Here is a 56,453-nt window from a genome sequence, read left to right on the forward strand (position 1 = left end):
GGCAAGACCGCCGAGGACCGGCTGCACCGCGTGGGGATCACGGTGAACCGCAACGCCGTGCCGTTCGACCCTCGCCCGCCGATGGTCGCTTCCGGCGTGCGCATCGGTACGCCGGCACTGGCCGCCCGCGGGTTCGGCGACGCCGAGTTCGCCGAGGTCGCCGACATCATCGCGCTGGCGCTGCGCCCCGAGACTGGTGACGCCGAGCTGGCCGAGCTGGCCGACAGGGTCGGCGCGCTCGCCGACCGCCACCCCCTCTACCCGGAGTTGCAGGCATGAACACGGCGACGAACCCACCGGGCGCGGACCTGCCCGAGCACCCCGACTTCCTCTGGCGCAACCCCGAGCCGAGGAAGAACTACGACGTGGTGATCGTCGGTGGCGGCGGACACGGCCTCGCGACCGCGCACTACCTCGTGAAGAACCACGGCATCACCAACGTGGCGGTGCTGGAGAAGGGTTGGCTCGCGGGCGGCAACATGGCCCGCAACACCACCCTGATCCGGTCGAACTATCTGTGGGACGAGTCGGCGGCGATCTACGAGCACTCCCTGAAGCTGTGGGAGGGCCTGGAGGACGACCTCGGCTACCCGATCCTCTTCTCCCAGCGCGGGGTGCTGAACCTGGCGCACACCGAACAGGACATCCGCGACTCCGTCCGCCGGGTCGAGGCCAACAAGCTCAACGGCATCGACGCGGAGTGGCTCGGGCCGGAGGAGGTCAAGCGCATCTGCCCGATCGTCAACATCTCCGCCGACATCCGCTACCCGGTGCAGGGCGCGACCTACCAGCCGCGCGCGGGCATCGCCAAGCACGACTACGTCGCCTGGGGCTTCGCGCGACGGGTCGACGAGGCCGGTGTCGACCTGATCCAGGACTGCGAGGTCACCGGGTTCACCGTGGACGGTGACCGGGTCACCGGGGTGCGCACGACCCGCGGCGACCTCGGCTGCGGCACCGTCGCGCTCTGCGCCGCCGGGCACACGTCGGTGCTGCTGGACCGGCTGGGCGTGCGCACGCCGCTGCAGTCGCACCCCCTGCAGGCGCTGGTCTCCGAGCTCCTGGAGCCGGTGCACCCGACGATCGTCATGTCCAACGCCGTGCACGTGTACGTCTCCCAGGCGCACAAGGGCGAGCTGGTGATGGGCGCGGGCGTGGACTCCTACAACGGGTACGGGCAACGCGGCGCCTTCCACATCATCGAGCGGCAGATGGCCGCCGCGGTGGAGCTGTTCCCGGTGTTCGCCCGCGCGCACCTGCTCCGGTCGTGGGCGGGCATCGTCGACGTCACCCCGGACGCGAGCCCGATCGTCGGGCACACCCCGTACGAGAACGTGTTCGTCAACGCCGGGTGGGGGACCGGCGGGTTCAAGGCGACGCCGGGCATCGGCTGGTGCTACGCGCACACCATCGCGCACGGCGAGCCACACCCCTACGTCAAGCCGTTCAGCCTGGACCGGTTCACCACCGGCGCACTGGTCGACGAACACGGCGCCGCGGCCGTGGCCCACTGAAACACGAGGACTGCCATGCAACTCATCCACTGTCCCTGGTGCGGCCCCCGCGAGGAGGTCGAGTTCCACTACGGCGGGCAGGCCGAGATCACCTATCCCGAGCGGCCGGCCGAACTGTCCGATCAGGACTGGGCAGAGTACGTCTTCTACCGCGACAACCCGAAGGGCCCGTTCGCCGAGCGGTGGAGCCACAGCGCGGGCTGCCGCCGCTGGTTCAACGCCCTGCGCGACACGCACACCTACCGGTTCCTGGGCACCGCCAAGCCCGGCGAGCCATTGCCGAACACGCAACGGAACACGGAGGTGCGGGTATGAGCCGCCACCGGCGCACCGACTCCCGCGGAGGCGGCATGAGCAGGGTCCACGGTTACGGCCGGATCGACCGCGGCCGCATGCTCACCTTCACCTTCGACGGCCGCACCTACACCGGGCACCCCGGTGACACGCTCGCCTCGGCACTGCTCGCGAACGGCGTGCACCTGGTCGGCTCCAGCGTCAACCTGGGCCGCCCGCACGGCATCAGTGCGGCGTGGACCGAGGACGCGACAGCGCTGGTGCAGATCGAGAAGCCGTTTCCCGAGCCGATGCTGCAGGCCACCACCGTCGAGCTCGTCGACGGCCTGGTCGCCCACGGCGTCAACGGGCAGGGGCGGCTCGCCGACACCGCCGATCCGGCCCGGTACGACCGCAAGCACACGCACACCGACACGCTGGTGATCGGCGCCGGTCCGGCCGGGCTGCTGGCCGCGCTCGCCGCCGCGAGGGCGGGGGAGGACGTCGTGCTGGTCGACGACCGGCCCGTCGCGGGCGGGAGCCTCACCGGCACCGAGGTCATCGACGGCCGTCCCGCGCTCGGCTTCGTGGCCGACGTCGTCGCCGAGCTGGCGCGGCTCGGGGTCCGGCACCTCCAGCGCACCACCGCGTTCGGCCAGTACGACGACGGCTTCGTGCTCGCGCTGGAGCGGCGGACCGACCACCTCGGCGCCGACGCGCCCGCGCACCGCAGCCGTCAGCGGGTGCACCGCATCCGCGCGCTGAAGGTCGTGGTCGCCACGGGCGCGCAGGAACGGCCGATCGTCTTCGAGGACAACGACCGGCCCGGCGTCATGCTCGCCTCGGCGGCGCGGGACTACCTGCACCGCTACGGCGTGCTCGCTGGCAGGGAGGTCGTGGTCTTCACCTCCGACGACGCCGCCTACGCCGCCGCGCTCGACCTGGCGGGAGCCGGTGCGCGGGTGACCGTTCTCGACGTCAGGGACACGCTGCCGCGCGAGTGGGCAGCCCGTGCGGCCGAGGCCGGCGTCCCCGTGCATCCGTCGACGACGGTCACGGGGACCGAGGGCGAGGAGCGGGTGCGCGCCGTGCTCGCCCATGGCGTCGACGGCAGCGTGCGGCTGCCCGCGGACCTGCTGCTGGTCTCCGGCGGCTGGAACCCGGTGGTGCACTTGTTCAGCCATGTCAGGGGAGCGCTGGCCTACGACCCGGAGCTCGGCTCGTTCCGGCCCTCGGGCTCGCTGCCCGGGGTCATCGTGATCGGCGCCGCCAACGGAACCCTGGACCTGGCCGGTGTGCTGCGGGAGGGCGGCGGCCCGGACGCGCCGGAGGCCGGTCCGGAACCGGCCCGTACGCCGACCAAGGTCGTGTGGCGCACCGACGGCGATCCGGGCAGGCAGTTCGTCGACATCCAGCGCGACGCCACCGTGGCCGACATCGGGCGCGCGGTGGGCGCCGGGCTTCGCTCGGTGGAGCACGTCAAGCGCTACACCACCATCGGCACCGCGCACGACCAGGGCAAGACCTCCGGGGTGCTCGCCTCGGGCATCACCGCGGAACTGCTGGGTGCGCGGATCGAGGATCTCGGCACCACCACGTTCCGCCCGCCGTACACGCCGGTGGCCTTCGCCGCGCTCGCCGGCCGCGCCCGGGGCAGCCTGTTCGATCCCGAGCGGACCACGCCGCTGCACGACTGGCACGTCGAGGCGGGCGCGGTGTTCGAGGACGTCGGGCAGTGGAAGCGCGCGCGGTACTACCCGGAGCCGGGGGAGGACATGGACGCCGCGGTGCTGCGCGAGTGCGCGGCGGCCCGCTCGGGTGTGGGCATCCTCGACGGGTCCACTCTGGGCAAGATCGACGTTCAGGGCCCGGACGCCGCGGTGTTCCTCGACCGGCTCTACACCAACATGATGAGCACGCTGAAGGTCGGCAGGGTCCGCTACGGGGTCATGTGCGGCAACGACGGCATGGTGCTCGACGACGGCACCGTGCTGCGGATCGACGAGAACCGGTACCTGGTCACCACCACCACCGGCGGCGCGGCCACGGTGCTGGACTGGATGGAGGAGTGGCTCCAGACGGAATGGCCGGAGCTGCGCGTGCACCTGACCTCGGTCACCGAGCAGTGGTCGGTGTTCCCGGTCGTCGGCCCGCGTTCCCGCGACGTGGTCGGCGAGGTCTTCCCCGAGTTGGACGTCAGCGCCGACGCGTTCCCGTTCATGTCGTGGCGCGACACCACGCTCGACGGCGTGCCCGTGCGTGTCGCCCGGATCTCGTTCTCCGGTGAGCTCGCCTACGAGGTGAACGTCAACTCGTGGTACGCCCCGGCGCTGTGGGAAAGGCTCCTCGCGGCGGGGGAGCGGTACGGGATCACCCCGTACGGCACCGAAACCATGCACGTCCTGCGCGCCGAGAAGGGCTATCCGATCATCGGGCAGGACACCGACGGCACGGTGACCCCGCAGGACCTCGGCATGAGCTGGGCGGTGTCGAAGAAGAAGGAGGACTTCGTCGGCAAGCGCTCGTTCTCCCGGCCGGAGAACCACAACCCGTTGCGCAAGCAGTTCGTCTCGCTGTTGCCCATCGACGGCCGCACGAAGCTGCCCGAGGGCTCGCAGATCGTCGAGCTGTGCGAGAACGGCAGTCTGCCGGAGCCGCCGGTGCCGATGCTCGGGCACGTCACGTCCAGCTACCTCAGCGCGGAACTGGGGCGCCCGTTCGCGCTGGCGCTGGTGAAGAACGGTCGCGCCCGGATCGGGGATCTGGTGCACGTGCCGGTGAACGGCGCGCTCGTACAGGCCCAGATCGGCGACACCGTGCTGATCGACCCGGAGGGAGCACGCCGCGATGGCTGACATCCTGTACCGCACCCACCCGCTGGAGAACCGGCGCGCGGCGCTGGCCGAGCTGTCCGGCCGGGTGGAGGGGCTGACCGTGTATCCGGAGGACCCGGTCGCCGCCGTGGACCTGCGCGTCGACCCTGCAGGGCCAGGCGCCGACGCGGTCGGCCGTGCGCTCGGCACGGCTCTTCCCGTCGAGCCCAACACCTGGACCCACACCGTCGACGGCCAGCTCGTCTGGCTCGGGCCCGACGAGTGGCTGGTGACCAGCGCGGGCGCCGATCCGCAGGAGTTCGAGCGGGAGCTGGGCTGGGTCGTCTCGGCCTATGACGGCTCGGCCGTCGACGTCTCCGCGCAGCGCACGAGCCTGCGCCTGCACGGGGGTCTCGCCCGCGAACTGCTGTCGCTGGGCTGCGCCTTGGACCTGCGCCCGTCGGCGTTTCCCGCGGGCGCGTGCGCGCAGACGTACGTCGGCCAGACCGTGGTGCTGCTGCTCGCGCTCGGCCCCGACGACTTCCGCCTGTTCGTCCGACAGTCCTTCGCGGGCTACCTCGCCGACTGGGTGCTCGACGCAGCCGAGGAATTCCGCGCTTTCCCTTAGGAGGTCCACATGAGCACGACCCCCCGCGTTGTCATCATCGGAGCCGGGATCGTCGGTGCGAACCTGGCCGACGAGCTCACCGTGCGCGGCTGGCACCAGGTCACCGTGGTCGACCAGGGGCCACTGCCGCTCACCGGCGGCTCCACCTCGCACGCCCCCGGCCTCGTCTACCAGACCAACGGCTCCAAGACGATGACGGAGTTCGCCACCTACACCGTCGAGAAGTTCCTCGGCCTCGACGTCGATGGCGCCTGGTGCTTCAACCAGGTCGGTGGCCTCGAGGTCGCAACCACTCCCGAGCGCCTGGCCGACCTGCACCGCAAGCAGGGCTGGGCGATCTCGAGGGGCGTGCCCGCGGAGGTGGTCGACCCCGCGCGGTGCAAGGCACTGCATCCGTTGCTGGACCAGGAGAAGGTGCTCGGCGGCCTGCACACACCCACCGACGGTCTCGCCAAGGCCGCCCGCGCCGTGGTCGCACTGGCCCGCCGTGCCGAGTCGCGCGGTGCGGTGTTCCGCGGCTCCACCCGCGTCACCGAGGTGCTCCAGCAGGGCGGCCGGGTGACCGGCGTGCGCACCGACGCCGGGGACGAGATTCCCGCCGACATCGTGGTGTCCTGCGCCGGGTTCTGGGGCCGCGCGGTCGGCGAGCTGGTCGGCATGACGGTGCCGCTGCTGCCGCTCGCCCACCAGTACGTCCGAACCGGGCAGCTCGCCGAGCTCGTCGGCCGCAACGACGAGCACATCGAGGCGCGCATGCCGATCCTGCGGCACCAGGACCACGACCTGTACTACCGCGAGCACAACGACTGCCTCGGCATCGGCACCTACGCCCACCGCCCGATGCCCGCGCGGCTGGCCGACCTGCCCGAGGTCGACGACAGCGGCATGGGCGAGCAGGCAATGCCGTCGATGCTGCCGTTCACCGAGGAGGACTTCGCGCCGTCCTGGGAACACAGCAGGAACCTCCTGCCCGCGCTGCGCGAGGCCAAGGTGGAGACCGGGTTCAACGGCGTGTTCTCGTTCACGCCGGACGGCGGCCCGCTGGTCGGAGAGTCGCCCGACGTGGCCGGGTTCTGGGTCGCTGAGGCGGTGTGGGTCACGCACTCCGCCGGGGTGGCGAAGGCGGTCGCCCAGCTGCTCGTCGACGGCCGCAGCGAGGTCGAGCTGCACGGCTGCGACGTCAACCGCTTCGACGAGATCCAGACGACCGACGCCTACGTGAACGAGACGGCGCAGCGCAACTTCGTGGAGATCTACGACGTGCTGCACCCGCTGCAGCCCAAGCTCTCCCCGCGCGAGCTGAAGGTCAGCCCGTTCTACGCACAGCAGAAGGACCTCGGAGCGTTCTTCCTCGAGGCGAACACCTGGGAACGGCCGCACTGGTACGAGGCCAACGCCCGGCTGGTCAAGGACCTGCCGCCGGAGTGGCAGCCGCCGTCCCGGGACGCGTGGTCGGCGATGTTCCACTCGCCGATCGCCGCCGCGGAGGCGTGGAAGACCCGCACCGCGGTCGCGCTCTACGACATGACCCCGCTCAAGCGGATCGAGGTGTCCGGCCCCGGGGCCACGGAGTTCCTGCAGCGGTTGACCACCGGCAAGATGGACAAGTCCGTCGGCTCGGTCACCTACACGCTGATGCTCGACCAGGGCGGCGGAATCCGCTCGGACCTGACCGTGGCCCGGCTCGGCGACGACCGCTACCAGGTCGGCGCCAACGGCAACCTGGACCTGGACTACCTGCTGCGCCAGGCGCCCGACGACCACAGCGTGCGGGTCCGCGACATCACCGGCGGCACGTGCTGCATCGGCGTGTGGGGTCCGCTCGCGAGGGACCTCGTGCAGCCGCTTAGCGACGACGACTTCTCCCACGAGGGACTGAAGTACTTCCGCCTGCGACACGCGCACATCGCCGGCATCCCGGTGACCGCGATGCGACTGTCCTACGTGGGCGAGCTCGGCTGGGAGATCTACACCAGCGCCGAGCACGGCAGGCGGCTGTGGTCCGTGCTGTGGGAGGCGGGGCAGGCGCTGGGCGTCATCGCGGCCGGGCGCGCGGCCTTCAACAGCCTGCGTCTGGAGAAGGGCTACCGGTCCTGGGGCACCGACATGACGACCGAGCACAACCCCTACGAGGCGGGCCTCGGCTTCGCGGTGAACAAGAAGAAGACCGGCTACGTCGGCCACGAGGCGATCGCCGGCCTGGAACACGAGACCCCGGCCCGGCGGCTCACCTGCCTCACCGTCGACGACGGGCGGAGCGTGGTGCTCGGCCACGAACCGGTGTTCCTCGACGGGGAGGTGGCCGGGTACGTCACCTCGGCCGCGTTCGGCCACACGATCGGCAAGCCGATCGCCTACGCCTGGCTGCCGTCGTCTGCGGTGGAGGGCACACCGGTGGAGATCCAGTACTTCGACCGCAAGGTGCGCGCCACCGTCACGGCCGAGCCGCTGGTCGACCCGGACATGACTCGCATCCGCCGCTGAAAGGGCCCGAAGGTCATGCGTACGTATCCCATCGAGACCTATTTGGACAATCTCGCCGCCCGGATCCCGGCCCCGGGCGGCGGGGCGAGCGCCGGGTTGCATCTGGCCCAGGCAGCCGCGCTGCTCGGCATGGTCGCCCGCTACAGCGACGGCGAGAAGTACGCCGAGCACGCCAGGAGCATCACCGCGATCAGGGAGACCGCCGACAATCTGCGCGAGTGGGCGCTGAGCCTGTCCGAAGAGGACATCGAGGCCTTCGGCGGCGTAGGTGCGGCCTATGGTCTTCCCCGGTCCACGGCCGAGGAAAAGGCCGCACGGAAGCAGGCCATCGCCGGGGCGCTCGTCGAGGCGGGGCGGGTTCCCGCCAAGGTGGTCGCGGCCGCCGAGGCGGCCGTCGGGCTGGCCGAGCAGCTCCTGCCCATCGGCAACCGCAACGTCGTCACCGATGTCGCCGCCGCGGCGGACGCGGCCAGGGCGGCGGCCACCACCGCCCGGGTCAACGTGGAGGTCAACCTCGCGGGAATCAGCGATGAGGTGGAACGGTCCGAGCTGCTGGAGGCCATCGCCACGGTGGACGACATCGCGCTGCGGGCAGACAAGGTGACCGCCGCCGTGCGGGAGGTGATCGCCCGATGACCAGCCAGCTGGCCGCCACGACCGTCGTCTCCGGCACGGGGCTGGCCCGTGACCTCCGCGCGGAGGTCACGAGCGCCGCGGCGGACCTGACCGCGGCGGGAACCCCGCCGCAGCTGGCCGTGGTGGTCGCCACGGCCGACGAGTCGACGGCCTGGTACGTCCGCTCGATCAGGGGCGCGGCGACCAAGACCGGGATCCGGTGCAGCGTCGTGGACCTGGGGCCGGATGCCCCGCCAAGCCGGATCGGCGCCACGCTCTCCGCGCTGAGCGCCGATCCCGAGGTGCACGGCATCATGTTGCAGACACCGCTCCCGGACGGGGCACACTTCGCGGACCTGGCGGCGTCGATCAGCCCCGAGAAGGACGTCGACGGCGCGAACCCGGTGTCGCTGGGTCGACTCGGCGCCGGGCTCACCGCGTTCGCTCCGGCCACCGCGGCGGCGGTGCTCGCCCTGCTGGACCATTACGAGGTCCCGCTCGCGGGGCGGCACGCCGTGGTCGTCGGACGGTCCACCGTGGTCGGCAAGCCCGCCGCCCAGCTGCTGCTTCGCCGCGACGCCACGGTCACCGTGTGCCACCGCCACACCTCGGATCTCGCCGAGCACACCGCTAGGGCGGACGTGCTCGTGGTGGCGGTGGGCCGGACGGGTCTCATCACCGCGGAGCACGTCCGGCCAGGGGCCATGGTGATCGACGTCGGCACCAACCCCACCGACGACGGTGGCCTGGCCGGTGACGTGGATGCCGCCGCGGTGAGCGGGCTCGCGGGCGGCCTGACCCCGGTGCCGGGCGGCGTGGGACCCGTGACCACGGCCCTGCTGCTGCGCCACACCGTGGAGTCCGCCGCGCGGAGGTCGCCATGACCGGGGTGCGCAGTGAAGGCCACCCTGCCTGCGCTCAACGCAGTGATGGTGGCCTTCACTGCACCGCCGCCGTCGCGGACCTCCTCCCGGTCCGCGCGCCGGGGACCCGTCCGCTGGTGTGCGGGATCGTCAACGTGACCCCGGATTCCTTCTCCGACGGCGGCTCCTTCGCGGACCCGGACGCGGCGGCCGACCACGCGCTGCGGCTGATCGACGAGGGCGCCGACCTGGTCGACATCGGTGGGGAGTCGACGCGGCCGGGTGCCCATCCGCCGTCCGTGGCCGAGGAACTCGCCAGGGTGGTTCCCGTGATCGAACGCCTGACGGGCAGGACGGGCACCCCGCTGTCGGTCGACACCTCCAGGCCGGAGGTGATGCGGGCCGCCGTGGCCGCCGGGGCGTCGCTGATCAACGACGTGCGGGCGCTGCGTTACCCCGGCGCGCTCGACGCGGCCGCGGAGCTGGGCGTGCCCGTGTGCCTGACCCACATGCTGCGGCCGCCGCACCTCATGCAGCGGAACCCGGCCTACGCCGACGTGCTGTCCGAGGTGGCCGAGTTCCTGCGGGAGCGGATGGATGCTTGTGCCGGTGCGGGCATTCCCCGTGAGCACCTGATCGTCGATCCGGGGTTCGGCTTCGGCAAAACGCTGGAGCACAACCTGGAGCTGCTGCGCTCGCTCGCGGTGTTCACCGAGCTGGGCGCGCCGGTGATGGTCGGCCTTTCGCGCAAGGCGATGCTCGGGCGGCTCACCGGGCGGCCGGTCCGGGAGCGGGTGAGCGCGTCGGTCACCGCCGCCGTGCTGGCCGCGCAGCGCGGGGCGCGGATCCTGCGGGTACACGATGTGGCGGCGACCAGCGATGCGCTCGATGTGCTCGCCGCGGTGGGGTAGCGGGTTGCGGCCCGGGCGCTCAGATGATCGCCCGGACCGCCTTCTCGAAGCCCGTGACGTGGTCGCGGGCGATGTGCTCGGCTTCGGCGCCCTTGCCGTCCGCGATCGCCAGCAGCAGGCCGACGTGCTCGCCGATGTGCCGGTCGAAGTGCGCGATCCGGTCGAGGAACAGGCAGAAGATCCTGGTGGCGAGGTTGTGGTAGCGCACCAGCGTGTCCTCGAGGTGCGGGTTGCCCGCGGCGCGGTAGATCGCCCGATGCACCCGCAGGTCCCAGTGCATCAGCTCGGTGCGCTCCAAGGTGTGCACGTCCTTGTGCCGGATCGTCTCGGCCAGCTCGGCCAGGCCCGCGCGCGTCGCGTCACCCGAGCTCTCGGCCGCGCGGCGGGCCGCCAGCGGCTCCAGCTGCACGCGGATCTCGGAGATGTAGGCGAGATCGGTGATGTCGACGCCGGTGGCGAACGTGCCGCGGCGCGGGTAGGAGACGACCAGCCGGTCGACCTCGAGGCGTTTGAGCGCTTCCCGGACGGGCGTGCGGCCCATGTCGAGGGACTCGGCCACCGCGACGTCGTCGATCGGGGACATGGGCGGGATGTCGAGCATGATCAGCCGGTCCTGGATCGCGGCGTACGCGCGGTCGGCCAGCGAGGCCTGTGGCTGCTCGAGCTCGTGAGGTGCCGTCGTCACATGGTCATCATACGTCGTGACATCCAGAGCGTCAGACAGTGTCGCATATTGATATATCAAGCGGAGGGCTGAATGACCATCTCGGTGTTCGACCTGTTCAAGGTGGGGATCGGGCCTTCGAGTTCACACACCGTCGGCCCCATGCGTGCCGCTTACCTGTTCGTCAGCCGACTCAGTGCGTCCGGCCGGCTCGCCCGCACGGCGCGCGTGCGCTGCGAGTTGTTCGGCTCGCTCGGGGCGACCGGTCACGGCCACGGCAGCGTCAAGGCGGTGGTGCTCGGACTGGCCGGGGAGCAGCCCCACCTGGTCGATCCGGTGGCCGCCGACCCGGCGGTCGTCGCCGTGAGCACGACAGGGCGGCTCAGTCTCGGCGGGAAGCACGAGATCGGCTTCTCCGTCGACGACGACGTGGTGCTGCACCGGCGCAAGCGGCTCGACTTCCACAGCAACGGCATGCTCTTCGTCGCCTGCGACGCCGACGGCGCCGAGCTCGACCGCCGCGAGTACTACTCGGTCGGCGGCGGCTTCGTGCTGGACGAAGACGAGGCCGGGAACCCCGTTCTGATCGAGGACTCCACCCCGGTCCGCTACCCGTTCACCACCGGGGACGAACTGCTCGCGCTGACCAGGGAGACCGGTCTCCGGATCAGCGACATCATGCTCGCCAACGAGCAGGCGTGGCGCGGGGAGCCCGAGATCAGGGCCGGGCTGCTGCACATCTGGTCGGTGATGCGCGAATGCGTCGAACGCGGCACGCACACCGGTGGAACACTGCCCGGCGGGCTCAGGGTTCGCCGCAGGGCCGCCGCGCTCCGCGCTCGACTCGAGTCCGGTGTGGACGATCTGGACCCCTTGCACGCCATGGAATGGGTGACGCTCTTCGCGCTCGCGGTGAACGAGGAGAACGCGGCGGGCGGGCGCGTGGTCACCGCGCCCACAAACGGTGCCGCCGGCATCGTGCCCGCCGTGCTGCACTACTGCGCCCGCTTCCTGCCGTACTTCGACGACGACCACATCGTCCGGTTCCTGCTCACCGCAGGCGCCATCGGCCTGCTGTTCAAGGAGAACGCATCCATCTCCGGTGCCGAGGTCGGCTGCCAGGGCGAGGTGGGCTCGGCCTGCTCCATGGCCGCGGGCGGTCTCGCGGAGGTCCTCGGCGGCTCGCCCGAGCAGGTGGAGAACGCCGCGGAGATCGGCATCGAACACAACCTGGGCCTGACCTGCGACCCGGTCGGCGGCCTGGTGCAGATTCCGTGCATCGAGCGCAACGCGGTGGCCTCGGTCAAGGCCATCACAGCGGCTCGGATGGCGGTGCGGGGTGACGGCGCCCACCACGTGTCATTGGACAAGGCGATCAAGACCATGCGCGAGACGGGCGCGGACATGAAGGACAAGTACAAGGAGACCGCCCGTGGCGGGCTCGCTCTCAACATCGTCGAGTGCTGAGGAGAACCCATGACTGACACCATCACCCTCACCCTGAGCTGCCCCAACCGCACCGGCATCGTGCGGGCGGTCAGCGGATACCTATTCGAGCAGGGCTGCGACATCGCCGAACACCGGCAGTTCGACGACGCCGTGCGCGACCGGGTGTTCATGCGGACGCAGGTGAGCGCGCCCGAGGGCACGGACCTCGATCGTCTCTCCGCCGGCTTCGCACCCGTCGCCGCCGAGTTCCAGATGACCTACGAGTTCAGCGCCGACCGCAGTGCCCGGATCCTGGTCATGGTCTCGAAGCTCGGGCACTGCCTCAACGACCTGATCTTCCGCTGGCGGGCAGGCAGCCTGGGCGCCGACATCGTGGCCGTGGTGTCCAACCACGAGGATCTGCGGCCGATGGCCGAGTCGGCCGGGCTTCCGTTCATCCATGTGCCGGTCACCGCGGAGACGAAGGACGCCGCAGAGGCGCGCCTGCTGCGACTCGTCGAGGACTACGAGGCCGAGCTGGTGGTGCTGGCTCGTTACATGCAGATCCTCTCGGACGCCACCAGCAAGGCGCTGCACGGCCGCGCGATCAACATCCACCACTCGTTCCTGCCCGGGTTCAAGGGCGCCAAGCCCTACCACCAGGCCTACGAGCGGGGCGTCAAACTCGTCGGTGCCACCGCACACTACGTCACGTCCGATCTGGACGAAGGCCCGATCATCGAGCAGGAGGTGATCCGGATCGATCACACCTACGACCCGCGTGCGCTGCAGACCGTCGGCCGCGACGCCGAGGCGCTCGCGCTGTCCCGCGCGGTGCGCTGGCACTGCGAACGGCGGGTGCTGCTCAACGGCCACAGCACGGTCGTCTTCCCCTGACACCGGTATAGCGCGGGTTGTCGAGGATCGTTCGGACCGCGCTTGCCTGCCAGCCATCGGCGAGCCGGTGCAGGTTCTGCTCACGCCGGTGGGCCGACGGGAAGGGGATGCCGTCGCGCTCGAGGACGTTGGCGATAGCTGTGTCGCCCTGGCTGTCGAGGTAGGCGAAGATCCGGTGCCGCCCAGCTCCGGCACCCAAAGGTCGACCCCGTAGGCCGCGGTCTGCGGCGCGTCGTTCGGCCCTGGTCAGCTTGAACGCCTTGATGGCCCGGCGACGCGCTCTCAAGCAGCCACGCCTGCAGTGCTTCTGTACGCTTCCGCTAGCTCGGTAGAGCCCTACGATTGCGGTTGGGAGTCGGCGATGTCTGTGGAGTCGCTGGGTTGGTTGCGCGCCGACCCAGGACGTTGGGCGCAGGTCGAGTAGGTCCGGAGTGCGGACCAACTCGGGTTGCCTGACGATGTCAATCGCCCAGCCCGCGAGGCTGTACTGGGGATGCTGGCTCGTGACCACACACCCAACGACGCGGAACTGCTGCGGTACCTGCTGCGCCAAGAGATCGCCGCGCATGAAGCCGCGTGGGGTTATGGTGACAGTCTCGGGGTTGCTGCGCTCTTGCTAGCCCACCGAGGAGTACGTTAGAGCGCGCCTTGCGGGGCTCCGCCCTTATCACGGGTTCTGATGCCAGATTGCCAAGCCTCGCTTGTGGTCGAGCCCGTCTGACACCATTGGTCGAACGGGCTTTCGATAGTTGGAGCGGTGGCACGTTCGATGGGCTCCGTGGCACTCGCGGCAACGACGCCTGTTTCGGGACGTGTCCCATGAGCGTCTCTGCGCGGGTCGGGGCGGCGGAGAAATCGGTCTTCACGATGCCGGGTGTCACGGCGTTGCGGGGCCTGCGCCTGCGAAAGCAGACCGTGTACGACCTTGGTGGCGGGCCCGCCTGGTACGCCCGCAGCAGCAACAGGCGACGCTGCCGGCGGAGCTCCGAGGCCGGGCCGTACGGTTCGACGCCGGGCCAACCGATCGGACTGGCTGCACGAGCGCGTGGCGCATCCCTGTGCCGCCCGGCAACCCTGTGCTGCAGCTCCGTCCGGACGCCGTTCCAGTGATTCTCGTCGGCGACCCGCAGTGGCAGCCCGCCGCGCTGGTCCAGCACACCGTCTTCGTCGATCATCACGGCATGCCAGCAGCGCCCGGACAGCCTGGGCATCCGCAGATTGTCGATGTACCTGAACTGCCGTATCTGTGGACCGCCGCCATAGAACGCTGGTATTGACGCCGAGCAACGGCCGATCGTCGGAGATTCTCGTTGCTGATTGCGGCAGGTCAGTCTTTCCCTTCGCGGACATCCTTCCCCTGTTCGGCGAACGCCTTGAAATCCTGCATGTGCTGTTGCGACTGCTTGCGGAAGGCGCTGGGCATGAGAAGCCCCACCAGCCGCATCAGCAGGCCGCTGAACCGGTATTCGCTTTCTTGCTCCCAGAGCGTCGTCTCGGGATTGGCTTCGGTCAGCCGATCGCGCACGATGCTCCACATGCCCGGGCCGACGATCTCTCGGTCGAAGTGAACGACGGTTTCTTTCGGGATCCCGTGCAGGTCTGCCGGATCCCGGCGTGTGATCGTTTCGGTACATTCGATCTTACGCTTCCCCGACTGCATCACGACCCGCGATTTGGTACCGAGCTGCCCGTGTATCCCATTCACGGGCTCGTGCAGCACCATGCTGCGCAGCCACTTCGGTAGTTGTGCCGGGTCGGCGAGCAGCTGGGCCACTTTCTCTCGCGGCAGAGCGATCTCGATCGAGTTGGTGTACTTCATGGCGCGCATTCCTTTTAGGGGTGGGACAACATGCTGTTGTGTTACACGTCCTGCTCCTCGACGGAGAGGTCTGACATTCGTTTCGCGATTGACAATTCTCGTCGGCGGCGCAGTTCCCAGGGATGCTCGTCAGCCCACCGCAGCGGGGAGGTCAGGCCGGGTCGGGTGCGTAGAAGTTGGTGGTGGCCTCGACTGCGGCCGCGACGTGCTCCGGTTCGCCACCGGCGGCCAGGTGAGCCTCGCCCCAGGCCGCGGCGCTGCGCCGGATGAACTCGCGCACTTCGGGCGATTTCTCGACCGCCTCGTGGTCGGTGGTCTCGTCACCGGCCAACAGCCGGGCCAGGGCGAGGAGATACAGGTCCCAGCCAACGCCGCCGGCACCGGGGCCGTAGGTCGGGAAGAGGGGTTCCTCGACGACCGCTGCGTGGATCAGCTCGAATTCGGTGTCGCCGGTGGGGCCCGGGGCCAGACGCACCTCCACCTCGCTCGTGCCGGGCCACGCGTCGGCGTCCGGTCCGTAGAGCCAGGACACCTTGAGCAGACGCGGCGGCTCGCACCGGAGGATCTCGCCGTGCTCACCACCCTCCAATTCGAACTTCCCGCCGAGCCGCAGGTCACCGGTGACCGGTTTCAACCAGCGATGGAGCCGCTCGGGACTGGTAAGGGCGTCCCAGACGTCCTCGATCTGCGCTTCGTATCGACGCCGCACCTCAATGGTGTACGCGTCGCCTGCGGGCACGCTGCCCTTCCCCATGGCCCGGCGCGCGGCGGCCAGTTCGTCCAGTACGTCTTTCATGTCGTGTTCCCTTCGCTGATGGATCGGTGCCGGACGGCCCGGACCACATCCGTGATCGCGCCAGAGGTCAGCTCACCCTTGGCGAGCAGCTCCAGAATGCGCCGGCGTACCGGGTCGCCGAGGATGTCGAACGCGTGCACAAACCCGGATCGTACCAGTCTCCACTTATATAAGGCAGTGCTGTCATGCTGGTGCTACGTTCGGCTTGGAGTTCGTCTTCGGTCCCGGACTCTGCGGGAGCAGACGAGTGCGGAGGATGTGGCGAGGGAGGAAGACTGTCTTGCGTTCGTGGCGTCGGAGGCCCGCCCCGCTGGACCCATCGAACGCGCCACGGCCTAGCTCCGCGGGAAATCCGCGCCGGGCGGCTTCGGACCCCCGCGTTGTTCACTCGCCGGCGAGCGCGCACGTCGACCCTGCGGCGACCCGGACGTCATCCCACGGCGACTCGGTCAACGTGCTGGATAGGCACCTACCGTTTCCGCGGCGATCAGCCATTTGGCATGCGCCTCATCTCGCGGGTCCACCTTCCCGGTGTCGATCACGGTACGCCACCAGTTCAGGAACTCATCGTCCTTGACCTTGCCCAGCACAGCGGGTGTTGCGGTCTCGATGGTCCGCGTGACTTGGTCATGGTCTGCCTCAGCATCACCAACGTAGGCAAATCCCCTCGTCACCTCTACGGCAGTAGAAGCCATCGAGGCCGGCCCGATCCCGGGCTCGGCCACTCTTTCGTGGCATCACTGTTACATCCAACATACTGGTGCTTGAACGCACTCCAACCCAGAACCGGCGTTCTGCCCCACCCGTCACGCCTGCGGCGGCGGTGGTGGGCATGACCGGCGCTGTGATCGATCCGGTCGCCTTCCCGACCACGCCTATCCAGGACTGGTGCTCCCCGATGACCGCCGCGTCCCACTGGCTGCTGCCCTTGGTCACACTCCCCACGCCACGCACCGGGGCCGCCGTGTACGGACCGGCGGCCGTCGACTGCCGCGGACGGATCGCCGACCGCACAGTGTTCGACGCGCTGGGCTGGGTAGCCGGGACACCCCTGACCATCAGCGTCACCCACGGGGCGAGTCCGTCGGCGACGCGCTCGATAAACGCGGCCTGCCTAACGTCGGCGGAGAGAGTGACGAACTCGCTACGCAGTGAGGAGCGCCAGCGCGGCGACGATGGCCGATCCGGTTCCCGCGATCGCGCTCACCGCCGCCGCGGCGTTGGACGTGTTCGACCAGAACTTCGCGAACAACTCGCCCCACTTGCTGGCCTGCACGGCCATTTTCATCTTCTGCCACTTGTGTTCCCGCAATGAGCAGCCAAGCAGCAGGCCGTTGGAGTTCCGGCGGCAACCGAGACCGTCTCGTGTCGTCGCCATGCACCACGTCGGCACGGCGAACAGCATGTACACGATGGCCAATGACGAGGCGATCAGAATGAAGGCCGCACTCACGTTGCCCGATGCCCATCCGTACACGATAATCGGCAAAAGCAGATAACCGAAATAGCGGCCAAGGAATCCCGTCGAACTCTTACGTTTCCTCCCCATGCGCCTCAATTTTAGCCGAGAACGCCGGAGGGCCAAGCGCCTGAATGTGTCCGCTAATTGAACAGGATATCACTGACAAAAAAAGAACACTGGTGTAACTACGGCTCCGTCGGGCGAGTCGAGTACCCGTTCGCTCCATCGCCCGCCACCGTAGGTGACCGCTGCTGGCGCTCACCGCCCCGCGCGGCCGACTTCGAACGAATCGAAGGCCGTGCTACCGGGGACCGCGAGGAGTACGGTTTCCGCAGGTGCGCCGGGAGGGGCTCCTTGACACCAACGTCGGCGACATCGCCGAAGCCGTGGGCCTGCGCAAGGCGACCTTCTACCACTACGTGAAGAGCAAGGCGCAGATCCTGGTGTGGATCCACGACGACACTACGGGTCCGTTGTTGGAACGGCTGGAGAAGGACATCGCCAACGGCATCGAACCTCGTGAAGGCTTGCGTCATGTCGCCGCCGACGGCAGCGCCACCTTCGCCGGCTTGCTCGGGGCATGCGAGCGGATGGCCGCCGGTTACGCGGCCGCGGGCCTGCGGCCGGGGGGACGGGTGGGCGTGCTGATGCCCAACGGGCTGCGCTGGCTCACCGCGACCCTCGGCGCGCACCTCGCCGGTCTGGTCGCGGTCCCGGTCAACACCTGGTACCGCTCCTCCGAATACGCCTACGTGATCGAGCGGGCCGGGCTGCGCGCCGTCGTCACCGACGACAAGCTGTTCGGCCGCGACGTCCTCGCCGACCTGGCCCAGGCCGGGTACGGCGAGCTCTACGGCGAATCCCGCCGCGACTACCTCGGCGCGCTCACCTGGCCCGCCGGCGCCGAGCTGCCCCCGGCGCTGCCCGCCGGCCCGCCCGTCGACGTGCCGGTCGGCCCCGGCGACCTCGCGGCGATCCTGTTCACCAGCGGCAGCACGGCGAAACCCAAACCGGTCCCGCTGCGCCACGGCCCGCTGGTCGCCAACCCTCGCGAGATCGGCCGCCGCCAGCACCTGCGCCCCGGCGACCGGCTGTGGATCTCGGCGCCGTTCTTCTTCGGCTACGGTACGGCCAACGCCCTGCCCGTCGCCCTCACCCACGCCACCACGCTCTGCCTGCAGGAACGGCTCGACGGCGACGAGGCGCTGGCCTTCATCGAGCGTGAGCGCTGCACCGTCTACTACGGACTCGCGCCGACCACCCGCGCGCTGCTGTCCGCGCCGTCGTTCGGCAAGCGCGACATCTCGTCGCTGCGCACCGGCACCTGCGGGTTCACCGCGGAGGACAAACGGCTGGTGATCGAGGAACTCGGCGTCAGCCAGGTCTGCAGCATGTACGGGCTCACCGAGGGCTACGGCCACTCCGCGGTCAGCGACGCCTTCGACCCCGTCGACGCCAAACTCCAGACGTGCGGCACCGCGTTGCCCACCCAGCGCATCCGGATCGTGGACGACGCCGGTGCGCCGTGCCCGGCCGGGGTCACCGGCGAGATCGAGCTGTCCGGCGCGGTCATCGACGGCTACCTCGACGCGCCGGAACTGGACGCCGACGCGTTCCGCGACGGCTGGTTCCGCACCGGCGACCTCGGGCGGCTCGACGAGTACGGCCGGCTCCACTTCGCCGGGCGGCGCAAGGAGATGATGAAGGTAAGGGGGATCAACATCGCCCCCGCGGAGGTCGAGGACATCCTCATCAGCCACCCGGCGGTCGACCAGGCCTTCGTCATGGGCGTGCCAGGCGATGCGGGCGAGGAGGTGATGGCCTGCGTGCTGGTGTCGCGCGACCCCGGCACCGACCGGGAGGGCCTCATCGCGGACGTGACCGCCCACATCCGCGCCCGCGCCGCCAGCTACAAGGTGCCCGGCCGGTTCCTGCTGATGGCCGCGGCCGATCTGCCGCTCACCGACACCGGCAAGGTCAGCAAGCTCAAGCTCCGCGAGGTGTTCGATGCCTGACATCCGGTTGCTCACCAGCGGGGTCGGCTTCACCGAAGGTCCCTTGTGGACCAGCGACGGCCGCCTGCTCGTGACCAGCGTGTCCCGCGGCCAGGTCCTCGAACTCGACCACCGCACCGGCACCGTGGTGCGCCGCGTCGAGACCGGCGGGGGCCCCAACGGGCTCGCCGAGGACGAGCACGGCCGGGTGTGGGTCGCCCAGAACGGGGGATCGGTGCGGCGGAGCAGCTCGCACCGCCCGGCCGCCGCGGGACTGCAGACGCTGCTCGGCGGCACGGTCCTGGACGCGCTCACCACCGGGGTGCGCGCACCCAACGACCTGGTCCGCGGCCCGGACGGGCGGATCTGGTTCACCGACCCGGGCAGCCCCCACGAGGAGGGCCCCGGCCAGCTGTTCGCCTACGACCCGCGGGACGGCCGGCTCGAGGTGATGGCCGACGGGATCGGCTTCCCCAACGGGCTGGCCTTCGACCTCGACGGAACCCGCCTGATCGTCGCCGCCACCCGCGAACGCCGTCTGCTCGGCTACACCTGGGACGGGGCGTCCCTGCGCTTCGATGGCGTCCTCGCCGCGCTTCCCGGCGGGCCGGACGGCCTGGCGTTCGACTCCGACGGACGGCTCTACGCGGCCCTGCCCGACGCCGACCGGATCGCGGTACTCGACGCCGATGGCACACCACGTGCCCCGATTCGCTTTCCGGACGGCACCTTTCCGACCAACCTCTGCTTCGCGGGCCCGGCCCGCGACACACTCGTCGTTACGGCGGCCAAGGGCGGCCGGGTGCTCGCTCTCGACGGCGTCGCCACCGGACCCCGGCACCTCGTGCCGTCACCCACCACCGCGAGGACACACCCTGCCTGAGCTTGACCACCGAAGAGCAGTTCATCGTCGGCACCGTTCGAGACTTCGTGGACCGCGAGGTCCGGCCGGTGACGCGGGATCTGGAGGACGACAACACCTAGCCGGAGAAGCTCATCGAGACGATGAAGGTCTTCCTCCGCCACCAAAGCGGAGTGCCCAAGGATGCTCGTCCCGGTGTGCTGGGAACAGCACCGCGGGCGCGGGGACGACAGCGTGGCCCCTGCACGAGTTGCGAGCGGGAGCGGCGGAGGAAGCTCCCGGCTTTACTTCAACACCGCTGTAGCCAAGGCACGCTCACCACGGGCGCGGAGCTTACATCCCACAGATGGTGGATCGGGTCTCCCTGTTGCTGATGCGGCCAAGTCGCAGGGAGCCATGGCTGCGCTGGTAGCAGCATCTGGAAATGGTCCGTTCGGTCTCTTGTCCAATGACTGGCTATGCCCATTGGGCGAAGGTCGGACGAATGTTGAGCGTTCTTCGATTCTGGTGTCCTCTGTTAGCGCGGAAACACGATACGAATGACGCTAGAGAAGAAGGCCTCCATCCGCCCCGGCCTCAACAACCCACCACGCGGACAGCCGAAGAAGTCCACCGTGATGGAGATCGCGCTGTCCTCGCCCCGGAGCGGCGCGTCCTGCTGTGGAGCACCGGTGCCCTGCCCGCGGAACTCAGCGCACCGCGTCGCGCCACGATGCCGGTGCGGGGCTCGTCAGCGCCCCGATGTCCAGGTCGTCCACACCCGGTACGCGGATGCGCAGGAAGCGCATGGGTTCGGCCCCGGCCGGGACGGTGGCGTCGAAGCCGAGCCGCGCGCCGACCCCGTCGACCGTGGAAGGGTCCAGTTTGGACCCTTGGGTGCCCTGCACGACGACGAGGTCGCGGTCGGCCTGGAACCGTGTCGCCACCGCCCACTCGACCTCCGTCGGGTCAGTGACGTCGACATCGGCGTCCACCACGGTCACGTGCTTGACGTCGTAGTGCACGGCCAGTGCGGCGAGCAGGACGTTCTTCGCCTCGCCCGGCGCTGGACCGTCGACCTGCACGTACAGGTGGTACCGGCACGTGCCGCCGAGGGAAAGGTGCACGCCGGTGACGCACGGGAAATTGCGGCGCAGCTCGGAGAGGAACGAGCCTTCCCTCGGGATGCAGCCGAGCAGCAGGTGCTCCCTGCCGCCGCCGACGATGGTGTGGAACAGCGGGTCCCGGCGGTGGGTGACGGTGCTCAGCGCGATCACGTGCCGATCGGCGCGCTGCCCGTAGTACTGCGGGAACTCGCCGAACGGGCCTTCCGGCTCGCGGACGTCGGCCAGCAACTTGCCCTCCAGCACGATCTCGGCGTCGGCTGGCACCATGATGTTGCTGTCGAGGCAACGCACCACGGGCAGCGGTTCACCGCGGAGCGCTCCGGAGATCTCCAGCTCGTCCTGTCCGAGCGGCACCGCGGCCTGCGAGGCCATGAGGGTGAGCGGGTCGGCGCCGATCACGATCGCCACGTCGAGGTCTTCGCCGAGGCGTTCGCGGTTACGGAAGAACGCGAGGGTGTGCCGGGGCAGCAGCAGCGCGCCGAGCCGGTCGGGTCCGCTGACCTGGAGCCGGTGGATCGAGACGTTCTGTGTGCCCGTCTCACGGTCACGGGTGATCAGCAGTCCCGCCGTGAGGTAGGCGCCGTGGTCGTGCTCGTTGTGGGTGGGCAGGGGCAGCAGCCGGGCGAGGTCCACGTCGGTGTGCACGACCTCCTGGCACGCGCCGTCGGTGACCGGCGCCGACGGCACCGGTTCCCGGCACGCCTGCTGGAAGCGGCCCACGAGGTCGGGCTCGGCTACTCCGGCGGCCTCGGCCATCCAGCCGCGCTGGGACAGCAGTCCCGAAACCACCGGCACCGGATGCCCGCCCGGCTTCGGGAACAGGGTGGCCTGGGTCCCGTCGAGCCGGTTGGCGATACCGGCGACGCCGAAGCGGAGATCGACTCCGCGCTCGGCGAGCGCGAGCCGTCCGGTTTCCTGCAGCCTGTCGAGCCATGTGCGCAACCGCGCACCAGGTGGAAGTGCCATGCTGTCCTCTCAGCCGAAGTTCCATGCGGTGGGATGACGGATGTCGAGTTCGCGCAGCCCTTTCGGGCCCGCGACGCCGGACTGGCCGAGCGCGGTGCGCAGCTCCTCGGTGAGCAGCGCGGCAACGTGGTCGGAGCCGGTCCTGCCCGCGGCAGCGAGCCCGAGCAGGAAGGCCCGCCCGCAGAACACCGCGTCGGCACCGAGCGCCAGCGCCTTCGCCGCGTCCAGTCCGGAGCGGATCCCGCTGTCGAAGAGCACCGTCGCGGCAGAGCCGACCGCGCGGGTGATGGCGGGCAGCACGTCGATCGCCGCAGGCGCGGCGTCGGACTGCCTGCCGCCGTGGTTGGACACGAGCACGCCGTCTGCGCCCGCCTGCAGCGCGCGCTCGGCGTCCCCGGGATGCAGCAGGCCCTTGATCACCAGTGCCCGTGGCCACGCCTGGCGCAGCTCGGCGATCTCGGACCAGGTGAACCCGCCACGCAACCCGCCCTGTACGAAGCCGGCGACCTCGTCGAGCGTGGGCGAGGCGCCCACGTAGCGGCCCATGTTGGCGAACACGGGAACGCGGCTGCGCAGCGCGGCGAGCGACCAGCCGGGCGCGCTCGCCACCTGCAGCGCCGTCGAGAACGATGGGCGGAAGGGCACGACGAGGCCGTGCCGCAGGTCCCTTGGCCGCTTGGACCGCACGGGCGCGTCGACGGCGACGACGAGTGCCTCGGCTCCCGCGTCGGCGGCGCGGCGCACCAGGTCGAAGGTGACGCGGTGGTGCTCGGCGGGCAGGCCGTAGAGCTGGAACCAGGTGCGGCCGGGGGCGCGGGCGACGACCTCCTCGATGGACGCGGACGCCAGCGTGCCGGTGATGTAGGGGATGCTCGCGCGCGCGGCGGTGGCCGCGAGGTGCCGGGTCGCGTCCGGCCAGGCGAGCCCGTCGAGCCCGGCGGGGGCGATGCCGACCGGGCTCGCGTAGGTCTGGCCGAACAGGGTCGTCTCGGTGCCGACGGCTGGCAGCTCGCCGTAGCGAGGGACGATCTCGATCCCGTCGAGCGCGGCCCGGTTGCGCCGCACGCCGAGATCGTCGCCGGTGCCGCCGGCCACGAAGTCGTAGGCGAACCTGGGCAGCCGCCTGCGGGCGGCGCGTTCGACGTCGCTGAGCGAGGGCAGCCGCCGCTTCAGCGTGGCCTCCCTGCCGACGCCGCTGCCGGGCCCCCAGGCCGCGCCGCGCCGCCGCCGCAGCCGGACGGTCAGTGCTCGGGGAGTCTCGTCGCTCATGCCATCCTCTCGCGTAGGTCTCCGATGGTGTTCCAGACCGAGATCTGCCCGGGGTCGGTCACGATCTCCACGACGGCAGGGCGGCCCGCGCCCAGCGCGGCCTCCAGCGCGGCCTCCAGCGCGGCGGGGAAATCCGCGTCGGCGGCGACCCTGGCGCCGAAGGCGCCGAACGCGCACGCCAGCTCCACGAGGTCCGGGTTGCCGAGTTCCGAGCCGATGACGCGGCCGGGATACCGGCGTTCCTGATGCATCCTGATCGAGCCGTACATGTTGTTGTTGAAGACGAGAGATACCAGCGGCAGGCGCAGCCGGACCGCGGTCTCCAGCTCCTGGACCGTCATGAGGAAGCCGCCGTCGCCGGACACCGACACGACGGTGCGGTCCGGATCGGCGAGCTTCGCTCCGATCGCGGCGGGCAGCGCGTAGCCCATCGCCCCGGAGGCCGCCCCGACGTAGGTGCGGGCCAGCGGGAACCGGAAGAACGTGTGGAGCCAGCCCGCGAAGTTGCCGGCGTCGTTGGTCACCACGGCATCGGGCGGCAGTCCCGCGCGCAGCGCGCGGACGATCTGCCGGTTGTCGACGTGCCCGCCGTTCTCGGCGGGGTCCACTGTGGTCACCCGCCGGTACACCCGTTGACGTTCGTCCGCCCAGCCGGGATCGCGGCGTTCTCCCGGCTTGCCCAGCGCCCGCAATGTGGCGAGCGCGTCGGCGTGCACGGCGAGCTCGACCGGGTAGGCCTTGCCGAGCTGGCCCGGCTCGATGTCGACCTGCACGATGCGCTGGCCCGCGGCAGGGGCGGTGTAGCCCTGCGTGGTGATCTCGCCGAGCCGCGTGCCGAGCGCGACGACGAGGTCGGCCTCGCGCACCGTCGCGACCAGTTCGGGATGGGTGCCCATCTGCAGGTGACCGGCGTAGCGCGGGTGTTCGTTGGGGAACACGTCGTGGCGCCGCCACGCCGCGACCACCGGAACCTCCCATGCCTCGGCGAAGGCGACGAGGTCGTCCTCGGCCCCGCTGAGCTTCACCCCCGCCCCGGCGATCACCACGGGCCGCGCGGCGCCGAGCAGCAGCTTCCGCACCGCGGTGACATCCTCGGGCGAGGGTGCGGGGCGCGTGCCGGCTCGGGGGAGTGCGGGCGCGGCGGCGGTCTCGTGGTCGAGAACGTCCTCCGGCAGCGACAGCACCACGGGCCCAGGGCGGCCGGTGCGGGCGAGTGTCAGTGCGCGCGCCACCGCGGGCGGAACCCGGTGCGGATCGGACTCCTCGACGGCGTGTTTCGCGACCGGGCCGAGGAACGCGGGCAGATCGGTCTCCTGGAAACCTTCCCTGCCCCGGTGGCGCGAATGGAGCTGACCCACGAGCACCAGCATCGCGGTGGAGTTCTCGCGCGCGGTGTGCACACCGATCGACAGGTTTGCCGCGCCAACTGCCCTGCCGCCGAGCACCACGCCGATGCCGCCGCTCGCGGCGGCGTGCGCCTCGGCCATGAAAGCGGCGCCGCCCTCGTGCCGGGCGGGAACGAACGTGATCTCACCGTCGGCGTAGAGCGCGTCCAGCAGGGTCGTGAAGCTCTCTGACGGCACGCCGAACACGTGGCGCACGCCGTGCGCCTTGAGACTGGCGACGAGCTGCGTCGCGACGGTCGCGGTCATCGGGCGACCGGTTCCGTCGACGTGGCTTCGGCGGGTGCGTCGGCGCCACGGCGGCGGAACAGCTGGCTGAGCGTCATCACCACGATGGGTACCGTCACCGCCACGTAGGCCTCGTCGATGCCGAACGGACTGCCGGCGAGGAACCAGCCGATGGTCGCCACGAGCGCGATCATGATCGTCCACAGTGCACCGTTACGGGTGCCGTAACGCGGCGCGTAGAACATGAGCAGCACCAGCACGGCGAGGGTGGCGCGCAGTGCCTTGGCGAGGAACGTCACCGCGAGCACGTCGGAGGCGTAGAGCGCGAGCACGATCGGCAGCAGCCCGGTCACGCCCGCCGCGACGCGGATGAACACCAGGTTCCTGCGCTCGTCCGCCTTCGGGTTGAAGTAGGGCTGGTAGAAGTCCTTGAACAGCAGGGTCGACGCGCCGATCGAGAGGGCCGCGATGGTGCCGAACATCGCACCGGCGAGCCCCGCCACGACGACACCGGCGAGCAGCGGGTCGAGGTCCACGATCAGCGAAGGCAGCGCCTGAATGCTGTCGATGTGCGGGAACAACACCGCCGTGCACACGCCGATGAACGCTGCCAGGAACCCGTAGCAGATGAGGAACAGCGACGAGTAGAAGCCGGCGCGCTGGGCCTTGACGCTGTCGCCGACCGTGGTGATGGCCTGCACGATGTACTGGGTCGCGAAGGTCGCCCCGACACCGGCGAGCATCCAGGCGAAGATCTGGGAGAGGCCGACGCCGTCGAGGGAGAACATGCCGGGTGGCAGCTTGGCGGTGAGCTCGCCGAGGCCGCCGACGCGGGTCGTGGCGACCACCACGAGCACGACGATGCCGACCAGCATGACGATGGCGTGCAGCAGGTTCGTGTAGACGACCGAGCGCATGCCGCCCACGCTGACGTACGCGGTCGCGAGTACGCCCACGAGTGCGATGGCGAAGGACTTGTCGATGTCGAGCAGGCTGGCCAGGACGGCGCCGCCGCTGGCATAGACGGAGACGGAGACGATGAGCAGGGCGCAGATCATCACGAGCGACGTCGCGACGCGGACGCGGTTTCCGAAGTGGCTGGCGAGTGCGCCGGAGATCGTGATCTCGCCCAGTTTCCGGTACTTGCGGGCGAGCAGGAGTGAGAACAGGATGAATCCGACGCCGAGGGAGACGACGTTCCAGGCCGCCGAGATCCCGGACTCGTATGCGGCCTGCGCCGTCCCCACGCTGGCGGTGGTCCCGATGAACTCCGATCCCATGAGGAAGCCGATCACCACCGCGGGGAACACCTTACCGCCGCTGGCGAACGAGCTGGACGTCCGTGCGGACCGGCCGGACAGGAAGCTGATGGCGGCCAGTATCGCGATGTAACCGCCGACGATGAGTAGTACTAGCCACGCTGACTGCATGGATTCCTCCGGTGTCGCGTCGTTGCAACGAATGGGGACCGAGTGGGGGCCTCAGCGGAAGCCGGGCCCGTCGAGAAGGGGGTGCGCTGCCAGGAACTCCTCGTCGATGTCGACGCCGGTGCCCGGTGCGTCCAGCGGCCGTACGGTCCCGTCCTGGCCTGGGATGAACGGGGCAGAGGTGAGGTCGGTATGCAGCGCCGCGTTCGCCGACACGTCGGCCTCGAAGTAGCCCGCGTTGTCGATCGCGGCGAGGAAATGCACGGTGGCGGCCATGTTCACCCCGGTGCTCGCCGTGTGCGGGTGCACCGGCAGGTGCCACGCCGAGGCCAGCGCCGCCACCCGCAGTGCCTCGGTCAGGCCGCCCACTTTGGACAGATCAGGCTGGAGCACGCGGATGCTGCCTGCGCGCACGAGCTCGGCGAACTCGTAGCGGGTGAAATGGTTCTCGCCTGCGGCCAGCGCCACCGCGCCGCGACGAGCCAGCTCGGCGTAGCCCTCGGGGTCGTTACGGGGCAACGGTTCCTCCAGCCACCCGACATCGTGTTCGGCTAGCACGGGGAGCACCGCCAGCGCCTGTTCCCGTGTGTAGGCGGTGTTGGCGTCGGTGAGGATGGTTGTGTCCGGGTGGGCCTCGCGGACGGCCGCGACGCGCTCGGCGTCGACACCGGGGCCGTCACCGACGCGCAGCTTCACGGCACGGAACCCGCGCTCGCGAAGGCGATGCACCTCGTCGGTGAGCGCCGCCGGCGGCTGGTAGCCGAGCGCGACCCCGCCCGCGTAGGCGGGGATCGCGCGCGGGGCTCCGCCGAGGAGCCGGTGCAGTGGCCAGCCCGCCGCCTTGGCGCGGATGTCCCACAGCGCGAGGTCGATGCCGCTCATCGCGATGGCCGCGGCGGTGCCGAGACCGAGCCCACGCAGCTGTGCGCTGGCGAGCGTGCCGCCCGCCCCGGTGACGTCGGCGGCGTCGGCGCCGGTGAGCAGCGGCGCGAGCGCGGTGTTGATCAGGTGCGCCACGGTGCCCGGCGCGCGGCCGTGGTGCGACTCGCCCCAGCCGGTGATCCCGGCCTCGGTCTGCACACGCACCAGCACCGCGTCGCGCTTGACCGAGCGGCCGAAGCCGAGGTCCACCTGGGCGTGCGGCGGGGTGGGCACGGAGACACCGAACGCGGTCACCTCCGTGATGCGCAGGTCGTCGCCGGGCAGCCCCATCGCTCGTCCTCTCTGGTGGTAGCGGTCGTAGATGACCCTGCGACCGGGGCTCGTTCGCGGCAATGCGCAAAGCGTGATGGCAACGATAGGGACCGGCTATGTCGCCTTGCGCGCCCTGCGCCGCGCCGCCTCCCGCGCCGGGGGCGCCGGGAACTCACCGCGTTCGACCCGGCCGGCCACATCGCGCCAGAAGTCCAGGGCGGCGCGTTCCATGCCGAGCCCGAGTTCGAGGGTCACCATGCGGCTGGCGACATCGTCGATGTCGCTGTAGCGCTTCTGCATGGACTCGTACTCGGCGATCCGGCGTTCGTGCTGCTCGATCTGCCCCGAGGCCAGGCGCGCGACATCGGCGGGGGTGGCCAGCTCGTTGAAGAACAACTTGATCTCGGCGACGTCGCGCAGCTCGAAATGCGCGTTCACCGGTTCGCTGAGCCAGTTCCGCAGGGCGGTCTCACCTTCGCCGGTGATCGTGTAGAGCTTGCGCCTGCGCCCGTGTTGCTCTTCCTCGAGCTCCAGCAGGCCGGCGTGCTCGAGCCGCTTCGGCTCCGAGTACAGCTGCGCGTGCGGGAAGCTCCAGAAGTATCCGACGGAGCGGCCGATTGCGCGTTTGAGGTCGTAGGGCGTCGACGGACCGCGCAGGGCGATCATGCCGAGGACCACGTAGGACGTCGTGGACAGCCGGACGCTTGACATGCCCCGAAGGCTATCGTACGTTCTGGACAGTCTGAAACGGACGATTTCAATCAGATGATCGTCGACTGGTTCCCCTTCCCGTCCCCGAACTGTTGCAACGGAGAGCAGTCATGGATCTGGGCACAGCGCTGCGCTGGACCGCCGAGCGATATCCGGATCGCCGCGCCGTCGGTGGCCCCGAGCCCCTCAGCTACGCGGAATGGGACGACCGCACTGACCGGCTCGCCCGCGCGCTGGCCGAGCAGGGTGTGAGTCCCGGCGACCGGGTGGTGCTCGTGCTGTCCGGCGGGCTTGCGCTGGCCAGCCTGCACCTGGCCGCGCAGAAGCTCGGCGCCGTGTCGGTGCCGCTGTCGTTCCGGTTCGGCCCCGAGGAACTCGCCTACTGCGTCGCCGACGCCGCTCCTGTGCTGGTGATCCACGACGAGGCCAACGAGCGGCTGGTGACGGCCGCGCTGGACGCCGTGCCCGGGGTGCCGCGCCTCCGCTCGGGTCCGGGTGCGGGAACGATCGAGCAGCTCGCCGAACGCGGCGGCGCGGGCACGCCGCGGATCGCGGCCGATCCGGCCGCGACCAGCGTCATGCTCTACACCTCGGGAACCACCGGCAGGCCCAAGGGCGTCCCCCGCAGCCACTCCGCCGAGCACTACGCCGCGCTGGCTCACCTCATCCAGAGTGGACAGTCCTACTTCGACACCACACTCGGTGTCATGCCGCTGTTCCACACCATGGGCATGCGCACGCTGCTCGCGACGGTGCTCTCGGCGGGCACGTGGGTGCCACAGGCGCGGTTCGACGCGGACGAGGCGCTGGAGCTGATCACCCGCGAGCGCGTGAGCTGCCTCTACCTGGTGCCCACGATCTACTGGTCGCTGCTGCACACCGGCAGGCTCGGCGAGGCCACGTCGGTGGACAAGCTCGCCTACGCCGGCGCCGCCATGACCACAGCGCTGGCCGAGCGGCTGACGGAGACCCTGCGGCCGTCGCGGTTCGTCAACCACTTCGGCAGCACCGAGATCTACACATTCACGATCGGTCCCGACGTCCGCGCCAAGCCCGGTAGCGCGGGCAGGGCCGGGGTGTTCTCCCGCGTCCGGCTCGTCGCACCCGAGCCCGGTGCGAGCCCCGGGGACCTGGTCGCGCCGGGAGAGCAAGGGCAGCTCGCCGTGTCGATGTCGGGTCCCGAGGCGTTCGCCGGGTACTGGTACCGCCCCGACGCCGACGCCAGGTCGATCCGGGACGGCTGGTACTTCCCCGGCGACCTCGCCGTGGCCGACGAGGACGGCGACCTGTGGGTCGCCGGCCGCGTCGACGACATGATCAACTCCGGCGGCGAGAACATCTACCCCGACGAGATCGAGGACGCGCTCGTGCGCTGCCCCGTCGTGCGCGAGGTGGTCGTCGCGGGCACGGCCGACGACCGCTGGGGCCAGGCCGTCACCGCGTTCTTCGTGCCCGAGCCGGGAACCGAGCCCTCGAGAGCTGTCGAGGCGCTGTCGGAGTTCGCGCGGGACGGCGCGGGCCTTCCCTCCCTGAAACGGCCCAAACGCGTCGTCGCCGTCACCGAGATCCCGAAGTCGGCAGTGGGCAAGATCCTGCGCCGCGAGCTTGGAGCGGGGCACTACGAGGTGCTCGCCGAACACGACCTGCAGGAGCGGACATGACGCGCACCACCGCCAGGATCGAGGACCCGGCGCTGCTCACCGGCCGCGGCCGGTTCCTCGACGACCTCGACCCCTTCGCGGGCACGCTCACGGCCGCGATCGTGCGCAGCCCGCACCCGCACGCGCGGATCCGCGGCGTGGACCTCTCCCGCGCGCGCAGGCATCCCGGTGTCGCTGCCGTGGTCGGGCCCGAGGAGGTGGCCGCCGAGCTCAAGCCCTTCCCGCTGGCGGTGAAGACCCCGATGCCGTACTACCCGACGGCGGTGGACAAGGCGCGGTTCGTCGGCGAGCCGGTGGCGATCGTCGTCGCGGCGGACCGCTATGCCGCCGAGGACGCCGCGGAACTGGTGGACGTCGACTACGAGCCGCTGCCGCCCGTCGTGGAGATCGACGACGCGCTCGAGCCGGACGCGCCGCTGCTGCACGACACCGCCGACAGCAACGTCGCCACCGACCGCACGTTCACCTTCGGCGACGTGGACGAAGTCTTTGCCGGCGCCGACCGCGTCGTCGTCGGCGAGTACGACTTTCCGCGCTACTCGTCGACGCCGATGGAGTGCTACTCGGTGGTGGCCGAGTGGCAGGACGAGGCAGACGGGCCAGCGATCGAGGCGTGGGCCAACTTTCACGGACCGTTCTCGATGGTCGCCGTGCTGGCCGGGGCGTTCGGCCTGCCCGCGTCACGGATCCGGCTGCGCATCCCCGCGGACAACGGCGGCAGCTTCGGCATCAAGGCCGGGATCTACCCCTACGTCGCGCTGCTCGCGCTGGCCAGCAAGCACGCGGGAAGGCCGGTGCGCTGGACCGAGGACCGGGTGGAGCACCTGCTGGGCAGCTCGGCCGGTTCCGACCGCAGGATGCGCTTCGAGGCCGCCGTCTCGGCCGACGGTCGCGTGCGGGGCCTGCGCGCGGACCTGGTCGACAACGTGGGCGGCTACCTGCGCCCGCCCGAGCCGAGCACGCTCTACCGCTGCTTCGGCAACATCACGGGGGCATACCGGATCGACGCCGTGTCCATCCGGTCCCGCGCGGTGGTCACCAACAAGACGCCCACGGGCCTCAACCGGGGGTTCGGCGGGCAGCAGCTCTACTTCGGCCTCGAACGGCTCATGGACGAGATCGCGCTGCGCTGTGACCTCGACCCGGGGGAGCTGCGCAGGCGCAACTTCGTCCGCGGCGCCGACTTCCCCTACGCGACGCCGACTGGAGGCATCTACGATTCCGGCGACTACCACGCGGCCCTGGACATGCTGCTGAAGAACGCCGACTACCAGGCGTTGCGGCAGGAGCAGGCGAGGGCCCGCGAGCGGGGCGAGTACCTGGGCATCGGGCTCGCCACGATCGTCGACCCCTCGGCCACCAACATCGGCTACGTCGGGCTCGCCACGCCCGCCGAGCAGCGGGCGAAGGGCCGCGGCAAGTCCGGCTCCACCGAGCACGTGCGGATCTCCGTCGACCCGAACGGGTTGGTGTCGGTGCTGCTCGGCACCGTACCCCAGGGCCAGGGCCACGCGACGGTGGCGCAGCAGGTGGTCTCGGACGCACTCGGCCTGCCGCGCGAGCAGGTGCGGCCCGTCGTGGAGATGGACACCGCCACCACCCCGTGGACGATCAGTTCGGGCAGCTACTCGTCGCGCTTCGCGCCGCTGCTCACCAGCGCGCTCGTGGAGGCGAGCGAACGGCTCGCGGAGACCATCAAGATCGCGGGCGCGACCCTGCTCGGCGCCGACGCCTCCGCCGTCGAGCTCGCCGAGGGGGCGGTGCGGCTGCGCGAGGACCCCGCGCGGTCGGTGCCGTTCCGGCACGCCGCGGGCGTCGTGCACTGGGACCCGGGTTCGCTGCCGCCCGGCGTGCCCGCGCGGCTCTACGAGGAGGCCGCGTTCACGCCGCCCGAGTCGAAGGCGCCGAGCCGGACGGACCAGATCAACTCCAGCCTGTGCTACGGATTCGTCGCCGAACTCGCCGTGGTGCGCATCGACGCCGAGACCCGCGAGGTGCGGCTGGAGCAGGTGTTCACCGTCCACGACGCGGGCACGATCCTGAACCCGGTGCTGCTGGAGGGACAGGTGCACGGCGCGCTGGCCCACGCGCTCGGCGGCGCGCTGTACGAGGAGATGCGCTACTCCGAGGCGGGACAGCCCATCGCCACGTTCATGGACTACCTGTGCCCCACCTCGGCGGAGACGACCTACGCGCTCGACAGCGACCACCTGGAGACGCCGTCACCGCTGACCAGGCTCGGCGCCAAGGGATGCGGCGAGGGCAGCTGCATGAGCCTGCCCGTCGCCATCGCCAACGCGGTCGCCGACGCGCTGCGCCCCGAGGGCGTGGAGATCACGAGCCTGCCCCTGCACGGCAACGTCGTGCACCAGCTGCTGGAAAGCGGCGCACTCACCACGGAAAGGAAGAACTGAGCATGGCACTCACCGGAGGCGAGATCCGGCTGGAGCGCGGTCACGACGGCCGTGTCGCCTACCTGACGCTCGACCACGGCAAGTTCAACATCATCACCTGGGAGACGCGGCAGGTGATGGCCGACCGCTTCGCCGAGATCGACGCCGACGACGACGTCCAGGTCGTGGTGATCCGGGGCGAGGGCGAGCACTTCTCCTCGGGCGGTGACATCCCCGGCTTCATGGAGGTCGACCCGATCGACTTCACCGACCTCGGGCACAACGTGACCGCACCGGCGCGCAGCCCCAAGCCGGTGATCACCGCCGTCGACGGCTACTGCTTCGGCGTCGGCCTGGAGCTCGCGCTGTCCACCGACATCCGCGTGTGCACCGAGCGCAGCGAGTTCGCCCTGCCCGAGATGCGGCTCGGCATGATCCCCGGCTCCGGCGGAACCCAGCGGCTCGCGCGGCTCATCGGCCTTTCCAGGGCCAAGTACCACATCATGACCGCGAGCAGGATCAAGGCGCGGCAGGCCGGAGACTGGGGCCTCGTGGCCAACGTCGTGCCCGACCGGGCGGCGCTGGACGCCGAGGTGGAGCGCGTCGTCGGCGTGCTGCTCGGCTTCTCGCCGCTGGCCGCGCGCACCGCCAAGGAGGTGCTCGACAAGGGCGTCGACGCCCCGCTCTACTCCGGCATCGAGCTGGAGCGCAAGGCGTACTCGATGCTGCGCTCCAGCAAGGACTTCGCCGAGGGCGTCGCCGCGTTCACCGAGAAGCGCGCGCCGAAGTTTCAGGGCCGGTGACCAGCGAGTGAAGGCCGCGCCGTTCGCCTACGCCCGCCCGGCCAGCCTCGCCGAGGCGCTGGCCGAACTGGCCCGTTCCGACGGGGGAGGCAAGGTCATCTCGGGAGGGCAGTCACTGGTTCCCGTGCTCGCCATGCGCCTGGCCAGACCGGACGTGCTCGTCGACATCAACGGGATCGCCGAGCTGGGCCGCGTCGAGCGCTCGGGCGGCTTCGCCGAGATCGGCGCCACCGTGCGGCAGCGCACGGTGGAGCGGGACCCGGTGAGTGCCGAGGTTCCCTTGCTGGGCATGGCGCTGCCGTGGGTCGGCCACCGAGAGCTGCGCAGCAGGGGCACCGTGTGCGGAAGCCTCGCGCACGCCGACCCTGCGGCGGAGCTGCCCGCCGTGGCCTGCTGCCTCGACGCGTCGCTGACGCTCACCGGGCAGGACGGCGAGCGGCAGGTGGCGGCGCGGGACTTCTTCGCCGGAGCGATGATGACCGCCCTCGGTCCAGGCGACGTGCTCACGTCCGTCCGGTTCCCGCTCGCGGGGCCGGGGGACGGGTACGGATTCGCCGAGATCGCCCGCAGGCACGGCGACTTCGCGCTCGCCGGGGTCGCCGTGCACGTCAACGCCGCGGGCCGCGAGCCGAGTGCCGTGCTGACCGGTTTCGGGATCTCCGACCGGCCGGTGACGCGCTCGGTGGGCCGGGAGCTGGCCGAGGCACTCGATTCCGGTGACCTGGAGACGGCCCTGCGGTCCCGGCTCGCGGACGCGGTGCAGGACATGGTCGACACCGAGGGCGACGTGCACGCCTCCCGGGACTACCGGCGCCGGCTGTTCGGCGTGCTGGCGAGCCGCGAACTCGCCAAGGCCTACACGCGGGCACGGGGAAGGGATGCCGATGACCACGAGTGAGCGCCCGCTGCGGCCCGTGCGGGCTGAAGCGGGCGAACCGGTTGAGGTGAGCTTCACCGTCAACGGCACGCCGGCGACGCTGGAGCTGCCCGCGAGGGTGACGCTGTCGGACGCGCTGCGCGACCACCTCGGTCTCACGGGCACCCACGTCGGCTGCGAGCACGGCGTGTGCGGCATGTGCACCGTGCTCGTCGACGGGCAGGCGGCGCGCGCGTGCCTGCTGTTCGCCGTGCAGCTCGACGGCGCCGACATCGTGACCGTCGAGGGCCTGGGCAAGCCGGACGCACTGCATCCGTTGCAGGAGTCGTTCGGCCGCAACCACGCGCTGCAGTGCGGGTTCTGCACGCCCGGGTTCCTCATGAGCTCCTACGACCTGCTCACCGAGAAGCCGGGTGTTCGGGCCGAGGAACTGCCCGAAGAGCTCTCCGGCGTGATCTGCCGGTGCACCGGTTACCGCAACATCGTCACCGCCGTGCGGGAGACGCAGGAGCGGTTCCCCGACGGGATTCCCACGCCGGGCAACTGCGGAGCCAGAGCGCTCGCCGGGCGCGCCACCGGCCGCGTCGGCGGAGGGCCGGACAGCGAAGCGGCCCCGGACGACGCGCCGAAGCCCGTCGAGATCGTGCTGCCCGGCGGGGAGCCGACGATCGCGGTGCGGATCACCACCGAGCTCGCGGTGGCCGTCGAGCAGGTGTGGGACGTCTTCGACGACATCCGCCTGCTCGCGCGCTGCCTGCCCGGCGCGGAGCTGACCGACGAACTCGGCGGCGACCAGTATGCGGGCAGGGCCAGGGTCTCGGTCGGACCCGTCAAGCTCGCCTTCAAGGGCGTGGCCCAGATCCTGGAGCACGACCGGGCGGCGCGCCGTCTGCGGGTGCTGGCGCAGGGCCAGGACAGCGGCGGTGCGCAGACGCAGGCCGGCATCGAGCTGCGCACGGAGCCCTCCGGCGAGGGCACGGTGCTGCACGCCGATGCCGAGGTGTACCTCACCGGCCGGATCGCGCAGTTCGGCCGCGCGCTCGCCGGCGACATCAGCAGGCGGATGTTCGAGCAGTTCGCGGCCGCCGTCGCGGAGGCGGCGACCTCCGGAGAGGCCCCGTCCGGTCCCGTGCGCGCGCCAAGCGCGTTGCGGCTGATGCTGGGCTCGCTGCTCGACCGGCTCCGCCGCCCGCGGAGAAAGGGGAGTGGTGCCGCTCGTTGACGTGGCAAAGCTCAGAACATACTGTTTCCACAGTCCGAAACATATGGTCCGGTTCGGCGGGCCGTCGGCGATCAGGAGGGTGGCATGGGCAAGACTCACGACCACCCGCGCCCTCGCTAGTCCCATGGAACTCCACCAGCTCCGGTACGTGGCGGCAGTGGCCGACGCGGGCAGCTTCACCCGCGCCGCCGAGGTGCTCTACCTCGCGCAGCCGTCGCTGTCGGTGCAGATCCGCAAGCTGGAGAAGGAACTCGGTGTCGCGCTGTTCGAACGGCTGGGCCGAAAGGTCACGCTGACCACCGCGGGTGAGGCGTTCCTCGAACACGCCCGACCCGCGCTGTTCCACCTGGAGCGCGCGCGGGAGGAAGCCGTCGCGGTGCGCGACCTGCAGCGCGGCCGGCTCGCGATCGGGGCGCTGCCGAGCGTCGGGGCGACACTCCTGCCGAAGGTGCTCGCGGACTATCGCGCCGCCTACCCGGACGTCGAGCTGCGGCTGATCGAGCACAACGTCTCCGCAGAGTTCGAGCGCATGGTGCAGGTGGGCGAACTGGACCTCGCCGTGGTGCGGGCGCCGTGGGAGCGGCCGGGCATCACCGGCAGGGTGCTGATCCGCGAACCGATGGTGGCGATGCTGCCGCCGGGGCACCGGCTCGCCGACCGTGCCGAGCTCGACCTCGCCGAGCTGTCCGGCGACGACTTCGTGGGCATGCAACAGGGTTCGGGCCTGCGCAGCATCATGGAGACTACGTGCCACAGGCACGGCTTCAGCCCGAAGGTGACCGTGGAGACCGAACAGCTTTCCGTGCTGTGCGGGATGGTCCGCAACGGCGTCGGCGTCTCGGTCGTGCCGCGGCTCGTCGCCTCCGGCTACGAGCCGACGGTCCGGCTGAATGATCCGCGGGAGTCCCGCGAGCTCGGCGTCGTGTGGCGCGCGGGCGGCCAGCTCGCCCCCGCCGCGCTGGCGCTGCTCGACCTGCTGCTCACCGAGGTCAGGCGGTTCGGCGCCGACACCGGCGGTAGTGACGCCACAGTGGACGGTCTCGACCTGAGCGTCTAGCCGCGGCCCAGCTCAGAAGCCATAGCCATAGCAGTTGCCTACCGCCGCGGTAGGCAACTGCCCATCGCCGCGCGTCGTGCGGCGCACTGTAATGCCTACCAGGCGCGATTCTCACAAGGAGGTGGATCATGTCGGCTCCCGCCACGGGCGGGCTCTCCCGCCGTGCCACCCTGTACGCAGCCTTCACGTCGGTTGCGGGCTGGGCGTTCGATCTGTTCGACCTGTTCATCCTGCTCTACATCGCGGGAACGGTCGGCGAGCTGATCTTCCCCGCGCACAGCCCGACACTCAGCCTCGCCGCCGTGTACGCCTCGTTCGCGGTGAGCGTGCTGCTGCGCCCCGCGGGTGCGGCGATCTTCGGCGCTGTCGCCGACCGCAGCGGGCGCAAGAAGACGATGGTGATCGTGCTCGCCGGCGTCGGGCTGTCGACCGCGGCGATGGGCGCCGTGCCGACCTACGCCGCCGCCGGGCTCGCCGCGCCGCTGCTGTTCCTGGCGCTGCGCCTGGTGCAGGGTGTGTTCGTCGGCGGGGTCGTCGCGGCCACGCACACGCTGGGCACGGAGAGCGTGCCGCCGCGCTGGCGCGGGCTGATGTCCGGGCTCGTCGGCGGTGGCGGTGCCGGGCTGGGTGCCGCGCTGGCCAGCGGGCTGTTCATCCTCGTCAACCACCTGTTCCCCGGCGACGAGTTCGACGTGTGGGGCTGGCGTGTGATGTTCTTCGCCGGGCTCGTCGCGGCGATGCTGAGCTACCTGGTGGTGCGGGGCGTCGAGGAGTCTCCGCTGTGGAAGGCCGCCCAGCGGGCGGGCCCGCCCGCGAAGGTGCGCATCAGCGACCTGGTGCGCGGTGGCCGGGGCAGGATGTTCGCGCTCAACATCGTGCTCGTCGCCGGAGCCGGGTCCCAGTACTACCTGACCTCCGGCTACCTGCCGACGTTGCTCGGTGAGGTCACCGGCGTCAGGGGCACGGTGCAGGGCGTGATCCTGCTCGTCTCCAGCCTCGGCGTGGTGGTCGCGACGATCATCGCCGGTGAACTGTCCGAGCACCTCGGCAGGCGCCGCACGATGCTGCTCTTCGGCGGCGTGAACCTGGTGGCGCTGCCGCTGCTGGTGTGGCTGATCACGAGCAGCGATCCCGGCGACACCACCGCGATCCTGTGGTACTCGATCCTGCTGGCGTTCCTGGCCAACGCCGCCTACTCGCCCGTGATGGTGTTCCTGAACGAGCGTTATCCGACGTCCTTGCGCTCTCGCGGCACGGCGGTCTGCTGGAACCTCGGCTTCATGGTCGGCGGACTCATGCCCACGTTCGTCAACCTGGCCAGCCCCGGGCTGTCCGACGTGCCCAGCAGGCTCATGGTGTTCCTCGTCGTCATGGTCGCCGTGTTCCTCGTGGCGAACGTGATCAGCCCGGAGACCAAGGGCTCCATGGAGAACGAAGAAGTCCCCAAGGCGTCCGTTCTGGACAGAGAGGAAGCCCGATGACCGCACCGGACCTGCGTGGCAAGGTCGTGTTGCTCACCGGCTGCACGGGAGATATCGGCGCCACCTACCTGCGAGCGCTCACGGCGGCCGGGGCCGACGTGGTCGCCGCCGACCTCGCCGACGGCGCGGAGCAGGCGGAGAAGGCGGACGCCGACGGGCCCGGCAGCGCGGTCTTCACCCGCTGCGACATCACCGATGACTCCGATGTGGACAGAGCGGTGCGGCTGGCCGTCGACCGTTTCGGCGGCCTGGACGCTGTGGTGAACAACGCCGCGGTCTACAAGGCGCTCGGCCACAAGCGCCCGCTGGAGGAGCTCACCGCGCAGGACTGGGACACGGTGCTGCGCGTCAACGTGCGCGGCACGTGGCAGGTGATCCGGGCGGCACTGCCGGCCCTGCGGGCACGGGGCGGCGGTCGCATCGTCAACGTCGCCTCCGTGGTCACACGCACCGGTGCCGCCGGGTTCGCGCACTACGTCGCCTCGAAGGCCGCGGTGGAGGGGCTCACGAGGGCCGCGGCCAGGGAGCTCGGCCGCGACGGCATCGGCGTCAACGCCGTCTCGCCGGGCCTTGTCGACGACGAGGCGACCCGCACGATCAACGACGACGGCTACGTCGCGAACGCCGCCGCGAGCCGCTCGCTGCCGAGGGCGATGCGGCCCGACGATCTGGTGGGCGCGGTGCTGTGGCTCGTGAGCGACGCCAGCGCGTTCGTGTCCGGGCAGACCGTGGTCGTGGATGGCGGCGGGGTGTTCGTGTGATGGGCACAGAGTGGAAGATCCCGCAGGACGCGACCCCGGCCGACCCGGCGACCCTGCGTGTGCTGGGTGAGGTCACCGCGGTCACGCCGGGGGAGCTCGACCAGGCCGTGCACACGGCCGACCAGGCGATGCGGGGCAGCTGGCCGGTGGACGCGAAGCTGCGGCAGGTCGCGCTCTGGCGCTGGGCGGACCTGCTCGCCGAGCACGCCGACGAACTGGTCTCCGCGCTCGTCGCCGAAAGTGGCAAACCGGTCCGCGAGGCACGCATCGAGGTCGCGGGCGCCGTTGACTCTCTGCGCTACAACGCCGGGCTCACCCGGCTGGTCAACGGCAGGGCCGGGACCCTTCCGGACGGCTCGCAAGCACACCTGGTGCGGGAGCCGGTGGGGGTCACCGCCCTGATCGTGCCGTGGAACTGGCCGCTGCTGCTGCTCCTGCGGGACCTGGCGCCCGCGCTCGCGGCCGGCGTGACCACGCTGGTGAAACCCGCTCCGCAGACCACGCTGGTCACCCAGCGGGCCGTCGGGCTCGCGCACGAGGCGGGTATCGGCGAGGACGTGGTGCGGGTCGTCGCCGGGGACGGGCTCGTCGGCGAGGCGCTCGTGACGCATCCGCTCGTCCGGGCCGTCGCGTTCACCGGCTCGACCGAGGTGGGCGCGGCGATCCGCTCCTCGGCCGCGCCCGACATGACCCGTACCCTGCTGGAACTCGGCGGCAAGGCGGCGATGACGGTGTTCGCCGACGCCGACGTGGACGCCGCGGCCGAGACGGCGGCGATGGCGTCGGTGATCACCACCGGACAGATGTGCATGGCCTGCACGCGGCTGCTCGTGCAGCGCGGCGCGTTCGACCGGGTTCGCGACCGCGTGGTGGACGTGCTGCGGTCGCTGCGTGCCGGTGACCCGCGCGACGAGAACACCGACCTCGGCCCGCTCATCTCCGCACCCGCGCTGGAGCGGTTCACCGGGTACGTCGACCTGGCGCGCACCGGGGCGAGGCTGCTGACCGGTGGCGAGCGCGCCGACGCCGACGGTCTGCCGGGGCACTTCGTCACCCCGGCGGCGGTCACCGGCGCCGCGCTGGACTCGCCGCTGGTGCAGCACGACCTGTTCGGCCCGCTGCTCAGTATCGAGCCGTTCGACGACGAGGAGGACGCCGTCCGGCTCGCGAACGCGACGCCCTACGGGCTCGCGGCGGCGCTGTGGACGAGTGACCTGGACCGGGCGTGGCGGGTGTCGCGCCGGCTGCGCGCGGGCACGGTCTGGGTGAACGGCTACAACCGCTCGTACGCGGAGATGCCCAGCGGAGGCCACGGCGCCTCCGGCCTCGGCCGAACCCGCGGTGTCGAGGGCATCGAACAGTTCACCGAGCTCAAGCACGTCCACTTCGGAGCAGGGAGGTAGGCACATGGAAGAGGAGCGGTTCCCGCCCAGGATCGTCGTGGGCATCAGCGGCGCCTCGGGCGTGCTCTACGGCGTCCGCGCCCTGGAGCTGTTGTCCCAGCTCGGCGTCGAGACGCACCTCGTGTTCACGAAGGCGGCCCGCGCGACGCTTGCCCAGGAGACCGACTTGAGCGTCGCCGACGTGAAGGCGCTCGCCGACCAGGTCTATTCCGAGCACGACCTCGGCGCCGCCATCTCCAGCGGATCGTTCCCCACCGACGGCATGCTCGTGGCGCCCTGCAGCATCAAGTCGCTGTCCGGAATCGCCAACAGCTACGACGACACCCTGCTGGTGCGCGCGGCCGACGTGACGCTGAAGGAGCGGCGGCCGCTGGTGCTGATGGTGCGCGAGACGCCGCTGCATGCTGGACACCTCCGGCTGCTGGCCCAGGCGTGCGACGTCGGCGCCACGATCATGCCGCCCGTGCCCGCGTTCTACACGCGGCCCGGCTCGCTCGAGGAGATGATCACCCAGACCGTCGGCAGGGCACTCGACGCCCTGCGCCTGCCGCACCCGGCGACGGCCCGCTGGACGGCGGAGTCGCGCGGCTGACCCACGTGCTCGCCTCCCCTTGTACCGTGCATTTGGTACAAGGGGAGGCGGCACGGTGGCCTGGGACAACACGCTGGCCGTGGCCCGGGTTCTGGACTTGTCCGGCCACGCGATCCTTGTTGCTGCTGTGGCCCGGTGAGCGGCAGGGGCGGCGGCTGCTGCGGCGCTGGAGTGTCGACCGACCGTCCGATGAGGACGCCCCGGGTCTGGTATCCGTGGGTGTTCTTCCTGATGCCCGTGCTGAGCCAGCACCGTGCTGCTGGGCGGGCTGCTCGCGCTGTGGCCGGCCAGGTCGGCCAGCAGGCAGGCGGTCGTGCGCCGGCGACGGATCGCCGCGGTGGCCCCGGCCTGGGTGCTCGTGCTGCTCGGGATCGCGGCGGTGGGTGGCCTCGCGCCACGGCGTGGAGGGCAGTGGGCGGCGTTCGGCGTGACCGCGGCGTGCGCGCTCGTCGCCGTCGTCGTCATCGTGCTGGCCCTCGGCGGGCGATCCTGCGGTCGACCGCGGTGCGTGGGCGAGGATGCGGTCGGTCAGGTCGATGGTGGCCAGGTACCACCAGAACACCCAGTCGAGGGAGACCAGGTCGTGATCCGCCTGCTGTGACGCGTTCTGATGCCGGATTCCCAAGCGGTTCGCGATCTGGAAGAGGGCTTCTTCGTCCTTGTTGGGCAGCTGTCCTTGATCCGATTCGACGCTCCTCGAGGATGTCGGCCAGCGTGACAACGGCGGCGGATTTGATCGCCGCCCTCGCCGTCGTCGCGGGAAGTCGTCGCGTGGAACAGTTCCGTTCGCTCATCGGCGGGTGCGGTGACCATGCGCCCGGTGTCGATCGAAAACTCAGAGGCTTGGTTACAAGTCACTACTTCTCCTGAAGCCGATCATCGCTGTGACTACTCCTAGACCAGCGAGAACACCGATGGCGGCGAAGGCGGTGCGGAAGCCGTCGAGGCCCGTTCCCGCGACGAGGACTGTCGCGACGACGGCCACGCCTGCCGCGGCACCGATCTCACGCGTCGTTTCGATCAGGCCCGAGGCGACTCCCGACTCCGCCTCGGTGACGCCGGACAACGCGCCGATCTGCAGCGAGGGGACACAGAGCCCGAAGCCGATTCCGGCGAGCAGGAACGCCGGAAGCAGGCCAATGAGGTAGTCGCCGTCGGCGGAGACCTGAGTGAGCCACGCCATCGCGACGGCCAACAGTGTCAGACCGGTTACCAGCATGCGGCGGACGCTCATGACGGCGGTGAGGCGGCCCGCTGCGGATGCGGTTCCGAATTCGGTCATTGTCGTGGCCAGCCATGCGAGACCTGTTTCCATTGGCGAGTAACCGAGTCCCTGCTGCATCAAGAGCGACCCGAGGAAGATGAACGAGAAGAACGCACCGAAGGCGAGCAACGCGGTGAGGTTCGCCGCGACGAGTGTGCGGTTCCTCAGTGTTCTGCCCGGCACCAACGGGGCGGGTGAACGCCTCTCGATCAACACGAACGCGGCCATCAGCGCACCTGCCGCGAGAAACCATGCCAATGTGGAGACGGAGGCCCATCCGTGGGTGGCGGCGTGGTGGAGCGCGTAGACGGATGTCAGCAGTCCACCGGTCGCCGCGCTCGCCCCCGCGACGTCGAGCCGCCCGGACCGGCCACGGGCAACATCGGCATTGAGGCAGGTGATGGCGAGCGCGACGAGCACGAGGCCGACAGGAACGTTGATGAAGAACGCCCACCGCCAGCCAGGGCCGGCGGCGATGAGACCGCTCGCGACGACGCCCACCGTTCCGGCCGCTCCGCCGACGGCTGCGAAGATGCCGAAGGCCCGGTTGCGTTCCCGCCCCTCCTGGAACGTGGCAGCCACCAGCGAGAGTGCGGCCGGCGCGATGAGTGCCCCGCCCAGCCCCTGAAGGCCGCGCGCGGTGATCAGCACGCCGCCGTGCTGCGCCAGGCCCGCCACGAGCGACGCAGTGGTGAACAGGCTGAGGCCGGCGAGAAAGATGCGGCGTCGTCCCAGCAGGTCGGTCATCCGGCCGCCGACGAGGAGGAATCCGCCGATGACCAGGCCGTAGGCAACGACCACCCACTGCACGGTGCCTTGGCTGACGCCGAGGTCTCGCTGGATCGAGGGCAGGGCCACGTTCACGATGGCGATGTCGAGGCCCACCATTGCCTGGGCCGCGCATGCCAGGCCGAGCACGAGCCCTTGGCGAGTATCCGTCGCCTTCCGGCGCGCGACGGTGTTCACGAGATTCATGGCTGGACTTCCCTTCGACCCGCGCCGGATCAGCGGTGGTAGCTCGGCATGGGCTGGCCGACGCCGGTGGTGATCAGCTGCGGCAGGCTCTTGGTGATATAGAAGGTCCAGCCGGCCGAGCACGCTTCGAAACAAGCGGATTCGGCCGAGGTGAGACCCTCATGTGTGAAACGCACCGTCGTGCCCTGATCCGTGACACCGATGTCGAAGACGACGGTGGTGCCAGTCCACTCGTCGGGGTCGTCGACGAAGGTCAGCAGGGAGTCCACGCAGTGCCAGACCATCCGCCTGCCTGGCACGACCTCGGTGAGCTGAAACCGGGCGAAACGGATGCCCTTCTTGGCTCGGGCGGTCTCACCGGCGTATTCGCAGTCGTCGGTGAATACGAACTCATCGTGCAGCGCGGCCGAATGGCCGATGAGGTTCTCGCTCCACCACCCACGCACGTTGGTGACGGCCTCGAAGACCTCCTCCGGCGTCCGGTCGACGGTCATGGTGGCGGTCAGGTACTCGGTGTTCGACATGGGTTCTCACTTCTCTCCGTTTGGCGGCTTTGCCCACCGACGAAGGAGAACGCCCAGGATCGACATCGGCGCTGAAGAACTTGAGAAAAATCTAGGACAGACGTGAAGACGCTGGTCAGAGGCTATGAAGACGTGCCTTCAGGTAACGACGCTCGGCGTCGGTCGGCGCCAGTTCCAGCGCTTCCTCGTAGGCCGTGGCTGCCTCGGTGAGGCGGCCTTCCCTGCGGAGGAGGTCGGCCCGGGTGGCGGGCAGGAGATAGTAGCCGTCGAGTCGGCCGGACTCGGCGAGCTCGTCGACGAGCGCGAGCCCCGCGGAGATGCCCTCGGCCATCGCTACCGCCACGGCGCGATTGAGGTCCACGACGGGAGACGGCGCCAGCCGCGCGAGCTCGGCGTAGAGTGCGGCGATCTGGGGCCAGTCGGTAGCGTCCGCGTCCGGAGCGGTGCTGTGACAGGCGGCTATCGCAGCCTGCACCTGGTACGGCCCGAAGCTCCGCATGGCCAGCGCTTCGTCGAGTGTCGCGACACCTTCGGCGATCAGCGCGTGATCCCACAGGGACCGATCCTGGTTTTCCAGCGTGACCAGGACGCCGTCGACGGTGCGACTCGCGCGACGGGCCTCCAGCAGCAACATCAACGCCAGCAGGCCGCGCACCTCGGGCTCGCCGGGCATCAGCCGGACGAGCGTCCGTGCGAGGTGAATCCCCTCGGCGGCCAGCGCCCTTCGCCCGTCCTGCTCGTCGTAGCCCTCGTTGAAGATCAGGTACAGCACCGCGAGGACAGCGGTCAGCCGCTGTGGCAGGAGCTCCGCGGGTGGGACCCGATACGGGATCCCTGCCTCGACGATCTTGCGCTTGGCGCGCACCAGGCGTTGCGCCATCGTCGGCTCGGCGGTCAGGAACGCCTTGGCGATCTCACCCGTGCTCAATCCCGCCAGCGTGCGCAACGTGAGGGCGACGCGGGCCTGGAACGGCAGCGCGGGATGACAGCACGTGAAGATGAGCCGCAGCCGCTCGTCCGGAATCTCCTCAGACGCGGGCTCGATCGGCACCCGCTCCAGCACAGCGAGCTCCCGCACCTTCGCCGCGCCCTTCGTGTCCCGCCGCAGCTGGTCGATCGCCCGGTGACGGGCCGCGGTCGTGAGCCACGCACCCGGACGGGACGGAACGCCGTCGCGCGTCCACGTCGCCAACGCGGCGGCGAACGCCTCCTGCGCGCAGTCCTCAGCCAGGTCCCAGTTCCCGGTCAGCCCGATCAGCGTGGCGACCACCTGGCCCCACTCGTCCCGGTACGCCGCGTCGACCGCGGCACGAACCGTCTCCGGTGCGGTCACTCCCATACGGGGCGGACCTCGATACAACCCCGGCTCGCGTAGGGGTGCAGCGCCGCGAGCGCGAGCGCGTCGTCGAGATCGGCACACTCGACAATGTCGATACCGCCGACGAAGTCCTTCGTCTCCGCGAACGGGCCGTCGGACACCATCGTCTCGCCGTCCCGCACGCGGACTGTCGTCGCGGCCGCCACCGGCCGCAGCCGCGCGCCGCCGAGGCTGCCTCCCCGCCGGTCCACCTCCGCGTCGTACGCCTGGAACGCCGGGTCCGCCCTTATCTCCTCCATGGACGGCGATGTCGTCTCGTCGTCACAGATCAGGAACACATACTTCATGGGCTACATGATGCCCGAACCGGCGCGGGCGTCATCGGCACTGCGGGAATCGACCATCACCTGCGTCGCAGACGGCTGTGCGCCCAGCCAGCACGCGGAATCACCCTCGCGGCTCCTCCGGGACTGTTCCAAGATCGGTGTCTCTGGCCCGACACGCCGAGCGAGGTCCGCCGGGATGGGCACACTGTGAGTGATGACGTCGGACGCAGTGAGTCCGCGCAAGCTGAGAACGTGCTGGAAACGGAGCTGAACGAGGAAATGACCAGGTACCTCGGACACGAGAAGAATCAGGCGGATCCGGGTCGGGACTCGATTAAAGTGCGGAAACGGTGCGAGGACAGCGCAGCCCATTGTGTGTAGCCCACATAGGACAGTCCGGTCGTTCCGACACGACCGTTCGCCCACGGCTGGGGAACTTGCCGCGGCGATCCTGCGCGGCCAGTGCGTACCCTCGCTCGAGGAGCGCCTCAGCGAAGACGTCGACGCGGATGATCTCGCCGTTCTTGTCATAGGGCAGGCGCGTCAGCACGACCGGCACGGGGCCGTCGGCGTCCGGCAGGTACACGTCGGTCGCCAGCCGCACGCCGTCGCGCATCCGAACCATGTACTGCTGGGCCGATCGCTCAGCCGGACCCGGTGGGATGTGCGTGAACGACATCGGTGCCGGCCTGGGATCGATCGATTCGTTCTTCGGTCACCACGCGCCCATCGTTCACTCGAGCCGAGACCAGCTTGCCCGGCCCCGGTCACCTGTGTCGTGCGGCCCATGCGGCGATCTGGGCGCGGGTGGTGAAGCCGAGCTTGGTGAGGATGTGTTGCACGTGGTTCTCGGCGGTGCGCTCGGAGATGTGTGTGGCGGCGGCGATCTGCCGGTTCGTCAGGCCTTGGGACACGAGGGCGGCGATCTCGCGTTCCCTGCGGGTGAGTGGACCTGGCGTGTGGCCGGTCAGGGCGCGGGTCAGCTCCTGGGCACGGTTCAGCAGCGGAGCCATGCCGAGTGTGCGCGCGGTGGCCGCGGCCTGGGTGGCGAGCGCGCTCGCTTCGTCGCGGTCGCCGGGACGGCGCCTTCGGGCGAGGGTGCGGGCGAGGTCGTACCGAGCTATGGCCGCGAACGGTGGTGAGCCGGCGCGTTCGTTGCTCTCGATGGCGAGTCGCAGATGCCGCACCGCCTCGTCGGTGCGGCCCAACGCCGCTGCCGCGACGCCGAGTGGGCCGTGCGCGGAACCCGCCGTGGCGATGACGCCCGCGCCGCCGCAGCAGAACAGGTCGGCCCAGGGCGCGAGCGAGCGGTACGCTGTGTCGAGCATCTTCCGGTCGCCGAACGCCTCGGCGAGCTCGATCGTCCCGGTGACCGCGGGCAGCAGTAGGAATTCGGGAAGCACGTCGAGTGGAGTGGCCACGGCATATTCTCGCCGGGCTTCCTCTTCGCGTCCCGCGTACCAGTGGACCACCGCGGTCATTCCGTGCAGGGTCGGGATGTGCTCCCAGCCGTCGAGGGGATGGCTGTCCGTCTCGTCGGTGAACCCGGTCAGGACGCCCAGTATCGCCAGGTACCCCTGCGAGGGCAGCAGCGCGCCGGGGTGGTCGCCGCGCTTGGCCAGCGTCAGTGCTTGCTCGCCGTGGAACCGTGCCGCGTCGAACCGGCCACGGGCGAGCGCGATCGCGCCCCGGCAACGAGACTCGTGCCATGTCCCGAGCGGGAGTCGCAGCCGCTGCACTACTGCACCCAGCGGCCCGAGTTCCGCCTCGGCGCCGTCGAGGTCCCCGAGTTGCATCATGGCGTCGATCCGCCAGAGCCTGCCCCAAAGTTGCGCGGTGCTGTCCTGGTCGGTGAGCCCGCGCGCGACGAGCCGGTCGCCGAGAGCCAGTCGTTCCCGGACGCCGTCCGGGCCGCCGCGCGCGAGTTGGCGGGCGTTGAGGGCGCTGTGCAGCGCGTGCCGGTCGCCGAGACGTTCGGCCATGGCCATGGCGGCCTGGGACAACTCGCCGGAAGCTCGCCGGTCTTGCGGACTCTGATACGCCGACATCAGGACGTCCACCGACAGCTGCGCCAGCAGCCGGGCTCGCAGGTCCGAATCCTCCTCCGGCAGCAGGGCCAGTGCCTCTTCGCAGAGTGCGCGCTCCTCGGTCACCCAGGTGAGGTCGTTGGTGCCCTCGAGAACCAGTGCCGCCCGCGCCAGCAGCGGGCCGTCGACAAGCTCCCGCGCCAGCCGGGCGGCTTCGAGCACCGTGTCGCGGGCGGCGCTCATGCGGTACGCGCGCAGCAGTGCCGTCGCCCGGGCTATGTGCAACTCGCACCGGTCTTCCGGGTCCGAGGTGGTCTCCGCCGCCCGCCCGAACAGGCCGGCCGCCTCATCCCACGCGCATTGTTCCATCGCCGCGTGCGCCGCGCGTGCCGCCCACAGCGCCGCCTGTTCGGCGTCGCCGAGCGGAAGCGACTCCAGCCAGTGGTGGGCCAGCGCGGCGGGCCGCGACTCCGCGCCCGGCCTTTGCTGCAGGTACTCGGCCATCTTGCGGTGCACGTCGAGCCGGATCGAGCGGGGCATTTCCGACCGTGCCGCCTCGCGGACCAGGTCGTGGGTGAACTCCCACCTGTCGGGGCGTAGTACGCCGGCGGCGGCCGCGTCGTCCAGCGCGCCGAGCACGTCCTCCCGGTCCCGGCCGGTGACATGCGCGAGGCCGGCCACGTCCACTGCCGAGCCGAGCACCGCGGCCGTGCCCACCACGGTGCGCGCGCACTCTCCGAGCGTGGACAGCCTGACACGCACCGCGTCCCGGACACCGTCGGGCAGTGCCCGCGCGGGGTCGGCTCCGTCCGTGTCCTGGGCCAGGGCGTCCGCGAGCTCGCCGACGAAGAACGGGTTGCCCTGGCTGCGTCGGCTCACCGCGGCCACGACCTCGGCGGACACTGGCGCACCGGTGGTGGCGGCCAGCTGTGCGGCAACCTGCTCCTCGGTCAGGCCGACCAGCCGCAGGCGGCTGACCGTGTACTCCCTGGCCAGCTCGCCCAGCGCCTGCTTGACCGCCTCCCGGTGCCCGATCTCGGTGTCGCGGTAGGTGGCGACGAGTGCCAGCCGGGTGGTGCCGACCGCCCGGACAAGGTGCACCAGCAGGCGTAGCGACGACGCGTCGGCCCACTGGAGGTCGTCGAGCACGACGAGCAGTCCGGTGTTCTCGGCGGCCGCGGTGAGGTGCGCCGTGACCGCTTCGAACACGCGGAAGCGTTGCTGGGCCCGCACCTCCGCGGACGCGGGGTCCAGAGCAGAGCCCGTACTGGTCAGCTCCGGCCACGGATCACCGGAATCCGCCGCGAGCGCGCGGACCACCAGCCGGAAGGGCCAGAACGGCGGGCTGCCCTCGTCGTCGACAGCCCGGCCCCACGCCGTGGGCATGCCCAGCCTCGCCGCCATCCGCGCCGCCTCCCCGGCGAGGCGAGTTTTGCCGATCCCCGGCTCGCCCGCGACGAGGACGACCTGCCCATGTCCCGCGTGCGCGGCTTCCAGCCGGACGCGGAGCAGGTCGCACTCGTGCTCGCGCCCTACCAGGGTGGTGGGGTCGTGCTGCGTGGTGTGCCCCCTCGGGGACGGCCGGCGCCGGGTGAACGCCGTGTCCGCTCACTGTATTCCGGAATCGGCTCTGTGTGACCTCGTTGCCGACGCAGGAGCCACATGGCGGGTGGCCAGAAGCCCACCCAGAGGCAGGACAGGTAGGCGGCGGTGTAGGCGTCGGGCCAGGATCGACGGGCGGTCATCACGGTCTCCTCGCATCGCGGGCCAGCGGCACCGCCTCAGCGTGGCCCGCCCGGCCGAGGCGGCCATCCGGCGAACTACTCAGCACCGGTACTCACCGGGCCCCGGCGTTCCGGCCGGGTGGGCGGGCTGAGTACCCGTCGTGAGTACTTCCCCGGACGCGCCGGGGGCCCCTGGCGACTGACGATCCCCGGCATGACCGTTACCAGATCCAGCACCGAACGCGGCAGGCTCACCGTCCTCCGGCCGAGCCGCCTTTTCGACGGCGTGGGTTCAGCTCTCGTCGAGGACCCCGTCGTGGTCCTCGACGGCACCACGATCGTGGCCGTCGACCACGCCGGCTGCTTTCCGGCGATGGAACACGCGGACGTCGTCCACCTCGACGGAGCGACCCTCGTGCCCGGGTTGATCGACACCCATGTGCACCTGTGCTTCGACGCGGGCCACGACGTCGTGGGCGGCCTCGCCCGTCGGGACCGGGCAGCGGCTCTGGCCGCGATGGCACGTGCCGCGCGGATCGCACTGTCCGCGGGCGTCACCACGGTGCGCGACCTCGGCGACCTCGACTACTTGTCCCTGACATTGCGTGAGGGCGACCACGGCGGCCCGCTGCCTACCATCGTCGCCGCAGGGCCGCCGATCACCAGCCCCGGCGGCCACTGTCACTTCCTGGGTGGGGAGGCGGCGGGTGTCGACGGTGTCCGCCGAGCGGTGCGCGCGCACGCCGAGCGCGGTGTCGACGTCATCAAAGTCATGGCCAGCGGGGGCCATCTCACCCCGGGCAGTCATCCGCACGAGGCCCAGTTCGCCACCGATGAACTGCGGGCCATCGTGGACGAGGCCCACCGGTTCAGCCTGCCGGTCACCGCCCACGCGCACAGCACGGGCGCCATCGCCGACGCCGTCGCCGCGGGTGTCGACGGCCTCGAGCATGTCAGCTTCCAGACCGCGACGGGTGTCGTGCCCGCCCCGAGGGAGCTAGTGGCCGCGATCGCCGATCGCAGGATCGACGTAGGCGCCACGCTCGGCTTCGTCGCGCACCCCGGCGTGGAGCCGCCGCCCGCGCTGCGGGCCGCCCTGCCGATGCTGCGGGAGAACCTCCGCAGGCTGATCGACGCGGGAGCACCGGTCGTGATCGGCACCGACGCCGGCATCGCGCCCATCAAGCCCCATGACGTGCTCCCTCGGGCCCTCATCGACCTCGCCGAGTTGGGGCCGACCTCAGTCCAGGCACTGCGGACAGTGACTTCGCACGCCGCGGGCGTGCTTGGGCTGGCCCACCGCAAGGGCAGGCTCGCGCCTGGTTACGACGCCGATCTCCTCGCCGTCGACGGTGATCCGCTGGCCGACCTCTCCGCCCTGTGCCGGGTCCGCGCCGTCTACGCCAAGGGCGTAGCCGTACCCATCCAGGCCACCACGGAAGAAAGGCGACTCTCATGAGCACCAGAACCCTCGACCATGCGCCGTCGCGCCCACCAGCGGCCCTCCCGCGCTACGCGATGGCCGCGTGCGCCGTGCTCGCCCCTGCGCTGACCATCGCCGGATTACTCGCCCACACCGACACGGCCTGGCTCGAAGGCCGCGAGCTCGTTGAGGCGATCGCCGCCGACCCCGGCGCCTTCACTGCCGACACCTGGCTGGGGCCGATCGCGACACTGCTCTGGGTTCCCGCGATCCTCGCCGTCGGGCGCGTGGCCCGCGCCCGCGCCGGGGGCATCGGCCTGATCGGCCTGATACTTGCCTTCGCACTGGCGCTCCCGCTGGCCGCCGAGCAGAACCAGCTCGCATACCTCGCGGTACGCGGCGGCCTCGACGTCGACGCCACCACAGCGCTGCTGGACGCCGCGGGCACGGGCGCGGCCGCACTGTTCGGCTGGAGCTTCCTGGTCGGTCTCCTCGGGCTCGTCCTGCTCGGTGCCGCGATCCTGCGCGGCCGCTCCGCGCCGTGGTGGACCGGTGTGACCCTCATCGTGGCCGCCGTCGGGATGGTGCCGTCGTGGCAGTCCGGCTCGATCATCGCGATCGTCGCGACGTGGACGATCCTGCTGATCGGCTTCGCCGGCTGTGCCGCGACACTGGCCACCCACCCCGGCGCTCGCGAATAGCGCCGCCAGGACCGGTCGGCGTGGATCCCGTCCCGCGCCGGCCGGTCCTGAAGGCGACCTGCCCGGGCGTGACTGTTGCGTGCGGGGCCAGTCGCACGGCGGCTCAGCCCTTGGCCGTGTCTGACAATCCCGGTGCCGGCTGCGCGGGCCCAGTGCGGCGCCTCGCTGCGTTGTCGGAAGGCCCAAGTACGGTCCGTCTGGCAGCGGATCGTCCACAGTGGTCTGATGCCTCAGCGGGACTTGGACGCGTGGTGGGCGGTCAGCTGTGCTGGGCGTGGCGACCACCAGGAACCACGAAACACTCACCCCGCGGCCCGGCCCGATGTGGCTGGGTTCAGGTCGCCGCTTTGCGTGCCGCTCCGACGAAGGGGAAACCGCCCAGGCACCGTTCGCTACGGCCGGTGCCGTGCAGTCCGTGCCGGTCAGTTACTCGGCGAACTCGGCGGCTTCGAACCGACTCCCACGCGGGTGCGTGGTCAGCGTGCGCATGGCCCACGCATTCAGCATCCGGCGGGGCACCTCCTCGAACAGCAGGAGAGCACCTGGCGGGAGTGTGCGCCCGATCTCGGCGATTGCGGCGTGCCCGTCGGGCGCGTGGTGAATGCTCCCGAAGTCGACTGCCGGGTCGACCCCCTCGTCCGGCTGCGCGATCTCGCAGACGTCACCCACGGAACAGCGGCACCCCACAGTTCGGCAGGTTCGTCAGGTTGCGCTCGTCGGCCGAGTGGGAGGCTTTCCGCAGTGCCGACACGTCCTCGTAGCGGGTGAGCAACCAGAACCGAGTGGATTCTCGAAGGCGGGTGCGCTCGCGCGCAGCCGGGCGCAGCGCGGGGTACGGGTCGTCGGCGAACAGGTCGATGACGTGTCGTCGGCCATGACTCAGCCTAGGCTCCGGAAATGCCACCGGCGTCGCGCCGCGCAGGTGGCCAGAGGCGATCGCACTGGGCCGATTGGGTTTCCCGATCGCCGCGGGGTCTGTTCACCGTCCGTATACGAACCGCTGTTGCACTGAACGCCGTTCGGTGGAAAGGCACCGATGCGAGGGAAAGGTGCGGTAGCGGTTGTGAGCCGGATTCAACTTCAGGGGCTGACCCGGCGCTTCGGCGCGGTGACGGCCGTTGATGACATAGGGCTGGACGTCGCAGACGGCGAGTTCCTCGTCCTGCTGGGACCGAGTGGTTGTGGCAAGTCGACCCTGCTCCGCATGATCGCCGGTCTCCTCCCGCCCAGTGAGGGCAGGCTGTGGCTCGACGACACCGACATCACGCACCTGCCGCCGCAGCGGCGCGACGTGGCGATGGTGTTCCAGAGCTACGCGCTCTACCCACATCTGTCCGTGGCCCGCAACATCGGGTTCCCGTTACGCACGAGGAAACGTCCGCGCGCCGAGATCAAGGCGAAGGTGGCCGAGGTGGCCGCCACCCTCGGCCTCACCGACCTGCTCGACCGCAAGCCCAGGGAACTGTCCGGCGGCCAGCGGCAACGGGTCGCGCTCGGCAGGGCGCTCGTGCGAGACCCCGGTGCCTTCCTCATGGACGAGCCATTGTCCAATTTGGATGCCAAACTGCGGGCGGGCACGCGGGCCGAGATCGCGGAGCTGCACCGGAGGCTGCGGGCCACGACGGTGTACGTCACCCACGACCAGGTCGAGGCCATGACCATGGCCACGCGCATCGCGCTGTTGAACGAGGGCAGGCTCGAGCAGCTCGGGACACCGTCCGAGGTTTACGACGCGCCCGCGTCGGTGTTCGCCGCGACGTTCCTCGGCTCGCCCTCCATGAACGTCGTCGACGCGACCGTGCGCGCCGTGGACGGCGCGTTGGTCGCCGAGGCTGAAGGGCTTCGCTTGTCACTCGGCATCGACGCGGACATCCCGGACCGGCCAGTGCGGCTCGGTGTCCGGCCCGAGCACCTGACTCTCACCTCCTCCGGAGGCCAGGGAATCCGGGCCATCGTCACGGCTGTCGAGAACCTGGGCAGCGAGGAGGTCGCCCATTGCGACACGGGTGTCTCCGTGCGCGGTCCACGCCCGCTCGGGGTCGTCCCCGGCGAGGCCGTCACCCTGTCCGCCCGGCCGGGCCACCTGCACCTGTTCGACCACGACAGCGGCCGCAGGCTCGCCTGGCAGGCCGCGTCGGTTCCGCAACCCGTCTGATCGTCCCCGCACAGAAAGAGGAATCCCCCATGAAAAGGACCCTGCTCGCGGCCTGCGCCGCGACGCTCCTGCTGGCCACCTCGGCCTGCGGGCTGGGCACCGAGAGCACCGGCTCGCAGGCATCGGTGAGCCGCGTTCCCGAGCTGAAGCCGGACCAGAAGGTGTCGATCGTCTTCGAGAGCTACAACTTCGGTCAGGCCGGGGCGTGGACCGATACGTTCAACGAGCTGATCGCCGCGTTCGAGAAGGAGCACCCGAACATCTCGGTGACGGCGCAGAAGCCGCAGGGCAACAGCGCGAACCCGGCGACCGACACGATCTCCAGCCTGCAGAGCCAGCTCACCGCGGGCAGTCCGCCCGACGTCGTGCAGCTAGGCTTCTCCGACCTCGACTTCACCGTCAACCAGCTCAAAGCGCTGCCGCTGGACGACCTGGTCGGCAAGGACACCGTGCAGGCCAACTTCGACGGTGAGGAGTACCCCTACGCGGATTCGGCGCGCACGCTCGGCGACTGGAAGGGCAAGACCTACGGCGTGCCGTTCGTGTTCTCCACGCCGATGCTCTACTACAACAAGCAGCTGTTCACCCAGGCCGGTCTCGACCCCGAGCACCCGCCCGCCACCTGGGCCGAGGTCCGAGACGCTGCCAAGGCCATCAAGGACATGACGGGCAAGGACGGCGCCTATGTGGACTGCCTGACCAAGGCCGCCAAGGACTGGTGCTTCCAGGCTCTCGTGCGCTCGGCCGGCGGCAGGGTGATCTCCGAGGACCGCTCGAAGCTGACGTTCGCCGACCCACCGTCGGTCGAGGTCGTGCGCACCATGCAGGACATGGTGAGAACCGGTGTCATGCCCAACCGCACGCAGATGCAGGCTGTCGAGTCGTTCGCCCGTGGCGACCTCGGCATGATCCTGGAGTCCAGCGCGATCCAGGGCACGTTCCTGAAGGGGGCCGGGGACAAGTGGGAGCTCGGCGCCGCAGCGATGCCGAGCTTCGAGGGCAGGCAGGCCATCCCGACCAACTCCGGTGCCGCACTGTTCGTGTTCTCCCAGGACCAGGCCAAGCAGCGGGCGGCGTGGGAGCTGATCGAGTTCCTCACCAGCGAGCGCGCCTACACGACGATCGCGACCAAGATCGGCTACCTGCCGCTGCGTACCGGGCTCGTGAACGACCCCGACGGCCTCGAGAAGTGGGCCGACGAGAACCCGTACCTCGAGCCGAACCTGAAGCAGTTGGAGCACCTGGAGCCGTGGGTTTCGATGCCCGGCGCGAGCTACCTGCAGATCCGCGACGGGATGATGCAGGCAGTGGAGAACGCCGTGTACCAGGGCGCGAATCCCGCCGACTCGTTGCGGTCCGCGCAGGAGGAGGCGTCCGCGCTGCTTCCGGGCGGAGGGAAGTGAGCGTGGGCACCGGGCCGGATCTCACCCTGGTGCAGCTGACCGATACTCACCTGCTGCCCGAGGGAGCGCTGATGCACGACGTGGTCGACACGGCGGCGAACCTCGTCGCGGCGCTGGAGATGATCGAGCGGTCGGATCTGCCGGTGGCGGCTCTGCTGCTCACCGGCGACCTCGCCGACAACGGCGCTCCCTCCGCCTATCGCAGGCTGCGGGAGGCGGTGGAGCCCGCCGCCCTGCGGCTCGGCGCAAAGGTGATCTACACGATGGGCAACCACGACGAGCGCGGCGCCTTCCGCGCCGAAGTACTTGGCGAGGAGCCATCAACAGCGGACTACAACACGGTGACCCTGGTCGGCGGCCTGCGCGTCGTGTCGCTGGACAGCAGTGAGCCGGGGCAGCACGACGGGCATCTGTCCGGTGAGCAGCTCGACTGGCTGGCCGACGTGCTCGCCCACCCCGCGCCGTCAGGCACCGTGCTGGTGTGTCACCACCCGCCGCTGCCCTCGCCGGTGCCGACCGTGCACCTGCTGCGGTTGCGTGGCGCGGAACGGCTGGCCGGGGTGGTCGCGGGCAGCGACGTCCGGCTCGTCGTGACGGGGCACGCCCACCACGCGGGCTGCGGGGCGCTGGGCGGCGTGCCGGTGTGGGTCGGGCCCGCACTGGCCTACGGCGTCGCGGCGGTGCCGCCGAAGGGCAGGCTGAGGGCGGGCGCGGACGCGGCGTTCAGCCGCATCGACGTCTTCGGCGAGCAGGTCGTCGCCACCGCGGTGCCGCTGTCGCGGGCCGAGGGCGTGTACGACGTCGCGGCCGCCGAGCGGGTGCGGCTGGTGCGTGAGGTCGTCGGCGCATGGTGAGCGGCGCCTTCGTGGAGGTCCCTGCACCCGTGCGCAGCCGGGAGGCGTGCGCGGCGGGCATGACGGACACTGTGCCCGCCTCCCCGGCGCCGTGGCAGCGGGTGCGCCGCATCGCGCCGCCCTACCTCTACCTCCTGCCGGCCGTGGTGCTGCTCATCGTGTGGACCTACCAGCCACTGGCCCAGACGTTCGTGCTCTCGACCTACTCGTGGAACCTCGTGCCGAGCACACCGATGGTCGACGTCGGGCTCGGCAACTACGAGCGGTTGCTCAGCTCGCCGGAGCTCGGCCGTTCGGTCTGGCGCACGGTGATCGTGATCCTCGGGATGCTGCCGTTCACGCTCGTGATCCCGGTGGCGGTCGCGCTGCTCACGCGGCGGGTGCGTGGCCGGGCGCAGGGCGTTTACCGGGCCCTGGTGTTCGCGCCGATGCTCGTCGCGCCGGTGGCCGGTGCCGCGGTCTGGCAGTGGCTATTGGACCCCTCCGCCGGCGCCGTCAACCGTGTGCTCGGCACCGACGTGAACTGGCTCAACACCGCGGGGACCGCGCAGCTGTCGATCATCGTGATCACTGGCTGGCACGTCGTCGGGTTCGCCGTGCTCGTGGTGACGGCGGGGCTGGCGGGGATCAATCCCGACTACGCCGCCGCGGCGCAAATCGACGGAGCCTCGCGAAGCCAGGTGACGCGCTGGATCACGGTGCCGCTGCTCTCGCCGACACTGGCGTTCCTGGTGCTGATGACTGTGCTGCTGTCGGCGCAGTGGACGTTCCCGCTGATCGACACCCTGACCCAGGGCGGGCCGGTCGGGTCGACCACCAACCTCTACTACCTGCTCTGGGAGTACGGCTTCCGCAGCCACGACGCGGGCCTGGCCGCCGCGGCCGGTGTGCTGTTCTTCCTCGGCTTCATTGTGGTGGCCGCGCTGCTGACGCGGCTCGCGGAAAGGCTGAGCCACCATGACGACTGACGAGGTGGCGGGGGAGTCGTCCCGGGGAAGGCGGCTCGGCGGGCACGTCGTGCTCGGGGTGCTGAGCCTGGCGTGCGTGTTCCCGATCTACTGGCTCTACGCGACGTCGCTGCGCGCGCCGCAGGACGTGTACTCGCTGTCGGTGCTGCCCTGGCCGTTGTCCACGGCGAGCTACACGGAGGCGTTCGCGAAGAACGACGTACTGGGCATGCTG

General features: G+C 70.5%; 53 protein-coding genes and 1 pseudogene (2 of these 54 only partly in view). 33 read left to right on the plus strand and 21 right to left on the minus strand.

Annotated features, from left to right (window positions below):
- From FCN18_RS16980 to folP, 9 genes are all read left to right on the plus strand, one after another.
- On the plus strand, positions 1-279 hold the 3' portion of the coding sequence (locus tag FCN18_RS16980) for a serine hydroxymethyltransferase (RefSeq protein ID WP_137095576.1). The gene continues 1,023 nt to the left of window position 1, outside the view; 279 of the gene's 1,302 nt are visible here — the last part of the coding sequence; the start codon falls outside the window, past its left edge; the stop codon is at positions 277-279.
- Positions 276-1,514, plus strand: coding sequence for a sarcosine oxidase subunit beta family protein (locus tag FCN18_RS16985; protein WP_112273916.1), 1,239 nt, complete (start codon positions 276-278; stop codon positions 1,512-1,514). Before FCN18_RS16980 ends, FCN18_RS16985 begins: the two co-directional genes overlap by 4 nt.
- Before the next feature lie 15 nt (positions 1,515-1,529).
- Complete coding sequence (locus FCN18_RS16990; protein WP_112273915.1) at positions 1,530-1,829, plus strand: sarcosine oxidase subunit delta; 300 nt, start codon at positions 1,530-1,532, stop codon at positions 1,827-1,829.
- A 35-nt stretch (positions 1,830-1,864) separates the two neighbouring features.
- Positions 1,865-4,642, plus strand: a complete 2,778-nt coding sequence (locus FCN18_RS16995; RefSeq protein ID WP_137095615.1) for a 2Fe-2S iron-sulfur cluster-binding protein — start codon at positions 1,865-1,867, stop codon at positions 4,640-4,642.
- On the plus strand, positions 4,635-5,228 hold the full coding sequence (locus tag FCN18_RS17000; protein WP_112273914.1) for a sarcosine oxidase subunit gamma: 594 nt from the start codon (positions 4,635-4,637) through the stop codon (positions 5,226-5,228). Before FCN18_RS16995 ends, FCN18_RS17000 begins: the two co-directional genes overlap by 8 nt.
- Before the next feature lie 9 nt (positions 5,229-5,237).
- Positions 5,238-7,712 carry a GcvT family protein gene (locus tag FCN18_RS17005; protein WP_113642987.1) on the plus strand — a complete coding sequence of 825 codons (2,475 nt, stop codon included), beginning with the start codon at positions 5,238-5,240 and terminating at the stop codon, positions 7,710-7,712.
- Positions 7,713-7,727: 15 nt separating this feature from the next.
- Complete coding sequence (locus FCN18_RS17010) at positions 7,728-8,348, plus strand: cyclodeaminase/cyclohydrolase family protein (RefSeq protein WP_137095577.1); 621 nt, start codon at positions 7,728-7,730, stop codon at positions 8,346-8,348.
- A complete protein-coding gene (locus FCN18_RS17015; protein ID WP_137095578.1) occupies positions 8,345-9,211 on the plus strand; it encodes a bifunctional 5,10-methylenetetrahydrofolate dehydrogenase/5,10-methenyltetrahydrofolate cyclohydrolase in 867 nt (288 codons plus the stop codon). Before FCN18_RS17010 ends, FCN18_RS17015 begins: the two co-directional genes overlap by 4 nt.
- A 134-nt stretch (positions 9,212-9,345) precedes the next feature.
- Positions 9,346-10,101 carry a dihydropteroate synthase gene (gene folP, locus FCN18_RS17020; RefSeq protein WP_233520200.1) on the plus strand — a complete coding sequence of 252 codons (756 nt, stop codon included), beginning with the start codon at positions 9,346-9,348 and terminating at the stop codon, positions 10,099-10,101.
- A 19-nt stretch (positions 10,102-10,120) separates the two neighbouring features.
- Here the strand turns inward: folP and FCN18_RS17025 are convergent, their stop codons facing one another.
- Positions 10,121-10,786 (minus strand): GntR family transcriptional regulator, encoded by a 666-nt coding sequence (locus FCN18_RS17025; protein ID WP_112273907.1) that lies wholly within the window; start codon positions 10,784-10,786, stop codon positions 10,121-10,123.
- Between the two features lie 72 nt (positions 10,787-10,858).
- Between FCN18_RS17025 and FCN18_RS17030 the strand changes: the two genes are divergently transcribed.
- Both FCN18_RS17030 and purU read left to right on the plus strand, forming a co-directional pair.
- Entirely contained in the window at positions 10,859-12,232 is a 1,374-nt protein-coding gene (locus FCN18_RS17030; protein ID WP_137095580.1) for an L-serine ammonia-lyase, read from the plus strand.
- Positions 12,233-12,241: 9 nt separating this feature from the next.
- Positions 12,242-13,090: a formyltetrahydrofolate deformylase gene (gene purU, locus FCN18_RS17035; RefSeq protein WP_112273903.1), complete on the plus strand. Its 849-nt coding sequence runs from the start codon at positions 12,242-12,244 to the stop codon at positions 13,088-13,090.
- On the opposite strand, the gene FCN18_RS40170 is transcribed toward purU, so the two are convergent.
- Positions 13,059-13,658 (minus strand): recombinase family protein, encoded by a 600-nt coding sequence (locus FCN18_RS40170; RefSeq protein ID WP_228714004.1) that lies wholly within the window; start codon positions 13,656-13,658, stop codon positions 13,059-13,061. The genes purU and FCN18_RS40170 overlap by 32 nt on opposite strands.
- 538 nt (positions 13,659-14,196) lie before the next feature.
- Between FCN18_RS40170 and FCN18_RS39110 the strand changes: the two genes are divergently transcribed.
- A complete protein-coding gene (locus tag FCN18_RS39110) occupies positions 14,197-14,367 on the plus strand; it encodes a hypothetical protein (protein WP_158303131.1) in 171 nt (56 codons plus the stop codon).
- Between the two features lie 50 nt (positions 14,368-14,417).
- Here FCN18_RS39110 and FCN18_RS17045 read toward each other — a convergent pair whose 3' ends face one another.
- From FCN18_RS17045 to FCN18_RS17065, 5 genes and pseudogenes are all read right to left on the minus strand, one after another.
- Entirely contained in the window at positions 14,418-14,909 is a 492-nt protein-coding gene (locus FCN18_RS17045; protein WP_137095581.1) for an SRPBCC family protein, read from the minus strand.
- A 151-nt stretch (positions 14,910-15,060) separates the two neighbouring features.
- Positions 15,061-15,705, minus strand: coding sequence for an SRPBCC domain-containing protein (locus tag FCN18_RS17050; protein WP_228714005.1), 645 nt, complete (start codon positions 15,703-15,705; stop codon positions 15,061-15,063).
- Between the two features lie 35 nt (positions 15,706-15,740).
- Positions 15,741-15,845: pseudogene (locus FCN18_RS17055) on the minus strand (transcriptional regulator); the annotation flags it as partial.
- A gap of 309 nt (positions 15,846-16,154) precedes the next feature.
- Positions 16,155-16,430 carry a hypothetical protein gene (locus tag FCN18_RS17060; RefSeq protein ID WP_137095582.1) on the minus strand — a complete coding sequence of 92 codons (276 nt, stop codon included), beginning with the start codon at positions 16,428-16,430 and terminating at the stop codon, positions 16,155-16,157.
- Between the two features lie 419 nt (positions 16,431-16,849).
- On the minus strand, positions 16,850-17,254 hold the full coding sequence (locus tag FCN18_RS17065) for a hypothetical protein (protein ID WP_228714006.1): 405 nt from the start codon (positions 17,252-17,254) through the stop codon (positions 16,850-16,852).
- A gap of 248 nt (positions 17,255-17,502) precedes the next feature.
- Here FCN18_RS17065 and FCN18_RS17070 point away from each other — a divergent pair, with 248 nt between their 5' ends.
- From FCN18_RS17070 to FCN18_RS40175, 3 genes are read left to right on the plus strand one after another with little or no spacing between them, the layout of a single operon-like run.
- Positions 17,503-19,182 (plus strand): AMP-binding protein, encoded by a 1,680-nt coding sequence (locus FCN18_RS17070; protein WP_137095583.1) that lies wholly within the window; start codon positions 17,503-17,505, stop codon positions 19,180-19,182.
- Positions 19,175-20,044 (plus strand): SMP-30/gluconolactonase/LRE family protein, encoded by an 870-nt coding sequence (locus FCN18_RS17075; protein WP_137095584.1) that lies wholly within the window; start codon positions 19,175-19,177, stop codon positions 20,042-20,044. The genes FCN18_RS17070 and FCN18_RS17075 overlap by 8 nt, the downstream gene beginning before the upstream one ends.
- Before the next feature lie 2 nt (positions 20,045-20,046).
- Positions 20,047-20,145 carry an acyl-CoA dehydrogenase family protein gene (locus FCN18_RS40175; protein ID WP_137095585.1) on the plus strand — a complete coding sequence of 33 codons (99 nt, stop codon included), beginning with the start codon at positions 20,047-20,049 and terminating at the stop codon, positions 20,143-20,145.
- A 567-nt stretch (positions 20,146-20,712) separates the two neighbouring features.
- On the opposite strand, the gene FCN18_RS17085 is transcribed toward FCN18_RS40175, so the two are convergent.
- From FCN18_RS17085 to FCN18_RS17110, 6 genes are all read right to left on the minus strand, one after another.
- Positions 20,713-22,095 carry a UbiD family decarboxylase gene (locus tag FCN18_RS17085; RefSeq protein WP_137095586.1) on the minus strand — a complete coding sequence of 461 codons (1,383 nt, stop codon included), beginning with the start codon at positions 22,093-22,095 and terminating at the stop codon, positions 20,713-20,715.
- 9 nt (positions 22,096-22,104) lie between these two features.
- Positions 22,105-23,364: an alpha-hydroxy acid oxidase gene (locus FCN18_RS17090; protein WP_112273830.1), complete on the minus strand. Its 1,260-nt coding sequence runs from the start codon at positions 23,362-23,364 to the stop codon at positions 22,105-22,107.
- A complete protein-coding gene (locus tag FCN18_RS17095; protein WP_137095587.1) occupies positions 23,361-25,016 on the minus strand; it encodes a thiamine pyrophosphate-dependent enzyme in 1,656 nt (551 codons plus the stop codon). The genes FCN18_RS17090 and FCN18_RS17095 overlap by 4 nt, the downstream gene beginning before the upstream one ends.
- On the minus strand, positions 25,013-26,425 hold the full coding sequence (locus tag FCN18_RS17100; RefSeq protein WP_137095588.1) for a sodium:solute symporter family protein: 1,413 nt from the start codon (positions 26,423-26,425) through the stop codon (positions 25,013-25,015). Before FCN18_RS17100 ends, FCN18_RS17095 begins: the two co-directional genes overlap by 4 nt.
- Before the next feature lie 51 nt (positions 26,426-26,476).
- Positions 26,477-27,634: a mandelate racemase/muconate lactonizing enzyme family protein gene (locus tag FCN18_RS17105; protein ID WP_206077921.1), complete on the minus strand. Its 1,158-nt coding sequence runs from the start codon at positions 27,632-27,634 to the stop codon at positions 26,477-26,479.
- Positions 27,635-27,730: 96 nt separating this feature from the next.
- Positions 27,731-28,327 (minus strand): PadR family transcriptional regulator, encoded by a 597-nt coding sequence (locus tag FCN18_RS17110; RefSeq protein WP_112273824.1) that lies wholly within the window; start codon positions 28,325-28,327, stop codon positions 27,731-27,733.
- A gap of 110 nt (positions 28,328-28,437) precedes the next feature.
- Here FCN18_RS17110 and FCN18_RS17115 point away from each other — a divergent pair, with 110 nt between their 5' ends.
- The 11 genes from FCN18_RS17115 to FCN18_RS17165 all read left to right on the plus strand — a co-directional run bounded on the left by FCN18_RS17115 (position 28,438) and on the right by FCN18_RS17165 (position 41,178).
- On the plus strand, positions 28,438-29,988 hold the full coding sequence (locus FCN18_RS17115; protein WP_137095589.1) for an AMP-binding protein: 1,551 nt from the start codon (positions 28,438-28,440) through the stop codon (positions 29,986-29,988).
- Positions 29,985-32,402: a xanthine dehydrogenase family protein molybdopterin-binding subunit gene (locus FCN18_RS17120; RefSeq protein WP_137095590.1), complete on the plus strand. Its 2,418-nt coding sequence runs from the start codon at positions 29,985-29,987 to the stop codon at positions 32,400-32,402. The genes FCN18_RS17115 and FCN18_RS17120 overlap by 4 nt, the downstream gene beginning before the upstream one ends.
- A 2-nt stretch (positions 32,403-32,404) precedes the next feature.
- Entirely contained in the window at positions 32,405-33,184 is a 780-nt protein-coding gene (locus tag FCN18_RS17125; protein WP_113642875.1) for an enoyl-CoA hydratase/isomerase family protein, read from the plus strand.
- A gap of 7 nt (positions 33,185-33,191) precedes the next feature.
- The gene (locus tag FCN18_RS17130; RefSeq protein ID WP_137095591.1) at positions 33,192-34,082 is read left to right on the plus strand and encodes an FAD binding domain-containing protein; all 891 of its coding nucleotides are present in this window, start codon (positions 33,192-33,194) and stop codon (positions 34,080-34,082) included.
- Positions 34,069-35,283, plus strand: coding sequence for a xanthine dehydrogenase family Fe-S subunit (locus tag FCN18_RS17135; protein WP_112273813.1), 1,215 nt, complete (start codon positions 34,069-34,071; stop codon positions 35,281-35,283). The genes FCN18_RS17130 and FCN18_RS17135 overlap by 14 nt, the downstream gene beginning before the upstream one ends.
- Positions 35,284-35,407: 124 nt before the next feature.
- Positions 35,408-36,340, plus strand: a complete 933-nt coding sequence (locus FCN18_RS17140; RefSeq protein WP_158303132.1) for a LysR family transcriptional regulator — start codon at positions 35,408-35,410, stop codon at positions 36,338-36,340.
- 128 nt (positions 36,341-36,468) lie between these two features.
- On the plus strand, positions 36,469-37,821 hold the full coding sequence (locus FCN18_RS17145) for an MFS transporter (protein ID WP_113642871.1): 1,353 nt from the start codon (positions 36,469-36,471) through the stop codon (positions 37,819-37,821).
- The gene (locus FCN18_RS17150) at positions 37,818-38,582 is read left to right on the plus strand and encodes an SDR family NAD(P)-dependent oxidoreductase (RefSeq protein WP_112273808.1); all 765 of its coding nucleotides are present in this window, start codon (positions 37,818-37,820) and stop codon (positions 38,580-38,582) included. Before FCN18_RS17145 ends, FCN18_RS17150 begins: the two co-directional genes overlap by 4 nt.
- Entirely contained in the window at positions 38,582-39,985 is a 1,404-nt protein-coding gene (locus FCN18_RS17155; RefSeq protein ID WP_112273806.1) for an aldehyde dehydrogenase family protein, read from the plus strand. The genes FCN18_RS17150 and FCN18_RS17155 overlap by 1 nt, the downstream gene beginning before the upstream one ends.
- A gap of 4 nt (positions 39,986-39,989) precedes the next feature.
- Positions 39,990-40,577, plus strand: coding sequence for a UbiX family flavin prenyltransferase (locus tag FCN18_RS17160; RefSeq protein WP_112273804.1), 588 nt, complete (start codon positions 39,990-39,992; stop codon positions 40,575-40,577).
- Positions 40,578-40,830: 253 nt separating this feature from the next.
- Complete coding sequence (locus tag FCN18_RS17165) at positions 40,831-41,178, plus strand: hypothetical protein (protein ID WP_113642869.1); 348 nt, start codon at positions 40,831-40,833, stop codon at positions 41,176-41,178.
- Between the two features lie 246 nt (positions 41,179-41,424).
- Here FCN18_RS17165 and FCN18_RS17170 read toward each other — a convergent pair whose 3' ends face one another.
- From FCN18_RS17170 to FCN18_RS17195, 6 genes are all read right to left on the minus strand, one after another.
- A complete protein-coding gene (locus FCN18_RS17170) occupies positions 41,425-42,816 on the minus strand; it encodes an MFS transporter (protein ID WP_228714007.1) in 1,392 nt (463 codons plus the stop codon).
- Positions 42,817-42,845: 29 nt separating this feature from the next.
- Complete coding sequence (locus FCN18_RS17175) at positions 42,846-43,340, minus strand: SRPBCC family protein (RefSeq protein WP_113642868.1); 495 nt, start codon at positions 43,338-43,340, stop codon at positions 42,846-42,848.
- A 115-nt stretch (positions 43,341-43,455) separates the two neighbouring features.
- Positions 43,456-44,679 (minus strand): RNA polymerase sigma factor, encoded by a 1,224-nt coding sequence (locus FCN18_RS17180; protein WP_206077922.1) that lies wholly within the window; start codon positions 44,677-44,679, stop codon positions 43,456-43,458.
- Positions 44,670-45,005: a YciI family protein gene (locus tag FCN18_RS17185; protein WP_110339643.1), complete on the minus strand. Its 336-nt coding sequence runs from the start codon at positions 45,003-45,005 to the stop codon at positions 44,670-44,672. The genes FCN18_RS17180 and FCN18_RS17185 overlap by 10 nt, the downstream gene beginning before the upstream one ends.
- A gap of 313 nt (positions 45,006-45,318) precedes the next feature.
- Positions 45,319-45,663: a CocE/NonD family hydrolase gene (locus FCN18_RS17190; RefSeq protein WP_456107163.1), complete on the minus strand. Its 345-nt coding sequence runs from the start codon at positions 45,661-45,663 to the stop codon at positions 45,319-45,321.
- A gap of 88 nt (positions 45,664-45,751) precedes the next feature.
- Complete coding sequence (locus tag FCN18_RS17195; RefSeq protein WP_228714016.1) at positions 45,752-48,550, minus strand: ATP-binding protein; 2,799 nt, start codon at positions 48,548-48,550, stop codon at positions 45,752-45,754.
- A 399-nt stretch (positions 48,551-48,949) separates the two neighbouring features.
- Between FCN18_RS17195 and FCN18_RS17200 the strand changes: the two genes are divergently transcribed.
- Positions 48,950-50,194 carry a metal-dependent hydrolase family protein gene (locus FCN18_RS17200; protein WP_137095594.1) on the plus strand — a complete coding sequence of 415 codons (1,245 nt, stop codon included), beginning with the start codon at positions 48,950-48,952 and terminating at the stop codon, positions 50,192-50,194.
- Complete coding sequence (locus tag FCN18_RS17205; protein ID WP_112273792.1) at positions 50,191-50,859, plus strand: hypothetical protein; 669 nt, start codon at positions 50,191-50,193, stop codon at positions 50,857-50,859. The genes FCN18_RS17200 and FCN18_RS17205 overlap by 4 nt, the downstream gene beginning before the upstream one ends.
- A 426-nt stretch (positions 50,860-51,285) precedes the next feature.
- Here FCN18_RS17205 and FCN18_RS17210 read toward each other — a convergent pair whose 3' ends face one another.
- Together FCN18_RS17210 and FCN18_RS17215 are read right to left on the minus strand one after the other, a co-directional pair.
- Positions 51,286-51,528 carry a class I SAM-dependent methyltransferase gene (locus tag FCN18_RS17210; protein ID WP_206077924.1) on the minus strand — a complete coding sequence of 81 codons (243 nt, stop codon included), beginning with the start codon at positions 51,526-51,528 and terminating at the stop codon, positions 51,286-51,288.
- On the minus strand, positions 51,521-51,763 hold the full coding sequence (locus FCN18_RS17215) for a hypothetical protein (protein ID WP_137095595.1): 243 nt from the start codon (positions 51,761-51,763) through the stop codon (positions 51,521-51,523). Before FCN18_RS17215 ends, FCN18_RS17210 begins: the two co-directional genes overlap by 8 nt.
- A gap of 159 nt (positions 51,764-51,922) precedes the next feature.
- Here FCN18_RS17215 and FCN18_RS17220 point away from each other — a divergent pair, with 159 nt between their 5' ends.
- The 5 genes in view from FCN18_RS17220 to FCN18_RS17240 are tightly spaced (at most 29 nt apart) and all read left to right on the plus strand, a layout consistent with a single transcriptional unit that may run on beyond the window.
- Complete coding sequence (locus tag FCN18_RS17220) at positions 51,923-53,014, plus strand: ABC transporter ATP-binding protein (RefSeq protein WP_137095596.1); 1,092 nt, start codon at positions 51,923-51,925, stop codon at positions 53,012-53,014.
- A 29-nt stretch (positions 53,015-53,043) separates the two neighbouring features.
- On the plus strand, positions 53,044-54,417 hold the full coding sequence (locus tag FCN18_RS17225) for an ABC transporter substrate-binding protein (protein WP_137095597.1): 1,374 nt from the start codon (positions 53,044-53,046) through the stop codon (positions 54,415-54,417).
- 2 nt (positions 54,418-54,419) lie between these two features.
- Positions 54,420-55,271 carry a metallophosphoesterase gene (locus FCN18_RS17230; RefSeq protein WP_206077925.1) on the plus strand — a complete coding sequence of 284 codons (852 nt, stop codon included), beginning with the start codon at positions 54,420-54,422 and terminating at the stop codon, positions 55,269-55,271.
- The gene (locus FCN18_RS17235) at positions 55,265-56,239 is read left to right on the plus strand and encodes a carbohydrate ABC transporter permease (RefSeq protein ID WP_228714009.1); all 975 of its coding nucleotides are present in this window, start codon (positions 55,265-55,267) and stop codon (positions 56,237-56,239) included. Before FCN18_RS17230 ends, FCN18_RS17235 begins: the two co-directional genes overlap by 7 nt.
- Positions 56,229-56,453: the beginning of a carbohydrate ABC transporter permease gene (locus FCN18_RS17240; RefSeq protein WP_113642861.1), read on the plus strand. Its footprint extends 609 nt past the window's final position; the window shows 225 of its 834 coding nt (coding positions 1-225); its start codon is at positions 56,229-56,231; its stop codon lies beyond the right edge, outside the window. Before FCN18_RS17235 ends, FCN18_RS17240 begins: the two co-directional genes overlap by 11 nt.

The organism is Prauserella endophytica (genome assembly GCF_005146945.1).
Lineage (GTDB): Bacteria > Actinomycetota > Actinomycetes > Mycobacteriales > Pseudonocardiaceae > Prauserella_A > Prauserella_A endophytica.

What these genes read in the sequence shown, in the direction of transcription:
- FCN18_RS17045 (WP_137095581.1), bottom strand. Translation starts at nt 14,909, where the DNA reads ATGAAGTACACCAACTCGATCGAGATCGCTCTGCCGCGAGAGAAAGTG.
- FCN18_RS17175 (WP_113642868.1), bottom strand. Translation starts at nt 43,340, where the DNA reads ATGTCGAACACCGAGTACCTGACCGCCACCATGACCGTCGACCGGACG.
- FCN18_RS17190 (WP_456107163.1), bottom strand. Translation starts at nt 45,663, where the DNA reads ATGTCGTTCACGCACATCCCACCGGGTCCGGCTGAGCGATCGGCCCAG.
- FCN18_RS17115 (WP_137095589.1), top strand. Translation starts at nt 28,438, where the DNA reads ATGGATCTGGGCACAGCGCTGCGCTGGACCGCCGAGCGATATCCGGAT.
- FCN18_RS16985 (WP_112273916.1), top strand. Translation starts at nt 276, where the DNA reads ATGAACACGGCGACGAACCCACCGGGCGCGGACCTGCCCGAGCACCCC.
- FCN18_RS17160 (WP_112273804.1), top strand. Translation starts at nt 39,990, where the DNA reads ATGGAAGAGGAGCGGTTCCCGCCCAGGATCGTCGTGGGCATCAGCGGC.
- FCN18_RS17150 (WP_112273808.1), top strand. Translation starts at nt 37,818, where the DNA reads ATGACCGCACCGGACCTGCGTGGCAAGGTCGTGTTGCTCACCGGCTGC.
- FCN18_RS17205 (WP_112273792.1), top strand. Translation starts at nt 50,191, where the DNA reads ATGAGCACCAGAACCCTCGACCATGCGCCGTCGCGCCCACCAGCGGCC.
- FCN18_RS17180 (WP_206077922.1), bottom strand. Translation starts at nt 44,679, where the DNA reads ATGGGAGTGACCGCACCGGAGACGGTTCGTGCCGCGGTCGACGCGGCG.
- FCN18_RS17095 (WP_137095587.1), bottom strand. Translation starts at nt 25,016, where the DNA reads ATGACCGCGACCGTCGCGACGCAGCTCGTCGCCAGTCTCAAGGCGCAC.
- FCN18_RS16990 (WP_112273915.1), top strand. Translation starts at nt 1,530, where the DNA reads ATGCAACTCATCCACTGTCCCTGGTGCGGCCCCCGCGAGGAGGTCGAG.
- FCN18_RS17005 (WP_113642987.1), top strand. Translation starts at nt 5,238, where the DNA reads ATGAGCACGACCCCCCGCGTTGTCATCATCGGAGCCGGGATCGTCGGT.
- FCN18_RS17010 (WP_137095577.1), top strand. Translation starts at nt 7,728, where the DNA reads ATGCGTACGTATCCCATCGAGACCTATTTGGACAATCTCGCCGCCCGG.
- FCN18_RS17155 (WP_112273806.1), top strand. Translation starts at nt 38,582, where the DNA reads ATGGGCACAGAGTGGAAGATCCCGCAGGACGCGACCCCGGCCGACCCG.
- FCN18_RS17065 (WP_228714006.1), bottom strand. Translation starts at nt 17,254, where the DNA reads ATGGGGAGGAAACGTAAGAGTTCGACGGGATTCCTTGGCCGCTATTTC.
- FCN18_RS17090 (WP_112273830.1), bottom strand. Translation starts at nt 23,364, where the DNA reads ATGAGCGACGAGACTCCCCGAGCACTGACCGTCCGGCTGCGGCGGCGG.
- FCN18_RS17085 (WP_137095586.1), bottom strand. Translation starts at nt 22,095, where the DNA reads ATGGCACTTCCACCTGGTGCGCGGTTGCGCACATGGCTCGACAGGCTG.
- FCN18_RS17125 (WP_113642875.1), top strand. Translation starts at nt 32,405, where the DNA reads ATGGCACTCACCGGAGGCGAGATCCGGCTGGAGCGCGGTCACGACGGC.
- FCN18_RS17120 (WP_137095590.1), top strand. Translation starts at nt 29,985, where the DNA reads ATGACGCGCACCACCGCCAGGATCGAGGACCCGGCGCTGCTCACCGGC.
- FCN18_RS17110 (WP_112273824.1), bottom strand. Translation starts at nt 28,327, where the DNA reads ATGTCAAGCGTCCGGCTGTCCACGACGTCCTACGTGGTCCTCGGCATG.
- FCN18_RS17050 (WP_228714005.1), bottom strand. Translation starts at nt 15,705, where the DNA reads ATGAAAGACGTACTGGACGAACTGGCCGCCGCGCGCCGGGCCATGGGG.
- purU (WP_112273903.1), top strand. Translation starts at nt 12,242, where the DNA reads ATGACTGACACCATCACCCTCACCCTGAGCTGCCCCAACCGCACCGGC.
- FCN18_RS17100 (WP_137095588.1), bottom strand. Translation starts at nt 26,425, where the DNA reads ATGCAGTCAGCGTGGCTAGTACTACTCATCGTCGGCGGTTACATCGCG.
- FCN18_RS17105 (WP_206077921.1), bottom strand. Translation starts at nt 27,634, where the DNA reads ATGGGGCTGCCCGGCGACGACCTGCGCATCACGGAGGTGACCGCGTTC.
- FCN18_RS17135 (WP_112273813.1), top strand. Translation starts at nt 34,069, where the DNA reads ATGACCACGAGTGAGCGCCCGCTGCGGCCCGTGCGGGCTGAAGCGGGC.
- FCN18_RS17185 (WP_110339643.1), bottom strand. Translation starts at nt 45,005, where the DNA reads ATGAAGTATGTGTTCCTGATCTGTGACGACGAGACGACATCGCCGTCC.
- FCN18_RS17170 (WP_228714007.1), bottom strand. Translation starts at nt 42,816, where the DNA reads ATGAATCTCGTGAACACCGTCGCGCGCCGGAAGGCGACGGATACTCGC.
- FCN18_RS17140 (WP_158303132.1), top strand. Translation starts at nt 35,408, where the DNA reads ATGGAACTCCACCAGCTCCGGTACGTGGCGGCAGTGGCCGACGCGGGC.
- FCN18_RS40170 (WP_228714004.1), bottom strand. Translation starts at nt 13,658, where the DNA reads ATGCGCGGCGATCTCTTGGCGCAGCAGGTACCGCAGCAGTTCCGCGTC.
- FCN18_RS16995 (WP_137095615.1), top strand. Translation starts at nt 1,865, where the DNA reads ATGAGCAGGGTCCACGGTTACGGCCGGATCGACCGCGGCCGCATGCTC.
- FCN18_RS17030 (WP_137095580.1), top strand. Translation starts at nt 10,859, where the DNA reads ATGACCATCTCGGTGTTCGACCTGTTCAAGGTGGGGATCGGGCCTTCG.
- FCN18_RS17200 (WP_137095594.1), top strand. Translation starts at nt 48,950, where the DNA reads ATGACCGTTACCAGATCCAGCACCGAACGCGGCAGGCTCACCGTCCTC.
- FCN18_RS17235 (WP_228714009.1), top strand. Translation starts at nt 55,265, where the DNA reads ATGGTGAGCGGCGCCTTCGTGGAGGTCCCTGCACCCGTGCGCAGCCGG.
- FCN18_RS17000 (WP_112273914.1), top strand. Translation starts at nt 4,635, where the DNA reads ATGGCTGACATCCTGTACCGCACCCACCCGCTGGAGAACCGGCGCGCG.
- FCN18_RS17145 (WP_113642871.1), top strand. Translation starts at nt 36,469, where the DNA reads ATGTCGGCTCCCGCCACGGGCGGGCTCTCCCGCCGTGCCACCCTGTAC.
- FCN18_RS17075 (WP_137095584.1), top strand. Translation starts at nt 19,175, where the DNA reads ATGCCTGACATCCGGTTGCTCACCAGCGGGGTCGGCTTCACCGAAGGT.
- FCN18_RS17015 (WP_137095578.1), top strand. Translation starts at nt 8,345, where the DNA reads ATGACCAGCCAGCTGGCCGCCACGACCGTCGTCTCCGGCACGGGGCTG.
- FCN18_RS17225 (WP_137095597.1), top strand. Translation starts at nt 53,044, where the DNA reads ATGAAAAGGACCCTGCTCGCGGCCTGCGCCGCGACGCTCCTGCTGGCC.